At 44.5% G+C, this 57671-nt stretch carries 55 protein-coding genes (1 of these 55 running past the window's edge); 7 read left to right on the forward strand and 48 right to left on the reverse strand.

Annotated features, from left to right (window positions below; genetic code table 11):
• Window positions 1-59 precede the first annotated feature (59 nt).
• Window positions 60-611, reverse strand: a complete 552-nt coding sequence (locus L0M98_RS20745; RefSeq protein ID WP_227217637.1) for an RNA polymerase sigma-70 factor — start codon at window positions 609-611, stop codon at window positions 60-62.
• A 441-nt stretch (window positions 612-1052) separates the two neighbouring features.
• On the opposite strand from L0M98_RS20745, the gene L0M98_RS20750 reads away from it, so the two are divergent.
• From L0M98_RS20750 to L0M98_RS20765, 4 genes are all read left to right on the forward strand, one after another.
• The gene (locus tag L0M98_RS20750; protein ID WP_099290722.1) at window positions 1053-1745 is read left to right on the forward strand and encodes an iron-sulfur cluster assembly scaffold protein; all 693 of its coding nucleotides are present in this window, start codon (window positions 1053-1055) and stop codon (window positions 1743-1745) included.
• 88 nt (window positions 1746-1833) lie between these two features.
• Window positions 1834-2832: a GGGtGRT protein gene (locus tag L0M98_RS20755; protein ID WP_099290723.1), complete on the forward strand. Its 999-nt coding sequence runs from the start codon at window positions 1834-1836 to the stop codon at window positions 2830-2832.
• A 347-nt stretch (window positions 2833-3179) separates the two neighbouring features.
• Window positions 3180-3833 (forward strand): hypothetical protein, encoded by a 654-nt coding sequence (locus L0M98_RS20760; RefSeq protein WP_099290724.1) that lies wholly within the window; start codon window positions 3180-3182, stop codon window positions 3831-3833.
• A 179-nt stretch (window positions 3834-4012) separates the two neighbouring features.
• Window positions 4013-4651, forward strand: coding sequence for a hypothetical protein (locus tag L0M98_RS20765; protein ID WP_099290725.1), 639 nt, complete (start codon window positions 4013-4015; stop codon window positions 4649-4651).
• A gap of 20 nt (window positions 4652-4671) precedes the next feature.
• On the opposite strand, the gene L0M98_RS20770 is transcribed toward L0M98_RS20765, so the two are convergent.
• Window positions 4672-7131 carry an outer membrane beta-barrel family protein gene (locus L0M98_RS20770; RefSeq protein ID WP_227217639.1) on the reverse strand — a complete coding sequence of 820 codons (2460 nt, stop codon included), beginning with the start codon at window positions 7129-7131 and terminating at the stop codon, window positions 4672-4674.
• Between the two features lie 144 nt (window positions 7132-7275).
• Between L0M98_RS20770 and L0M98_RS20775 the strand changes: the two genes are divergently transcribed.
• Both L0M98_RS20775 and L0M98_RS20780 read left to right on the forward strand, forming a co-directional pair.
• Window positions 7276-7977, forward strand: coding sequence for a response regulator transcription factor (locus L0M98_RS20775; RefSeq protein WP_227217640.1), 702 nt, complete (start codon window positions 7276-7278; stop codon window positions 7975-7977).
• A gap of 6 nt (window positions 7978-7983) precedes the next feature.
• Window positions 7984-9351, forward strand: coding sequence for a sensor histidine kinase (locus tag L0M98_RS20780; RefSeq protein WP_227217643.1), 1368 nt, complete (start codon window positions 7984-7986; stop codon window positions 9349-9351).
• Here the strand turns inward: L0M98_RS20780 and L0M98_RS20785 are convergent.
• From L0M98_RS20785 to L0M98_RS20820, 8 genes are all read right to left on the reverse strand, one after another.
• The gene (locus tag L0M98_RS20785) at window positions 9348-10244 is read right to left on the reverse strand and encodes a lysophospholipid acyltransferase family protein (protein WP_227217645.1); all 897 of its coding nucleotides are present in this window, start codon (window positions 10242-10244) and stop codon (window positions 9348-9350) included. The two genes, L0M98_RS20780 and L0M98_RS20785, sit on opposite strands and share 4 nt — an antisense overlap.
• 238 nt (window positions 10245-10482) lie before the next feature.
• Window positions 10483-12873: a zinc-dependent metalloprotease gene (locus tag L0M98_RS20790; RefSeq protein ID WP_227217647.1), complete on the reverse strand. Its 2391-nt coding sequence runs from the start codon at window positions 12871-12873 to the stop codon at window positions 10483-10485.
• 10 nt (window positions 12874-12883) lie between these two features.
• Complete coding sequence (locus L0M98_RS20795) at window positions 12884-15367, reverse strand: zinc-dependent metalloprotease (protein WP_227217649.1); 2484 nt, start codon at window positions 15365-15367, stop codon at window positions 12884-12886.
• A gap of 33 nt (window positions 15368-15400) precedes the next feature.
• Window positions 15401-16336, reverse strand: coding sequence for a hypothetical protein (locus tag L0M98_RS20800; RefSeq protein ID WP_141560888.1), 936 nt, complete (start codon window positions 16334-16336; stop codon window positions 15401-15403).
• Between the two features lie 4 nt (window positions 16337-16340).
• Window positions 16341-17906: a RagB/SusD family nutrient uptake outer membrane protein gene (locus tag L0M98_RS20805; protein ID WP_099290733.1), complete on the reverse strand. Its 1566-nt coding sequence runs from the start codon at window positions 17904-17906 to the stop codon at window positions 16341-16343.
• Between the two features lie 10 nt (window positions 17907-17916).
• Window positions 17917-21576 carry a SusC/RagA family TonB-linked outer membrane protein gene (locus L0M98_RS20810; RefSeq protein ID WP_237961939.1) on the reverse strand — a complete coding sequence of 1220 codons (3660 nt, stop codon included), beginning with the start codon at window positions 21574-21576 and terminating at the stop codon, window positions 17917-17919.
• A gap of 109 nt (window positions 21577-21685) precedes the next feature.
• Window positions 21686-22840, reverse strand: a complete 1155-nt coding sequence (locus L0M98_RS20815; RefSeq protein ID WP_227217651.1) for a FecR family protein — start codon at window positions 22838-22840, stop codon at window positions 21686-21688.
• 528 nt (window positions 22841-23368) lie between these two features.
• Window positions 23369-23998, reverse strand: a complete 630-nt coding sequence (locus L0M98_RS20820; RefSeq protein WP_227217653.1) for a nitroreductase family protein — start codon at window positions 23996-23998, stop codon at window positions 23369-23371.
• Between the two features lie 131 nt (window positions 23999-24129).
• Between L0M98_RS20820 and L0M98_RS20825 the strand changes: the two genes are divergently transcribed.
• A complete protein-coding gene (locus L0M98_RS20825; protein WP_227217655.1) occupies window positions 24130-24996 on the forward strand; it encodes an AraC family transcriptional regulator in 867 nt (288 codons plus the stop codon).
• A gap of 216 nt (window positions 24997-25212) precedes the next feature.
• Here L0M98_RS20825 and L0M98_RS20830 read toward each other — a convergent pair whose 3' ends face one another.
• From L0M98_RS20830 to L0M98_RS21015, 38 genes are all read right to left on the reverse strand, one after another.
• A complete protein-coding gene (locus L0M98_RS20830) occupies window positions 25213-25797 on the reverse strand; it encodes a sigma-70 family RNA polymerase sigma factor (RefSeq protein WP_227217663.1) in 585 nt (194 codons plus the stop codon).
• Between the two features lie 57 nt (window positions 25798-25854).
• Window positions 25855-26457, reverse strand: a complete 603-nt coding sequence (locus L0M98_RS20835; protein WP_099290737.1) for a rhomboid family intramembrane serine protease — start codon at window positions 26455-26457, stop codon at window positions 25855-25857.
• A gap of 9 nt (window positions 26458-26466) precedes the next feature.
• Window positions 26467-27105, reverse strand: a complete 639-nt coding sequence (locus L0M98_RS20840) for a murein L,D-transpeptidase catalytic domain family protein (protein WP_227217712.1) — start codon at window positions 27103-27105, stop codon at window positions 26467-26469.
• A gap of 59 nt (window positions 27106-27164) precedes the next feature.
• Complete coding sequence (locus tag L0M98_RS20845) at window positions 27165-28085, reverse strand: L,D-transpeptidase (RefSeq protein WP_227217665.1); 921 nt, start codon at window positions 28083-28085, stop codon at window positions 27165-27167.
• 131 nt (window positions 28086-28216) lie between these two features.
• Window positions 28217-28672, reverse strand: a complete 456-nt coding sequence (locus tag L0M98_RS20850) for an ATPase (RefSeq protein WP_065218712.1) — start codon at window positions 28670-28672, stop codon at window positions 28217-28219.
• Between the two features lie 42 nt (window positions 28673-28714).
• Window positions 28715-30550: a V-type ATP synthase subunit I gene (locus L0M98_RS20855; protein WP_227217667.1), complete on the reverse strand. Its 1836-nt coding sequence runs from the start codon at window positions 30548-30550 to the stop codon at window positions 28715-28717.
• A gap of 15 nt (window positions 30551-30565) precedes the next feature.
• A complete protein-coding gene (locus tag L0M98_RS20860; protein ID WP_099290740.1) occupies window positions 30566-31156 on the reverse strand; it encodes a V-type ATP synthase subunit D in 591 nt (196 codons plus the stop codon).
• Window positions 31157-31195: 39 nt separating this feature from the next.
• The gene (locus L0M98_RS20865) at window positions 31196-31570 is read right to left on the reverse strand and encodes a four helix bundle protein (protein WP_227217669.1); all 375 of its coding nucleotides are present in this window, start codon (window positions 31568-31570) and stop codon (window positions 31196-31198) included.
• Window positions 31571-31617: 47 nt separating this feature from the next.
• Window positions 31618-32940 (reverse strand): V-type ATP synthase subunit B, encoded by a 1323-nt coding sequence (locus L0M98_RS20870; RefSeq protein ID WP_227217671.1) that lies wholly within the window; start codon window positions 32938-32940, stop codon window positions 31618-31620.
• An 80-nt stretch (window positions 32941-33020) separates the two neighbouring features.
• Window positions 33021-34781, reverse strand: coding sequence for a V-type ATP synthase subunit A (locus L0M98_RS20875; protein WP_099290742.1), 1761 nt, complete (start codon window positions 34779-34781; stop codon window positions 33021-33023).
• 21 nt (window positions 34782-34802) lie between these two features.
• Window positions 34803-35630, reverse strand: a complete 828-nt coding sequence (locus L0M98_RS20880) for a DUF2764 family protein (RefSeq protein WP_227217673.1) — start codon at window positions 35628-35630, stop codon at window positions 34803-34805.
• Between the two features lie 34 nt (window positions 35631-35664).
• On the reverse strand, window positions 35665-36279 hold the full coding sequence (locus tag L0M98_RS20885) for a V-type ATP synthase subunit E family protein (RefSeq protein ID WP_227217675.1): 615 nt from the start codon (window positions 36277-36279) through the stop codon (window positions 35665-35667).
• Between the two features lie 462 nt (window positions 36280-36741).
• On the reverse strand, window positions 36742-36915 hold the full coding sequence (locus L0M98_RS20890) for a hypothetical protein (protein WP_227217677.1): 174 nt from the start codon (window positions 36913-36915) through the stop codon (window positions 36742-36744).
• A gap of 6 nt (window positions 36916-36921) precedes the next feature.
• Window positions 36922-37554 (reverse strand): DUF6266 family protein, encoded by a 633-nt coding sequence (locus L0M98_RS20895; protein ID WP_186977066.1) that lies wholly within the window; start codon window positions 37552-37554, stop codon window positions 36922-36924.
• A gap of 136 nt (window positions 37555-37690) precedes the next feature.
• Window positions 37691-38272 carry an N-acetylmuramoyl-L-alanine amidase gene (locus tag L0M98_RS20900; protein WP_227217679.1) on the reverse strand — a complete coding sequence of 194 codons (582 nt, stop codon included), beginning with the start codon at window positions 38270-38272 and terminating at the stop codon, window positions 37691-37693.
• Between the two features lie 58 nt (window positions 38273-38330).
• A complete protein-coding gene (locus L0M98_RS20905) occupies window positions 38331-38681 on the reverse strand; it encodes a 3TM-type holin (protein WP_227217683.1) in 351 nt (116 codons plus the stop codon).
• Between the two features lie 14 nt (window positions 38682-38695).
• Complete coding sequence (locus tag L0M98_RS20910) at window positions 38696-39331, reverse strand: hypothetical protein (RefSeq protein ID WP_227217684.1); 636 nt, start codon at window positions 39329-39331, stop codon at window positions 38696-38698.
• 185 nt (window positions 39332-39516) lie between these two features.
• On the reverse strand, window positions 39517-39930 hold the full coding sequence (locus tag L0M98_RS20915; RefSeq protein WP_227217685.1) for a hypothetical protein: 414 nt from the start codon (window positions 39928-39930) through the stop codon (window positions 39517-39519).
• A gap of 364 nt (window positions 39931-40294) precedes the next feature.
• On the reverse strand, window positions 40295-41002 hold the full coding sequence (locus L0M98_RS20920; protein ID WP_227217686.1) for a tyrosine-protein phosphatase: 708 nt from the start codon (window positions 41000-41002) through the stop codon (window positions 40295-40297).
• Window positions 41002-43362 carry a GumC family protein gene (locus L0M98_RS20925; RefSeq protein ID WP_227217687.1) on the reverse strand — a complete coding sequence of 787 codons (2361 nt, stop codon included), beginning with the start codon at window positions 43360-43362 and terminating at the stop codon, window positions 41002-41004. Before L0M98_RS20925 ends, L0M98_RS20920 begins: the two co-directional genes overlap by 1 nt.
• A 24-nt stretch (window positions 43363-43386) precedes the next feature.
• Window positions 43387-44157 (reverse strand): polysaccharide biosynthesis/export family protein, encoded by a 771-nt coding sequence (locus tag L0M98_RS20930; protein WP_099290749.1) that lies wholly within the window; start codon window positions 44155-44157, stop codon window positions 43387-43389.
• Between the two features lie 9 nt (window positions 44158-44166).
• Window positions 44167-45357: a DegT/DnrJ/EryC1/StrS family aminotransferase gene (locus tag L0M98_RS20935; protein WP_099290750.1), complete on the reverse strand. Its 1191-nt coding sequence runs from the start codon at window positions 45355-45357 to the stop codon at window positions 44167-44169.
• A gap of 107 nt (window positions 45358-45464) precedes the next feature.
• Entirely contained in the window at window positions 45465-46055 is a 591-nt protein-coding gene (locus L0M98_RS20940) for an MBL fold metallo-hydrolase (protein WP_227217688.1), read from the reverse strand.
• A 55-nt stretch (window positions 46056-46110) separates the two neighbouring features.
• Window positions 46111-46722, reverse strand: coding sequence for a sugar transferase (locus L0M98_RS20945; protein ID WP_227217713.1), 612 nt, complete (start codon window positions 46720-46722; stop codon window positions 46111-46113).
• 2 nt (window positions 46723-46724) lie between these two features.
• Complete coding sequence (locus tag L0M98_RS20950) at window positions 46725-47402, reverse strand: PIG-L deacetylase family protein (RefSeq protein WP_227217689.1); 678 nt, start codon at window positions 47400-47402, stop codon at window positions 46725-46727.
• A gap of 2 nt (window positions 47403-47404) precedes the next feature.
• Window positions 47405-48355, reverse strand: a complete 951-nt coding sequence (locus L0M98_RS20955) for a GNAT family N-acetyltransferase (RefSeq protein WP_099290758.1) — start codon at window positions 48353-48355, stop codon at window positions 47405-47407.
• 45 nt (window positions 48356-48400) lie between these two features.
• On the reverse strand, window positions 48401-48853 hold the full coding sequence (locus L0M98_RS20960) for an acyltransferase (protein ID WP_099290759.1): 453 nt from the start codon (window positions 48851-48853) through the stop codon (window positions 48401-48403).
• A gap of 1 nt (window position 48854) precedes the next feature.
• A complete protein-coding gene (locus tag L0M98_RS20965; RefSeq protein ID WP_227217690.1) occupies window positions 48855-49916 on the reverse strand; it encodes a ketoacyl-ACP synthase III in 1062 nt (353 codons plus the stop codon).
• A gap of 14 nt (window positions 49917-49930) precedes the next feature.
• Window positions 49931-50164 carry an acyl carrier protein gene (locus L0M98_RS20970; protein WP_227217691.1) on the reverse strand — a complete coding sequence of 78 codons (234 nt, stop codon included), beginning with the start codon at window positions 50162-50164 and terminating at the stop codon, window positions 49931-49933.
• A gap of 8 nt (window positions 50165-50172) precedes the next feature.
• On the reverse strand, window positions 50173-51573 hold the full coding sequence (locus tag L0M98_RS20975) for an AMP-binding protein (protein ID WP_227217692.1): 1401 nt from the start codon (window positions 51571-51573) through the stop codon (window positions 50173-50175).
• A 5-nt stretch (window positions 51574-51578) separates the two neighbouring features.
• The gene (locus L0M98_RS20980; RefSeq protein ID WP_227217693.1) at window positions 51579-52337 is read right to left on the reverse strand and encodes an SDR family NAD(P)-dependent oxidoreductase; all 759 of its coding nucleotides are present in this window, start codon (window positions 52335-52337) and stop codon (window positions 51579-51581) included.
• Window positions 52338-52339: 2 nt separating this feature from the next.
• Complete coding sequence (locus L0M98_RS20985) at window positions 52340-53101, reverse strand: SDR family NAD(P)-dependent oxidoreductase (protein ID WP_227217694.1); 762 nt, start codon at window positions 53099-53101, stop codon at window positions 52340-52342.
• Window positions 53101-53331, reverse strand: a complete 231-nt coding sequence (locus L0M98_RS20990; RefSeq protein WP_227217695.1) for an acyl carrier protein — start codon at window positions 53329-53331, stop codon at window positions 53101-53103. The genes L0M98_RS20985 and L0M98_RS20990 overlap by 1 nt, the downstream gene beginning before the upstream one ends.
• Window positions 53332-53360: 29 nt before the next feature.
• A complete protein-coding gene (locus L0M98_RS20995; RefSeq protein ID WP_227217696.1) occupies window positions 53361-53993 on the reverse strand; it encodes an acetyltransferase in 633 nt (210 codons plus the stop codon).
• A 6-nt stretch (window positions 53994-53999) separates the two neighbouring features.
• Window positions 54000-55076 (reverse strand): glycosyltransferase, encoded by a 1077-nt coding sequence (locus tag L0M98_RS21000; RefSeq protein ID WP_227217697.1) that lies wholly within the window; start codon window positions 55074-55076, stop codon window positions 54000-54002.
• Between the two features lie 11 nt (window positions 55077-55087).
• Window positions 55088-56116, reverse strand: coding sequence for an ATP-grasp domain-containing protein (locus tag L0M98_RS21005; RefSeq protein ID WP_227217698.1), 1029 nt, complete (start codon window positions 56114-56116; stop codon window positions 55088-55090).
• Between the two features lie 38 nt (window positions 56117-56154).
• The gene (locus L0M98_RS21010; protein ID WP_227217699.1) at window positions 56155-57273 is read right to left on the reverse strand and encodes a sugar-transfer associated ATP-grasp domain-containing protein; all 1119 of its coding nucleotides are present in this window, start codon (window positions 57271-57273) and stop codon (window positions 56155-56157) included.
• Between the two features lie 72 nt (window positions 57274-57345).
• A protein-coding gene (locus tag L0M98_RS21015; protein WP_227217700.1) for a flippase crosses the window boundary here: on the reverse strand, window positions 57346-57671 show its final stretch. The gene runs 946 nt beyond the window's last position; the window shows 326 of its 1272 coding nt (coding positions 947-1272); the start codon falls outside the window, past its right edge — the gene reads right to left on this strand; the stop codon is at window positions 57346-57348.

Below are 57671 nucleotides of genomic sequence, written 5' to 3' on the forward strand. Positions count from 1 at the left end.
TATAGGAAAAGAAAAAAAGAGGACTGCCAACATTTTATTGTTAGACAGTCCCTTTTTGATTACCCCATAAAAAAGAAGAAGAAAAACGGCATAAGATCTTTCAAACTCTCTTTCAATATCTTTTTCCCGCGAGCCTTTTGGGCCTTAATCGTGTTAACGCTCAATCCTAACTCATTGGCCGCACTCTCATTATCCAATCCTTGGAAATAACAGAGTTCAAATACTTTGCGGCACTCTTCCGGCAACTCGTTCACGGCATCGGCCAATTCCCGGTAGATTTCCGTCAAGATAATATTCTCCTCGAATGACTCCGCCCGCTCATCATAAGCCAATGAGGCGATATATCTATCGCGGGAACGCAAATTGCGCATATGGTTCAAGCAACCGTTACGGACGGAAAGGTACAAAAAATTCTTCAAATGAATCACGGACTGGAATTGTGTCTTTTTTTCCAACAGAGTAATAAAGATATCCTGCACGACATCTTCGATCACTTCCTCGTCTTGTAAATACTTGGAAGCAAAATAACAAAGCGAACCATAATATTCCTTAAATACAGACTCGATATCATTCACATCACCATCAAGCCCTTGCATTTTACTTCTTACCATCTTACTTACTCTTTTCCATGCCACTAAAAATAAATAAAGAAATCAAATTCAGCTAAAAAAGTCCAATCAATTAATCGTAACAAAACAGAAAAAACATTAATCACAACTTAACACCCCGCCGATTCAACCGTAATCTTCGGGATACCCGTGTTATCCAACCGCCTGTCAATACTCATTCCTAACTCGGCTACAGGCAATAATTTCTTCATACACGCGTTGTTTAACTTACCAAAATTAGGTATAAACAAGCAAAATGCCAAATTTACCCCGAACTTTTCGTCACGAACAACAAATAATTATATATCAACATATTGAAACGCAAACGTATGCACAATTATATGTTTTATAAGATGTTTTTTATCCGGAACAAATGTGTTAATTTTGTCCGCGTTTAGGATTACGACAAGGTATTTAACAATATATCAATCAAAAACAAAGACAATGATTTACTCGCATGAAGTACAACACATGTGTGTTGTGAAAAAAGGACCTAATCACGGTCCGGCACCCATCCCGGAAGAGGGAAAATGGGTTCGTTCCAAAGAAATCAAGGACATTTCGGGTCTGACCCACGGTATCGGCTGGTGTGCACCGCAACAAGGGGCATGCAAACTGACCTTGAACATCAAGGACGGCATCATCGAGGAAGCCCTCGTGGAAACCATCGGTTGCTCCGGGATGACCCACTCCGCCGCCATGGCGTCTGAAATCCTTCCCGGCAAAACCCTGTTGGAAGCGTTAAACACGGACTTGGTTTGCGACGCCATCAACACCGCCATGCGCGAACTGTTCCTGCAAATCGTGTACGGGCGCAGCCAAAGCGCCTTCTCCGAGGGTGGTCTTCCCATCGGTGCCAGCCTTGAAGACTTGGGCAAAGGAATGCGCAGCCAAGTGGGCACCATGTTCGGGACACGCGCCAAAGGAACCCGCTATCTCGAAATGGCTGAGGGATACGTTACCCGCATGGGATTGGACGAGGACGGAGAAGTCATCGGCTACGAGTTCATCCACCTCGGCAAATTCACCGACATGCTGAAAAAAGGTATCGACCCGAAAGAAGCGGTTGACAAGGCCAAAGGCAGCTACGGTCGCTTCGCGGAAGCCGTTAAATACATCGACCCGCGGCAAGAATAAATCAATTCACTAATTTTAAATTTTAGATTTTAAATTCGAAATGCCATTTTTCAATCTAAAATCTAAAATCATTAAATCTAAAATTATTATGGCTTTATTTGAAAGTTACGACCGCCGGATAAATCAAATCAACGCGGTATTAAATACACACGGGATCAAGGATATCGACGAGGCAAAGGCTATCTGTGACGCGAAAGGAATCGACCCGTACAAGATGTGTAAAGAAATTCAGCCCATCGCCTTCGAAAACGCGGCATGGGCTTACGTTGTAGGTGCGGCTATCGCCATTAAAAAAGGATGCAAGAAAGCAGCCGAGGCAGCCGAGGCTATCGGCGAGGGCTTGCAGTCTTTCTGCATACCGGGTTCCGTTGCCGCCGACCGCAAGGTAGGATTGGGACACGGCAATCTTGCCGCCATGTTGCTTCGCGAGGAAACGAAATGCTTCGCGTTCCTTGCCGGACACGAGTCTTTCGCCGCGGCAGAAGGCGCTATCGGTATCGCCAAATCCGCCAACAAGGTACGCCAGCAACCCTTGCAGGTAATCCTCAACGGGTTGGGTAAAGACGCCGCCATGATTATTTCCCGTATCAACGGTTTCACTTACGTGCAGACCGAATTTGATTACTACACGGGAGAATTGAAAATCGTGCGGGAGAAAGCCTATTCCAAGGGAGAACGCGCGCAAGTGAGATGCTACGGAGCCGACGACGTTCGGGAAGGTGTTGCCATCATGCGCCACGAGGGCGTGGATGTATCCATCACCGGAAACTCCACGAACCCGACCCGTTTCCAACATCCCGTTGCCGGCACTTACAAGAAAGAGTGCATGGAAACCGGGAAGAAATACTTCTCCGTGGCTTCCGGTGGTGGTACCGGACGTACCCTGCACCCGGACAACATGGCAGCGGGTCCCGCCAGCTACGGCTTCACCGACACGCTGGGACGCATGCACGGTGACGCGCAATTCGCCGGCTCCTCGTCCGTCCCCGCTCACGTGGAGATGATGGGATTCCTCGGCATGGGAAACAACCCGATGGTGGGTGCCACTGTTGCTGTTGCCGTTTCCATCGAGGAAGCAATGAAATAAAAACCTCGTTTTCAATAAATTTTTCATTCGGGAAGGGTGTGTTTCGACATACCCTTCTCTCTTATCCCGCAAAATCCGGATTTCATCCTCACCCGCTAACACCCGAAATCAACCCATTCCCGTGTCCTATCTTACCCCCGGAGGTGGATTTTACCAAACTTTCAGGCGGTTGACTAAAGGCTTCGCCTGTTATTCGCCTGATGTTCGCCCACACCTAGCCCACGTTTTAATGAAAAATATATAAATTTAACTTGACAAACCATCCTTCCGGTAGTATCTTTAAAGTGCCTATGAAAAGGCAAAGTAGATGGAACGAGGGGTATTAGGTAATAATTAAAAGTAACATCATGGTAGAAATTAAATCAGGAGCACTAAAAGACGCCAAGGGGAAATACAAGGGAATGGTTATTTTCCAAAAAGGCAAGAAAACATTCGGCAGGGCATTGCCCTCGTATGACGGTAACGCAGGATCACCCACCCGGGCAGCACAAAACGCACGTCTGGCAGCGGTAGTCACGTTGTATCAATCAATAAAGGAGACATACCTGTGCCACGCATGGCGCATGGAAGCTACCCGAAAAGAAATCTCGTCGGGATACAACTTATTCATTAGCACCAATCTCCAAGCATACAGCACGGACTGCACGGTAGGAGATTTCCAACTACTACACCTCACACGGGGCGTATTACAGACACCGTTCCAATTGCGCCGGCAGGAAGCACCCGCGGGTACGCTTTCACTGACTTGGGAACCCGCCCCGTGGAGTAACTACCGCCGCAACAGGGACGAGTTGGCGCTGGCAGTGATCTATGACCACGAGCCGTTCCGGGTGGAGATTATCGACCACACGGGAATTACCCGAGAGGATGGCATGGCGGCAATCACGCTGGAGCAACCCCTCGCGAGGGAAGCGCACGTGTACGCGTTTTTCGTGAACACAACACGGGATGGATTCTCGAACAGCACTTATTTCAACGTGCCATTAAGAGGTGTGTATTGACACACCTCCGGTCTATAAAGTTCATAAAGTTGGGCCTCCGACTCCTAAAGTTTATAAAGTTCATGATTTATACAAGTCATGATTACAGGTCACGTGACCCGGTGAACCTTACAAACTTTACGAACCGCCAGCACTTTATGAACCTTACAAACTTTATAAACCTTATAAACCTATTTATCATGGCAATATTTCAATCCAATCTATTCGATAAAGCATCGGGCTCCGTGGGCAACGTAACCATGTGCCAGTACAAGGGAAAAAACGTGGCCAAGGGCAAGATTTTCAGCAAAAAAAAGAAACAATCTCCCGCACAACGGGTGCAACAGGTACGATTCGCCACGCTATCCAAGCTATCCTTCCGCTTTTGCAACACGTTGCAAGCGAGCTTCCGGGGACAATCGTGGTCAACGGCTCGCGCCGCCTTCATCGGGACAAACCAGAACGCCGTGGAGGTAGACGAGGAAACGCTCGCCGTGACGATTCACCCGGAGCGTATCACCTGCTCGACGGGCAACCTGCTCCCGCCCACGGTGGCGGTCACCTGCAACGACGGGGAAAGACGCATCCACGCCGAATGGTTCCGACAACCGCTTTCTCCCGTGGCAAAAGACAAGGATGACTTATTTCTTGCTATTTTCGACCAAAAAGCGAAAAAAGATATCGTCTATCCGCTGGGCAAACGAGGAGAACCCGGCAAAGCGGATTTCCCGCTCCACAAGAAGTTTCAGCCGGAAAGCATCATCGCTTACGTCTTCGCGGTATCGCCTCTCAACACACGGGCTTCCCGGTCGGCATACACGGAGGTTAAACACGAGTAAAAGAGAAGCGGGGGCGCATCCTATTTTGTGGATGCGTCCTCCCGCTTCACGTCGTCGTTCACGATTCCCCGTTTTACCTTTTTCACGGTTGCCCGCAGGTTGCCGATGCGGTAGGACAGGCTGAAATTAAAACTCCGGTATTGCAGCACGTTCTCGTGATGCTGGATATATCCCGGGGCGGACACCACTCCTTTCAAACGGCGCAGGCCGTCGGCGAAGTTATTGCCACTGCAAGAGAAAGTGAGCCTGTCTTTCAGAAAACTCTTGTTCAACGTGAGCGCGTAGTAGTAGTAACCGTCGGAATCGTATTGAAGGCGGACACGGGAACCGAAATATCCCCCGTAAGCGCTGCACCGGATGCCCCACCACAAGGTTTGCTGCACGACCGCGGTCGCCGAGTATTGCCAGCCACGCGCGACGGAACGGATTTCGCGACTGTCGAGGTCGATGTAACCGACATTCCCGTTTACCCGCAAACTCGTCTTGCCGCCCAAGTTAGCGTTCACGAAAAGATTGAGCGTCACGCTGTTCTCTTGCCCGATATTCCCGAAGGTATTCACTTTCCGACCGTTCTCCATGAAGGTGTAGGCACGGATGGAATTACCCGAGTAACGATACTCGACGCTGGTATTTATCATCCACGCGGGAGTAAAGGTACTGAATCCCAAACTCACGATATGAAAACGTTCCGATTTCAAACGGCTGTTCCCGTATGATACCACGCTGGCGTTGGTTTCCGAGCGATAAGGATTGAGGTGCTGTATCCCCGGACGCATGACACGCGTGTTGTAGCCGACTTTCCAGACACGTGTCGGGGTTACCTGCAACGAGAACGTCACGGAAGGAATCACGTCCGTGAAACCGGCGTCAAAATCCGGCTCCGTTCGCGAGTGTAAGGCGACATCCAACGCGGCACGTTCGAGGCGTACCCCGGCTTTCAGCCCGAATTTACGATATTTCAAGGCATACGTCAGGTAAGCGGCGTAAATATTCTGCACGTGCAGGAATCTCTCTTCCTTTGCCGGAAGCGACTCCCAAGCTTCTCCCGAGTCTTCCCGACGTTTATAGATTCCCTTGCTGGAAGCGGCGCGACGAATGTATTTCAACCCGCATTCCAAGGTCTGCAAGGTATCGAACGGATGAACGTAATCCGCCTGAACGGTATGCTCGTCCGACCGTGCCTTGTTCTCATCCCGGATATCGTAAGGCGAGAAGGTGACTCGCGCGTTATCTTTCCAAAAGTCGAACATATACCGGTGATTGTACCCTCCCGATGGAATATAGTTGTACATGTAAGAAAGCGTGAAGAGTTGTTCCGGTTTCCGGAAAGTCCGCTGGTAATTGAAGGTCGCTTCCGTTCCCCCGTTATTTGTTTTCGACTTTTCGGTCGCGCGGTAACGGTACACGGGGGAGGCATCTTCCCGCTGCATCTCGTCCCGCTCCGCGGTTTCACGGATAGTCTCGTACCGACGGGATGACAAGGTGAAAGTCAAGAGATTCAGAGAGTCCGCCTCGTAGCTTATCTCCGCGTTAATGTACGATGCCGGTTCACGAACCTTACCGCGCACTCCCGAATAGAGGGTACGCGATTCCGTGTCATTCAGATTTGTCAACACGGAATTATATCTCGCGTCGCGAAAATAATTGGGATAATGGGAGAAAAAGCCGGACGCCGATAACTTGTCGTACTTGAGCACCCCGCTCAAAGCAACACCCCATTTCCCGATATCGTCCACGTTACCCTGCACGAAAACAGAATACCCCTCCAACCCGCCTCGCGCCATCTCGATATTGATAATCCCACCCGTCCCCGAGGCGTCGTACTTCGCTCCGGGACTCGTGATGACTTCGATTTTTCTGACCGCCGTTGCCGGGATTCCTTTCAACGCCTTCCCCGGTTTCTGTTTCATCAAGCCGGAAGGACGCCCATTGATATATATGGTACACCCGCTCCCGTTCAGTTCGATATTATCGTCCCCGTCAACCGTCACGAGAGGTACTTTGCGCAACATATCGAGCGTGCTCGTCACGCGGGCATCGGGATCAGACTCAACATCATACGTTATCTTGTCTATCTCGAATTTTATCGGGAGCCTCTGAGCCGTGACGTTCACGTCCCCGAGCCTCTCTGCCGTTTCCTGCGTGTACAGGATACCCAGCTCTGCCCCGTCCTGCCTCGTGCCGAGCGAAAACTCACGGGACACCGCCCGAAATCCCACGTGCGAGAGAGTCACCGTGTATTTCCCCGGCTGAAGTGCCGCCACCCGAAAATACCCGTTCGTGTCGGTCACGGTCAGTTTCACGGGAGCGGACGGGCGTTCCGCTCTCGCGACTCGTACCGTGGCATAAGCGACGGGCAACAAGGTAACACTATCTTTCAACCAACCGGACACGAAGCCCCCTTGCCCCTTCGGTTGCGCGTAAACCGCCAAAGTCACGCAAAGTAATAAAATCAAGCTCAAATATTTTCTTCGATCCATCCGTTTCGTTTTTGAACAAAAATACACGAGTTTCCTTGCAGTGAGTTTACGCCATCCTTACATTTACCTTACATTTTACCGCCGGCGCACGATATCCCGTTTATTTTCCTTAGATTTGTAGAAACATCAGGATACAGCGTGGTTATGGACAAAGAATTCAATTTCATCAAAAGAAAGAATATTCTGGTTGTCGACGACGAACGGCAATTACTGGAACTCATCGAGAGTATTCTCCGCGGGGACGGTTTCACCACCATCACGACCGCAGGCACGGCAAGCGAGGCACTGAAGTCCTGCAAACATTCCTTCCCGGATATCGCCGTGCTTGACGTGAACCTGCCCGACGGTGACGGTTTCTCGCTGATGAAGGAAATCCGGCAAATGAAGGATATCCCCATTCTTTTCCTCACGGCACGGGATAAACCGGAAGATATGTTCATGGGACTGGACGCCGGGGGTGACGATTACATGACCAAGCCTTTTCTTCCTAAAGAGCTTCTCTCGCGGTTGACGGCAATCCTGCGCCGCTCGTACAAAAATGAAAAGACCGTGGTGGAACTGGCAGATTGTACCGTTGATTTCGACAAGGCAGAGGTGAACAGGCAAGGCAGGATATTCCCGCTGACGGCACGGGAACACGCTATACTGGGCGTACTGTACAAATCGGCGAACCGAGTGGTGACGATCGATACGCTCTGCGAAGAAGCGTGGGGCGACAACCTATACGGGTACGAGAACTCGCTCATGGCGCACATCAGGCGTATCCGGGAGAAAATAGAAGACAACCCGTCCGCCCCGGTTTCCCTCATCACGATCAAAGGGCTAGGTTATAAACTCTTAATATAGCGCACCATGAACGACCTGCAACATTCCATTAAACGAATCGGGAAACGGGTGCTGATCGGTGCCTTCCTGCTAATCACGATAAACGTGATCGTGTATTCACTCGTCGTTCACTATTACCTCAAGGCAGGCGGCTCGCAACCACCCGCGCAATTCATACGGAAGATAGCGGACAGGCTGCAAATAAACGACAACAATTTCCAACTCGATTCCTTACTTCTGGTGCAGATAAAAGAGCAACAGATGTGGGTGATGCTGCTGGACGACAAGAAGGGGAATATCCGCTGGGCAGTTGACCTCCCGAAAGAGATTCCCGACACGTACACCCTGAGCGATATTTCCTCTATGGCAAAATTCTACTTGAAAGACTATCCCGTGGTGACGTGGAAAAAGGATGACGGGCTTCTCGTGGCGGGTTACCCGAAAGACAGTTATGCGCGGTATAATAGTATGCAGCGGATAGCGGAAGTGAAATTTTTTCCCGTCCTCTATATCATGCTTATTTTCGGGAATATATTCGTGTTGATACTTGTCTACGTGTTTATCGACCACCGGATGTCGCGTTCGCTGAAAGGGGTACTCGGGGGCATACAAAAGTTGTCTAACGGGGAATCCGTTCAAGTAAAGGAGAAAGGGATGTTTGCCGACGTGGCATCCTGCCTGAACCGCACTTCGGGTATATTGCACAAGCGTTCCGTGTACCGGGAGAACTGGATAGCGGGTGTGTCGCATGACGTGCGTACTCCCTTGTCCGTGATTCTCGCACGGGCGGGACAACTGGAAGAGGGGAATTACTCCCCGGAAGAAACCCGGGAACAGGCACTTTATATCCGGAATCAAGCTCTTCAGCTACGGGAACTGATTGATGATCTGAATTTATTTTCCCAACTGGAAAACGGAACCCGGACACCGCGGAAAGAAACGTTCCACCCGGTAACTTTTTTCAGACAGACCATCGCCGCTTTTCTCAACAATGAACCCCGGACGCAACGTTACCAAGTGGAGACAATCATCGCTCCCGGTATGGAATCCACCGTCCTGCACGGGGATGCGCGTCTACTCGCGCGGGCAATCAATAACCTGCTTTACAATAGCATCCGACATACCCCGGAAGGGACGACATTGACATTGAGCTTGAAACATAAAAAGGGACGGTTCTGTTTTACCGTGGCGGATAACGGGGACGGGGTTTCTCCCGAATACTCGCGGGAACTACAAACCTTGGCGCAAGGCAGTCTGCCGGATGTACTTCCGGGACAGGAACACGGATTGGGGTTAAGTATAGTGTGCCAGATCGTGAAGATGCACAAGGGAGAAATATTCTTTCGCGATTTACAACCTCACGGGTTCTCGACAGAGATCAGGTTACCGGACTAACGTTGTTCCGCGGGGCGTTTGTGTTTCCAGCGCCGATGCGACCAAAGCCAGTATTCGGGATTTTCACGGATAAACTTTTCCAGCATGCGGGTATGCATACGGGTAAGTTCTCCCGGTTCCAAGTTTTGCGGATCGGAACACAGGTCATAAAACTCGGCGTGATAATAACCGCGTTTCACTTTTCTCATGTTGAGATACACTACCGGTTGGTTCAATTTGCGGGCAATTTTCTCCGTTCCCTCCATCACGGGCGTATCTTGATTCAAGAAAGTAGTCCAGAAATTCAACGAATGTTTATTCGGGGTTTGATCGCCGATAAACCCGGTCATGCATATTTTCCCCTCTTTCTGGTTACGCAACATCACCCGTAACGTGTCGGCTTTCGCGAGAGGCGTTGCCCCGAAGCGACTTCTGATCAGGTAGGTCATCCGGTCGAATACTTTGTTGTGTATGGGTTTATAGATCGGGATTAACTCGATGCCTTTTTCCCACAGTTTATAAGAATACATCATCTCCCAGTTGCCGTAATGACCGGCAAAGACTATCACGCTACGTCCTTGCTCGAAATAATGATGGGGTACGTCCAAGTTCATCATCACGCAGCGCCGCTTGATTTCAGCCTCCGATATGTGCCACAATTTGTAGAACTCGGCAAACGTGTCACACAAGTGCCGATAGTAACGCTGGGCAATACGCTTTCGTTCTTCCTCACTCTTCTCCGGGAAAGCGTTCCGCAGGTTCATGTCGACTACCCCGCGACGATACCTGATGCCATAATATAAAACAAGAAACAATATGTCCGTCACCCAATACATCATGGGCAACGGGAAGAAACTTGCAATCCACAGGAATCCATATCCCGCATAAGAGCATAAATAGATTAATAATTTCATTCGAACGCTATAAGTTTCACACGCATTTTGACTTGTTTTCCTACCACAAGTTTCTCAAAGGTAGCAAAATTGTCGGCATTCCGAAATATATCAATTTCTATTTACGCTTTTTCCATGTAATTTATTGTTTATATATACAAGGCAGAAGCAGGCTATTCGCCTGAAGGCAGTGAGTAATCAAATAGATGTGGCAAATCCGGTTCCCAACCGGTAAAACCGGAAGGGAACCGGAATCCGCTTACTTCGTTATCGAAGCAATCAATTTCATATCCTGTTCAATACGGTACATCATGGCACGGTAATGATCACGCATACGGCTGTCGGCATGTTGTTCGGACAATGCCTTTGCCTGATCGTGAATGTCATTCACCCAAGCGATCAGATTCGTCCCGTAGGTCGACAATTTGTTGCTATTGGTAAGAACGGCATTTTTCACCAACAAGTCCATGAAGCACATGATAAATATATTTTCCGTGTGACACTCGAAGCCGGACAGTACCGTGTTCTTGTCAAAATCCTTGAATAACAAACGACGTATATCCCGCCAGTATTCAATCAGGTTGTACGCTTTATCGCCCTCGACACGAGAAGCCAACTCGATATTCCCGATCACCTTGGGGTTTAACAAGTACGAGAACACGATCTCCTGCAAACCGAAACGCACGGCTTCCGGACCTACCCCGAATTCTTTGGCAAGTACCTCATCATACATCCAAGATTGAGGTGCGGCAAATACATACTCGGCAAGGAACGCCAACGTATTTTGCTGCAATTCTTTAGAAGAAAAGGCTTCCCCTTTTTCCAGAGTCATGCGGCAGCCGATGTTTTCCATCACTTTGTATACCAGATTCTGGTACAACGAACCTAAAGCTGTCGCTCCTCCCTGCGCGTACACCATCCAATCGTCGTTCTTCTTGTCGGCAGAAGCGGAAAGCTTGTTCAGATTCTTGATAAAGCGCTCCATGTTACGGACTCCCAAGCGTGCGGCCTCTATTTTATCCGAAGACAAATCCGAAGGCAAAGCCCGAAAATCGTAACTCGTATTCTTCATGTAAAGAAGTGCCTTATCTTTCAAACGACGGTCCGTGAGGTCTTTCAATAATTTCCTGTCAGTATTGATATCCTTGCTGTTCGGGAACAACCGGTAGCCCCACTCGATAGCCCAACGGTCATAAGCACCGACTTTACAACCGACTAACTCATCCGTGGTCATCCTGTCCTCGGGCTGTGCCGCAAAGTTGTAGGAACAATCATCCAACACGGAAGCCGAGAATCCGTTCTTTTTCACGAAATTACGGCCACGAATCTGCGCGGGTGTGTAAGCGTAACTACCCGCGTAGTTGGGAAGTAATCCCAAGGCGAGTCCCACTTGTTTTGCCACGAACATACGAACGATAGCACCCGCCACCCGCGGATCAAAGTAATTCTTTTCCAAACGGGGGTCTACCCCGGCACAGCGGGCGAAATAGGTTTCCAAGTAGCCCCCCAGAGTAACGTGATTCAAATTCACGTTGCAAGCCAGTATCTCCCCGGTACGAATATCCCGATCGAAAGAAGTGGAGTTGCTACCCGCATTGATACTATACGAGATCACGGCACGGGCGGAAGTCATCTCGTCCTCGTCCTTCGCCACTCGCACTTGAATGGCGTTTTTAAATCCCGCTTTCTCGAAAGCGGATTGCCATTGCAAAACCCCTTCTTTGGCATATTTGATCAATTCTTTCGGGAAATACGCATCCAGATAGAACACGATCGGTTCTTTCGGCTCGGTCAGAATACCCTTGGCGTAAGCGTTCATGTCCTTGGGTTCGAGGTTCCATTTGGTAACAATGGTTCTTTTCTTCACCCCGTAAGGATTCGTGCCGAAATCGTCGTAATTCAAGGTTTCGTACCCCACACGCTCGTCGGCATAGCGCACCCGCATACGCCTTTCGGGCAACAGATCCACGTGACACTCGATACCCGCCACGTTCTGGTCAACAATCCACGTCAACTTGAATTTCACCCCGTTTCGTTTCTTCAACACCTCGTTCACGAAAATCATCTCGCCTCCCCCGGATTGCTTGTTACCTTTGAGGGCGGCACTCGTGCCCTCGTCCGAGAGTTTATACCAATCGGCAACACCCTTGATCTGGTTCGTGATCTCGATAATCACCCCGGCGGAGTCCTTCCCCCAAGCCACGATCGGGTAAACCGCTTCCACGGGCAAAAGAGTTTCCTCTGCCAGTATGCGCTCCAACTCGGGTTGCTTCTCCGAAGCCACCATGCCATTGTACTCGCTGTACATGTACAGTTTATCTTTCGGTCCTTTCTTGAAACACACCACCCCGGCAGATTCCTGCCCCGAAGCTCTCACCCCGATACCTTTCAACATCTGACCGGAGATAAAAATATCTCTCCCGAGGTATTCGTCAGCGATCTCCATGTAATACTTATCGTCCGCCTCGTACACGGGGAAAATAGCGTCCACCCGTTTCATCCCTTCCTTGAAGAATTTGTCAAACGCCATGGGACCTTTCTTTGTTTCTGCGGCAGGCTTCTTCTCTTCCGGGGCTTTCTTCTCCTGCCCGATACCCGGTAAGGACACCAGCAGGCACAATGCAATGAACAATATATAACTTCTCATCATAACCTCACTTTTAATATATAGCATTCTTCTCTCCCTTCAACCACCCCCTTATCGTTTTCACGATCGCATCAGCGTGCATCCGGGCAGACTCGTCTTGCGTCTTAGCGGCATAAGCCTCTGCCGCCTTTGCCACGCTTTCCATTTGCAGGGTAAATAACGTCAACAGGTTGGTCGTTTTTCTCACTTCCGTGTAACTCGTGATCGCCATTACTTGACGGATGTATTCCATTTGAAGGTCCCGACGAGAGGAAGGTATTTCATCCCCGTTTTTCAACTCGGAGAATATACCGTCTTCCATATCCCGGAAGAACTCCTCGGGAGTGTAATTCCCTTCACGCCCGTACAACTCCACGCAAGTGGTAAGGAATGCAGATTTCGGCAACAAGTTTTGGATCACGAAACGCTGTATACTGCTCCATGTTTTCAACCCGTCGACTTCAGCCAATCCCGTGATACGTTTGTCAAATAACCAGTCGGGTCTGTTGAACACGTGTTTCGCGAGGAAGTCCATAGCCTCCTTTTGCCGTTCGAGTTCCACCATGCTGGAACCCGTCCCGGGCTCCGACCGCAAGGGAGTTTCACTGTAACGACCTGCCACGTTTTTCAGCACGTGCGTAACGAAATACATGTATTGGTTCAATACCCCGTTGTATATCATTTTCAGGTAGGTAGCCTCATCGTCATCGCCTTTCGTCCACGCTTCCAGATTATTCATGATCAATTTCAAATTCTTGATACCATACTCGCTTGCCTTCATGCTATTGTCACCCAAGTCCTCGGACTGCCAGCGGGGATCGGACATATCCAATTCCGTTCCGAACCTGTATTTCGGGTCTTCCTTGTATTTCTCCCCCACCCATTTTCTTAAATAGGCGGTTTCCTCGTTCAGCTTCATCCCGGGGAAATAGCGATATCCCCACTCTATGGCAAATTCATCATAGATTCCGATACCGGGAATCAAATCTTTCGTGTCAATTTTGTCTTCCGGCTGGGCGATATAGTTCATACGCGCATAGTCCATGATGGAAGCGGTATGCCCGTGTTTCTTCACAAATTCCCTATCTCTCAACTTCTCCACGGGATAAGTACTGCTTGCCCCGAAATTGTGGCGCAGTCCCAAGGTATGCCCTACCTCGTGAGCCACAACAAAACGCATCACGTCGCCGATTACCTCTTCCGGCATCGGGTATTGACGCACCCGGGGATCGGAAGCGGCAGCTTGGCAGAAATACCATTGTTGTACCATAGCCATCACGTTGTGGAAGATTCCGATATGAGAACAAAGTATCTCACCGGAACGGGGGTCTGCCATGTGAGGCCCGTAAGCGTTCGCTACCAATGACGCCTTGTAAGAGATCACGGAATAACGAATGTCCTCGATAGAAAAGTCCGGGTCTTCTTCCGGCGTGGGAGCCATCTTGCCGATAATGGCGTTCTTGAAACCGATCTTCTCGAAAACAGGCTGCCACAAGTTCACCGCCTCAACAAAGTAAGGTTGCAGGAATTTCGGGGTATTGCGATCGATATAGAACACGATCGGTTTTACCGGCTCCACCAATTCCCCGCGTTTGTATTTCTCCATATCTTCCGGTTTCGGTTCCAAACGCCAGCGGCTAACCATACTGATACGTTCCGATTTGTAAGGATTCGCCCCGAAATCAACTTTCCCGTACGCGAAATATCCTACCCGACTATCCTCGAAACGCGGACGCATCGGTACTTCCGGTAACAAGGCAATGGATACCCCGATTTCCCAACGCGTGGGAGGAGTCGGCTCACTTCCGCCTTTCGGGTACGCCGGACTGGGCGGCAAGGCTCTCGAACCCGCGGAATAACTCTTCACGGAACGAAAGATGATGTTATTCTTAAAAGTGCTGATTTTGGTCATATAAGAACGATCCGCTTGAAAAGAACCCAATCCCATCTTTTTGGCAGACGCTTTCAACGAGAACAAGTCATTATCCCCCGTCACAGCTGTCGTCACATCCAACAACAAGGAGTTTTCGCCCTTCGCCTTCACGTCGAACACGTACAACACGGGAATCAGACTCGCATTCTTTACCGTGTTGTATATTCCCATCGTCGTGTCCGTCACGGCATAGCCGTAAGTGGGCTTTTTCACGAACACCTTGTCCTTGGGTCCCCGCTCGAAACTAATAATCGTGTGGGTCAAGGCATCTCCCGGGTAACCGTACATTTGAGTAGGGGTCGGCTTCGGATTCTCCGACCCCTTGATGATTGAAATCATGGATACAAATTCCCTCTCCATCATATCATCGGGAATTTCCATGTAATACTTGTCATCCTGCACGTATACATTGAACATCCCTTCATGTACCTCCGCTTCAGATTTTATAAACTCCGAAATAGCAGGCAATCCCTTCCGTTTCGTCGAATCCGCCTCTACTTTTTCTTTCTCTTGGGCAGAAAGTACAGGCACACACATTCCTAAATAGCATATAGTGAATGCTATTAATCTACATACAATTTTCATACTGTGATATTTATTAATTATTTCCTATTATCTCTATTTCAACCTTTCTATAATTTCTTTTATAAGACCATATTTTTTTAGGACGTGTGGTTTATCCCCATAGATTTCTTGCACTTGCGCCTCCGTGAAACCTAAATACAAAGCCACATAATCTTTCACATCTTGATCCCGTGAAGGGAAATAATATAAATTTCCTTCTATAATTTCCTTGTCTTGAGCCGGTTTTAAGAAACCATACTCTTCACACGGCACATAAAAAGGGTTATATGGGCTCGTATTATTAATATCCACCTTTTGTCCATAACCGTAAAATTGATTTACATCCTGCGTCAAAACTTTAAAAAATTTAGCATCAAGATCGGCTTTATAATCGGAATAAATATCTGAAGCAATAGGTGCAGCCAAAACTTCACCTCCGAAAAGTCGTTTTTCTGAAGTGGTCATTTTCTTGATATCACTCAACTTTCCAATAGCAACGGCTGTCATTCCCGCGTATGCAGCAGAGGAATAACGAATTTGTCCGGTTGCAAGCCCTTGCCACAAAGTATCAACTAACAAATAACTTCTCGGGGCAGGAACATAATCCGGCAGTTTTGGTAATACATAATCTCGTAGAAATTCAACACCATCCATGATATCTTCCCGATTTTCTGACAATGAATACTCCACGACTTTAGCATCACTCATTCCACCCAAAATCGTATAATTCAATTTAATTGTTTCGTAATAAATGACAGGATTTCCAAAAGCATCTTTCTTTTCCCGTGTCCCCACCGTATCTGTATAGAAAATAGGTACTTTATATTGTTCGTATACCCCAAAGATGAAGTGATCCAACGGATCATCCGGATTATCGACATTTACCCACCAGTTGTTATCCTGTGAACTTGGAGTCAAGTCATCTTCTCCACTACAAGCCACCACGCACATCGATACAACAAATCCTAATACGTATATTATCTTTTTCATAGTCTTAGTTATTTATTTTACGATCTTCTCTCTCATTTTGTACTAACGCACCATTATTATATGTCATGGCATACTCGGGGATCGGCAACACGTAAGCCGTTTCCTCGTTATATTTTTTCAACCTATAATTCCCGGTAAATTGATATTCATTTCTTTCATCCCCCATACCGGTACCAGAGCCAGCCCAACGGTCATAATGCGGGTGAATAATCTCTTTTGTAAAAGGATGTGTTGCAGACACGGCATAACGTCGCAAATCAAACCAACGATGCCCTTCGAAACATAATTCTCTACGACGTTCATCCCGTACAAAAGTGATATAATCATCTCCTGTTTCAATCACAGATTGCAAATCAGCAACCTTGAATCGATTGCCTCTCAACTCTTGAAGACATGCTTTAGAGTCATTCTCCCGTCCTAACATGGCAAGAGCCTCAGCCTTATTCAATATCACTTCCGGGTAACGTAACAGGAACATATCGGACACATATCCATCCGTATTCTTATTTTTCAACTTGATACAACGGAAAGTACCGTCTGTAGTACCATCCACACCCGGCATCCTTGTCGGAGTGAGATAAACACTTTTACGCAAATCCTTCGCATCATATATTTTCAACAAATCATCCGACACCACCCAACCATAATGGTAGTATGGACTATAACTTGTTTCGGACATGATAAAATCCATACTGTAAGTTCCTTGCGAAAATATTGTTTCGGGAGAACCAGCATACGTACTACTTTTTGATGCATCAACCATATTAAAATCCAAACAAGAGTATTTATCCATAAGCATGATTGAATCACATTGAGCTACAGCATTTTCCCAACGCTCCATGTAAAGATACACTCGACTCAACAATAGACGGGCTGCAGCCTCGTTTGCCTGATAAACAGTAGTTTGTTCCACTCCTTTCAAAAGAGGGATAGCTTGTTTCAAATCATTCTCTATAGACTCGAAAACTTCTTTTACCGTATTACGAGAATAATACTTATCTTCAATATATTCAGTCAACTTTAAAGGTACTGACAAATCCGTGGCAGCCGAAGCCTCCCGGTAAGGAAGTCCGTAAAAATTCGTTAACAAGAAATAAAATCCCGCACGTAAAAAAAGAGCTTCTCCTTTTATCCGGTTACGTTCCTCTTCCGGATCATCTAACATATCGTCAACTTTAGGAATAACCACGTTAGCTATAGCAATGCGTGCATACCAATCTTTCCACGCAGGATCATCAAATGTTTTTCCCTCGTATTGGAACGGATTCTTTGCCCAATGATGAAACTCTTCAAGTTGATATACAGCCCCAGTGTATTGTTGTTTGCGATCCGGTTCGATAGCATCGTCATCCATAACATGAAGCCATGGACAAGAAAAACCATTATCTCCAGTCATCGTGAAAGCTGTTGACACATTTTGCTTAATGTATCCATTCCCGATAAGTAATTCTTCCAAGTCGGCACAAGAAGAGGCATATGTCAAATCCTGAGAATAATCTTCCAAGAAATCACCACACGAAATGGTAAACAATCCTAAGCACACGACCCAATATAATATTTTCTTTTTCATAACTCTAAACTTAAAAAGTGATGTTAATACGACAAGAATAAGTAGGACGAAGACTCATGTTAATTGTATTTGCCGACCCGGATTGAGTTGCAGGATCTTGTCCTTTCAATTCTTTAGCACTAATTGTAAATAAGTTTGTTCCCGTCAATTCAAAATAAGCCGCTTTTAAACGCAAAGCTTTTAATACTCTTTCCGAGAAAAGATAACGAAAACTCACGGAAGATAATTTCAAATAATTACCACTCACAACGCGTATATCCGAGTTATCATACATCGACCAAATATTATCCGCAAAAGAATAAGAATACCCAGACCACCAGTTGGAAACAACAGACGAACGGAATGCCTCTCCAGATAAAATACCCGGAATATTCGTGTAGGCCTCATCTCCCGGATTTTGCCAACGTTTTAAAAATTCCCGACGAGCATTCTCGTGTGGCTGCGGAGCAATCGTACCGTAAGCCCCATTCACATTCGGGTATAATTTTAACAAACGTATCTTAGAACCAAAACTATAAGCCAAGTTAAAGGCTAATACGCAACGTTTATATGACAATTTATTGGAAATACTTCCTTGTAACGTCGGCACCCTACATCCGGAATAATCCATCACATATTTATACACGTCTTCTTTATCCATGTCTGCGAATTTTTCCTTATTCTCCATTTCCACATTATAGAACATGGGACGACCATCAATTGGATCCAATCCTTTGAATTTATACGAGTAAAAAGAATCCAACGGACGCCCCGGAATTTCCACGTTACCAGACAAATAATCAGCATATTTCACTTCATCGCGAATTACCTTTTCTTGATTATTAATCGCTTTGGCAATCAATTTATTCAATACCTGACCAATTTGCGGGTCTATACTCCAACGGAAACTATCAGTCCCCCCCTGCGGGTTAAAGGGTACGAAATTCAAAGCAAACTCCCATCCCTGATTTTCCAAGGTGCCTTTATTCACCATATAATTGGTAACACCATTAATCTCAGAAATTGTTTTACTCAAAAATGCGTCTTTTGTCTTTTTGTAATAGTAAGCAACAGTTCCTTTGATTGCATCATTCAAGAACGAGAAATCCAATCCGACATTAAAAGAAGCCGTTTTTTCCCATTTCAAATATGGATTAGGGAATGAACTTACCGTCGATTCGTATTTCCCAAATTGCGTGTTCATAGTTCCCTTCTTTATAATCAACTCGGGTGTTTGCGAATCCAACATATTTCCTTGATAACCAAAAGAAAGACGCATCGCTAATAAATTTACCCAACCACGATTGGCAAATAAATCATCCTTCATATTCCAACGTCCCGCAATAGCCCAAATAGGTAAGAATTTATCGTTACTCTTGCTACCGAATTTATTGGAAGCATCTCCACGCATGTTAAAAGTCAACACATAACGATCTCTATAACTATACGATGCCGTGAAATAGCCAGATATCATGTTCGTTAACGAATTTGTACGTTTCCCTAACGCAGCTTCATCATTAGCCAACCATTCAACGTACGTGGGATAAGCAGTCACGTCCACGGGGGCGTAAGACTCTCCTCGTTCCGGCATATAACAACGACGTGTTTGCGAAAAGCCGCGATAACGTGAAGAAGAAAGTTCTCCTCCCACAGAAGCCGTAATCATATGAATACGGTTTTCATCCAAGAATTTATTAAAGTCCAATTGCAAACGAGCCGTATAAGAGTTATTTCGAGAATCTAACAATTGTAATTCTCCTCCATAAGGCATATAATTTGCCTTTTTACCTTGTTCCGTGAATCCTGCATCTCGCAAGCAAGCAGCATAAAAACTCTTCTCCCCGAAATAAGTTTCCTCGTTCGTATTACTGACCTGATAAGACAAAGTTGCTGAAGCCTTTAAATAGTCTGTAAATTTATAATCAACAGAAGTATTTACAGATACCGAATTCGAACGAATCTCGTCTGAAGTATTTTCTATTTCATTCAAAATACTGAAAGGATGTGTAGAAGTAGAACCTCCTTCCAATGTGGACGTTCTATCGTAATAAAATAAAGTTCCATCTTCATTATACGCCGGAATTGTTCGAGAGGTATTGAAAGCATAACTAAACATACCTACATCTGATGGCGTATATTTTTTCTCGCCGACATTCGCTTGAAACGCAAAACGCGCAGAGAAACGATTGTAATTAGCAGTCAAATTCAATGCCGCTGAATACGCTTTATTTTGTTCTCCCTTATTAACCCCCTTCTCGTCATTAAATCCCAAAGACCCATAATAACGAATATTTTCAGTTCCCCCGGAAAGACTCAACGTATGTTTATGAGAAAAAGCATCCCGAGTCAACAAATCAAACCAATCCGTATTAACTGTTTCGTAGCGATCCACCGTCTTTTGAAATTCGTCATAATTCATTTTTCCATTCCAGAAATCATAAATCGCAGCCTCGTAACCAACCCAAGAGTTTAATGCAGTAAATTTGATTCCTTTCTCCACCAATTCACGGGAAAAAGCTATACGCTCCTTGGAATTCATCACGTTCACTTCCCGATCCGTGTATCTCGGACGACGGGATAAACTTCCTGTAAACGAGTAAGAAATAGACGGAGGTCCCACCTTACCCTTCTTCGTGGTAATCACAATCACACCATTAGCAGCACGCGTACCATACAATGCAGTCGCAGAAGCGTCCTTCAACACGTCGATTTGCTCAATATCATCCGGATTTAACCCGGAAATAGCATTACCCAACAAATTCACGAAATCCAAATCATTGATTTGAGAAGGATCAACATTCACCGGATCATGCAAAATGATACCATCCAATACCCAAAGCGGTTCACGAGATCCCAACACGGTGGAAGAACCCCGGATACGTAATTTCGGAGCTGCACCTACCTGACCGGAATTTTGCATGAAAATCATTCCCGGCACACGCCCTTCCAGCATCTTATCAATAGTCGAAATTCCGGCGACATTAATATCATCGGCTTTTAACGTGGTTACTGCACTCGTCAAATGACGCTTATCTATCTTCTGGTAACCAGTGATTACCACTTCCTCCATTTCTTCCACGTCCTCATCCATCACGATATCCAACTTCTTGCCCGGGGTATATTTCACCTCCTGCCTTTTCATTCCCACGAAAGAGAATATAAAAGTCACCGTATCCTGTGGCAACGTGATCTTAAAATTCCCGTTCACATCGGTAACCACCCCCACCGAGGTACCTTTAATTAACACGGTCACCCCCGGCAGAGGATTCTTTTGCCTATCCTTCACGGTACCGGAAATCGATTTACCTTCTTTCTTTTCAGGCTCATCTTTTTGCTTATTCACGATATAAATAATATCGTTCTCAAAGAAATAGCGCAATGAAGTATTTTTAAACACCTCATCCAATACCTCTTGTACCTTCCTGTTATCCGCTTTCACGTCGAAAGCTTTCAAGTTCTTTACATGCTCTTCATTGTAAATGAACCGTAATCCTGTTTGTTTCCATATTTCCTGGCACAGCGTGTTCACGTCGCATTTATGCAGGTCAAGGGAAACAACCTGTCCTTGCGAGTAACTGTTTGCCATTACCCCGGAAATAAAAAAGAAACAAAAAATCATCAACAGTCGCATAATTTTCAAAGTCTTTGATTTTTTAACGCTAAAAACAGCGTATTTCCAATTAGATTTCATAGATTTGTTGTTAAAGATTACACATTGTGAATAGGGATCCGCTTGCCAATGGACCTATTCATTTAACTTTTGAAAGGTGAAGATGGGGAAACATCTTCATCTTTTTTTATTACAACTTACTTATAAATACTGTATTTCCTTTCACTTTAAAGCGAGCGTCCGATATCTTCTCGAAAGAACGGAACAACTCCTGTACATCCTTATATCGTTTCAAATTACCGGATAAATGCACATCACGCAAACCTCCGTTTTGATAGAACACATCCAAACCGTACCATCTACTCAACTTATCCATAATCGAACCCAAAGATTCGTTCCGGAAGATAAAATCTCCATCTTTCCATGCCACGTACGGCAGTACATCGACATCTTCGACCTTTATCCCATCTTTTGACTTATCAAATATACCTTTTTGATTTGGTTTTAACAACACCTCTTTTCCACCTTGATTCATACTCACGGAACCTGTCACAAGAACAGTCTCCACCCCATCATAGGTATTCACGTTAAATTCCGTACCATAGACTCTGACTGCCACATCATCTTCCATCTGTACGATAAAAGGCATCTCCTTATTCTTTGCCACATCGAAATATGCCTCTCCTTTCAAATAAACCACCCGCTGCTTTCCATTAAACCGTACCGGGTAAAGCAATTCCGTTTCGGCATTCAACCACACCCGCGTTCCGTCTGACAATGTCAAATTAAACTCTCCCCCCCGTGGAATCAACAAACGATTCATCACTTTCTCCGCATCTTTTTCCAAAGTTTCATCCTCTCGAACAGCTTGATAAGAAATACTACCCGTTTCATTTACTCGCACTGAAGTTCCATCCCGTTCCTCCAATTGTCGGGTTTCCATTCCCATCTCTACCTTTTCACCCGAGGATAATACCAGTATTGCTTGAGGCTTTCCCGGTTGAATCGATATTTCCTGTGCCATTTGCACCGGAACTTCCGCCGTGCGCCAGAAAAGAACGCCTCCCACACTCAACGCTAAAACCAATACAGCCGCCACGCTATACCAAACACGTATATTCAAATTCTTTTTCAATTTCCGGCGGAAAGTATTGAAATCCGGTTGTACCTCACGAGCATATACGCTCCACTCCAAAGCCAAGTGAACTCGCTGGAACTCCCTAAAATACTCCCGGTTACGCTCACTCTCGGCTAACCATATCTCCACGTCTTCACGAACGATTTCATCCGCTTCGTCCAAGAGATACAAGAGTAATTTTTCATCTATTTCGTTTTGCTCCATCATAGTCGTGATATTTTTCAACTATAATACAGTTCAAGAACAAAAATCATTGACTCGAAAATAAACTTTTTTCAAAGAAAAATAATTCACACAAGAATACGCACTCGAAATCAACACATTACAAAAATCATTTTTCTCAAATATTTTCTTCTATTTCCTCCTCGACCGACAGAAATCGCCTTCCACAAATAAAGAGATAAGCAAGTAATTATCTATTTATCCCTTTTTACATTCTTAATATTTTCCTTTCAAAGACCTTCGGGAAGGTCTTTGAAAGGAGTTTGAAAGGAGTTTAAAAGGACTTTGTTCCCTATCTTCACCGGCACAACTCCCTGTTCTCTCCGGAAATTCATCATGCCCACCAAACTTTTGCATCGTATTTCTATTCTCATCATTTTCTATTTTCAAATTAACGATACAAAAATATCCTCCTCTCCTCTTGTCATCAACCAAATGACACAGACAGCCAAATAACTTTATGAACACCCCAAAATTTGACACTAACCTCATCTTATTCATAACGAATACTTACTACCAAACATTGCGATGTATTCTATCCTCGACGTTGATTTCCTTTTGCTTGCAAATATGTGCATTTTCAGCGGGATAACCGATGGCGAGGAAGCAGGTAAACTCGTATCCTTCGGGAGCATTGACAAGTCGCTTCACGTGCTCCGGTTCATTACCGATAGGAATACGGAACGCACACGCCAGTCCTTCTGCCGTTGCCGCCAGCAAAATATTTTCAACTGCAGCCCAAGCGGAGGCAAAATAATTGAGCGAACTTTGGTCTGCCGGCTTACATAGAGGGTAATCCTTCTGCCGGAAAAACGGCAGGACGAGGCAATCACTTTGTATAAGCATTCGTTGCTGTTTGGATAGGGCATCGACAAACATCGCGTGTTCATCCTCATCCATTACGTTTGCCGCCGTTTCCAATCCCGTCTGCTGAATACGTTGGGTATTTTCCACCACCGGCGACACGAGCCGGGCAATATTTTCTGGTCCTCTTACAACGACGAACTCGAACTGGCGCAAATGGTCGTTAGTGGGAGCCTTGAAAGCTGCCGACAAAATCTTTTCCAACACTTCATTCGAAACTTCCTTATCAGAAAAATCTCGGATAGTTCTTCTTCTTTCTAATACCTGATAAAAATCCATAACGATATGTTTTAAGTTACATTTATTGTTTTTCAATGGCAAAATTACACCATTTCATTGTTGTATATTTGTCATATTATCTCGTATATTTGTTGAATATTTGCAATAAGATAGATTTTAAACCTTCTTTTATGGAAGATATCGTCATTCCTTACGAATTACCCGATGTGGAGAATCACTCGTTTTTCTTCATAGACCAACGAGTCGAAATAAATATCGAAGCAAAACTACATCAGCACAATGCATGGGAATTATACTACGTCGTTCACGGGCAAGGCAACCGGATGGCAGGCGATACGCTACAGCCCTTTGCGGCGGACGACGTGGCATTAATCCCCCCGTCTATGCTTCACCGTTGGGAATACGCGCCAAATTCAGCGGACGATGACGGGTGTATACGCTATCTGATGGTAGCTTTCAGCCATTCGCTAGTGGAGCGTTGCATAGAAGTATTCCCGGAATTACGGAATCGATTGGCAGGCATCACGTTTCCGACCGATGCTCTAAAATTCGGCCCTGAAAGCTCCCGCATCATTCGCAAAATATTATCTGAAATGAACGACATGGACGAGTTGGGACGCTTAAGCGAGATGATGCGCTTGTTACCCATCATTTTTACCACATCTGACCACACGTTCGCGGGCAAACCGATGCGCATCGAGCGGGACGTGCGGCGGATGCAACAAATCTGCACCTACGTGATGGCACACTATGTCCATGCTATTTCTTTGGATGACATTGCCACGGAAGTGGGGATGAACCGTTCGGCATTTTGTTCCTACTTCAAACGATGCAAAGGGATGACTTTTTCGCAATTCGTTACTCAATACCGTTTAAATACCGCCTGCGAACTACTGAAGCACTCGCGAAAGCAAGTATCGGAAATATGCTACACCGTAGGATTTAACGATGTCCCGCATTTTAATCGTATCTTCAAGAAAATAAAGCACATATCTCCGAAAGAGTATAGGAATAATCATTCAGACCAAATAATTTAGAAGATTTATTTATAAACACTATCCGTTGTAATCCCATGCATATCCCGTGGAGAATAGGGATTATTCTCGCTTCAAAGCCGATACAAAGCCGGTGTAAAGCCGCTCGGGAGCATCTTTATACCGGCTAAACACCTTGTATAATAAGACATTAACACGGAAATTCAATAAGATATCCACGTGTCTTCCATGCTATTACCTACTATTAAGATATGGAACTCACGTGATTTCCAATAATCTTTTTTCAAGAAAAAATAAATACACCGCAATATCGCCCTCTTTTTCAGTTGTTTGCCTGAGTTTTTTTAACGCTTTTACCAGAAGAGAATTTACTGTCGAAACCGAAATTCCCAATTCATCCGCCACCTCTTTATATTTCATTCCCTTCAAATACACGCTTCGAATAATCTCTTGTGTTCTGGGCGGCAACTTCCCGATTTCCGTTTCCACCCGCCGGAAAACCTCGTCCTCGAAACTATCATATTCTTCCCAAGGACTCTCGTAACGTGCCACGTCACAAGCCCGCCTTAACGGATCTATTCTATCGAGCTGGTTCAAAGCCAAGTTACGCACGGAAGTAAACAAATATGATTTCAGTGTATCAGGCTGTAACTTATCCACAAACGACTTCTCCCACAATTTAACGAAAAAATCCTGTACCACATCCTCCGAACGCTGAGTATCGTGCAAAAAAGTAGCTGCCCAAACCACTAGCGGCTTGTAGTATTCTTTAAAGAGAAGCTCCATTCCACCTATCTTCCGCTCTTTCAGCAACTCGCAAATCTCTTGGTCACTCACTCGCATATCCCATTTTTTGCACTTGAGTTACAAATATAGAGAATTTTATTCTCTAAAAACGGATTAGTGCCTTAAAAGTTGCTGTATAAATATCTGCAACAACCCGGGTTCCAGTAATATCGGGAAAATAAAACCATACACCGCCCCGTAGAAATGGGCATTGTGATTGATATTATCCCCGCCCCGCTTCGCCATGTACTGGCAATACCATAAATAAACGAAACCGAACACGATACCGGGAATAGGAATCGCGGCGAATAAATAAATCTTATCCCAAGGATTCAAGAATATGGCGGTAAACAACACTGCCGATACCGCCCCCGAAGCCCCGATAGAAGTATAATATCGATTATCCCGGTATTTCCACAAATCATATAGAGAAGCCGCTATCATTCCACCGAAGTACAGGAGTAAAAAACTCCCCCCGCTAAAGCCCAAATACCCGAAAGCACTCTCCACGTACTGACCGAAAGAAAGAAACGTGAACATATTCACGAACAAATGCACCCAATCCGCGTGTACAAACCCGTGAGAAATAATACGGTACCACTCCTTAGAGTGTATCATACGGTAAGGCGAATATGACAGCTTGTTAAATAACGAATCATTGCTAAAACAAGCTATTGATACCACCACCGTGACAATAAGTATAGCGTAAGTTATCATATCCAATATTTAAAAAATTTTCCTATCCGTATCCCCGGCAAAAACGGTTCGCTCGGCATAAGTCTTGTCATCCCCATGAATATATAAAAGAGTTCCACCCTTTATCGTGTCAATAATCTTTTTACACACCGTCAGCGGTAAAGCCGGACATCCCAAGCTGCGTCCCAATCGACCGCACGACCGAATAGTGGACGGATCAGCATAGGCAGCCCCATGCATCACTATAGCCCGTTCTTTCGCGTTATCATTTATTCCTTTTTCCAATCCGTCAAGAATCAAGGAATACCCGTTCTTCCCGTAATAAGTATTTTCCGTCCGATAGAAACCCAACGAACTCTTGTAAGAACCCTCTTTATTGGAAAATGAAGTAGCGTACTTTTCCCCGCTGTTTCTCCCGTGCGACACGTATGACACGTAGAGTAACTTCTTCAATTTCAGATTAACCACGTACAAACGCTTCTCGGTAGAAGGTTTCGAGAAATCAATCAAAGTGAGAATATCCTTCGCCAATGAATCCGTTTGATTATACCCGGCAATCGCTCGTTCAAAAAGAGCATAATCCACGATACCCTCCAAACCGATCTCGTGATAAAGCGTTTTGCTATTCACGGGCAAATGCCTTTCAGCCGCAACACCCGGTTGCGCCATCCAACAAATAATCCCGACAAAAAAAAGCGTCAAAAATACACGCATAACTATCATTTACATTAATCAAACACGATCACCAATGTCTTCTCCACCTCCGCCCAATCATACATGAACTTGGCATGTGACGTGGCATTTCTCACGCACATGTGCGACCTTGGCGTTGTCCCGAGCGACCAACTGAACTCTATCAACTCGTTGTGAGGGTAATTCACCGGTACCCCGTGTAAATAAGCTCCCCCTGTAAACCGGATAGCGTATGGTGCAAACCCTCCTTCTTCCGCCGACCCGTCCTTCAAGAACAACATCTCCGACAATTTCTTTTGAATGAAATAAATTCCCGGGGGTGTCGGCTGTTGATAAGGCGGTCTGTTAGCTCCCGTTGTAATCGGATTCATACTCCGCACCAACCACGTGGTTCCATCCTGTTCCAAAGTTGCTATGTTCTGGTTCGTTCGGTCAACAAATATAACTTTTTTAATTGAAAGAGGACCTATCAGCTTCATGTATTTTTTAGGCACGTGCCACACGCCACCGAAAGTAGCCGGGATAATCTGGAAATAATCGGCACTATCGCTGATCACGGAAACGTAAGCCCCGTCCCGACCGTAACGGAATGGAACTTTCACGTTACCTAAGCTGTACAAAGGAATCCCTTGATAACGATTTACCCCGAACGTATCCCTAATCTGCTTGTATTTATTGGTTATATATTTTTCTGTCAAAGGGGCTTCACCATTCTGATTTTTATAATTCCTTAACACGCCATACCCGTCATTCCGCTCTTGAAACGTCACGAGTGAATCCAAAAATGCCGAAATCTTATCCCACTGGAAACGTCGCTCCTGCTTCCCGTACTTATACGTGTCCGACAAAGTATGCCGGTCATACAACAACTTCTTCTTTATCTCGACGGCATGTGTTTCCACTCCCAACCACATGAAAAGTAGAATCAAGCCGTAACGTTTTATCCGAATCATCATTATTCAACATTTATATTTCAATAATGATGATACGTTAAAAAATCACATTTTGTTATCATGAAATAATAAAACGGGGACTTACACACGAAGTCCCCGTTTTTCAGATATAATTAAAATCTATACTTTGATACTTATGCAGGAATCAACCCCGTGATCAAGATCAACACCAACAATCCCAAGATAGCATACAACTCCGGGAACACGGCCAACACCATAGTAGTACCGAATACGTTATAACCGCTACCGATAGCCACGATACCGTTGGCACATACTTGAGCCTGACGGATAGCAGAGAAGAATGCCACCAAACCAAGACCTAACCCGGCACCGAAAATAGCTGAAGCAGGTCCCCAACCCATATCCACGTTCGTCAAGAAGCTACTCAACAGGAAGTATCCCACGAATCCGTACAAACCTTGTGAAGAAGGTAAGGCGGACAAACCGATATACTGACCGGAAGCGGTCGGATTTTTCTTCAACGCCCCCACGGCTGCATTACCGCAAATAGTAACCCCGTAAGCACTACCGATACCTGATAATGCCACCATCAACGCAATACCTAAATAAGCTAATAAAATTGGTTCCATAATTCTAATCTATTTAATTTGTTATTTTTATAATCTTTGTTTTTAATCATTTACTTTTTTTCTGAACGGCTCGTATTGCTTACCGCCACCTTCAAATCCGGCATTCTTGTAGAACTCCACGAAAGTCAAACGCATCGGGTGCACGAACGAACTGATCATACACAAACCGAAGTTAATCGAGTGACCAATAATCAAGATCAGAAATACCGCAATAAATTTTACAACGGCAGGTAGACCGTCCGTGAGTTGGAATGCCAACGTGTTGAACACTCCTCCCAAAATACTACCCGTCAACCCGATAGCGAAAAGACGGATATAGGAAAGCGTGTCCCCCAGCAATCCGGTAGCCATGTTGTACGTTCCCCACAACCCGGAGCCGAAATTCGTGAAAACTCCCTTTCCCGGAGAGTTGTAGAAGTAGATCGTGAGCGCACAGAGTCCCAAAAGCACGTACAACACGTACTTCAAAACCTCCGGAATCACCACCTTCAACATCGGCAACCCGATCAACACTCCCAACAAGATAATTGCACCGACCCAACCTAACGTGGAAACCGCGTACTTAAACCCGAATTGTTTCGTCAACCGAGCGGCATTCAAACACATTCCGTAAAGAATCTGAATAATACCCACGGCAACAGCGATAATCATCATCGGATTATAACCTCCCAAATATTTACCATAGTTCGCTTCTGTCAGGAACAACGATTTCACACCGGCAAGCCAAGGCCATTCCACGCTATCCAGAGCGATACCGAAGAACGAACCCGTTAATAACCCGACAACAACCGTCATGAGTCCCAGATACTGCCCCAACACGAGGTATCCTTTTATCGCGGGAGAAGCCTTTCGCCCGATGATAAAGCACACCAACCAGATAATCAACCCGTATCCGCCATCCCCCATACACATTCCGAAGAACAGCATAAAAAACGGAGCAAGGAAGGGGGTCAAATCCAATTCCTTGTATTGCGGCAAAGCAAACATCTTCGTTACCGGCTCAAATAATCTTGAATAGGCGCTATTCTTCAATTGCACGGGAACATCATCCTCGGGTGTAGGTCTGGTAAACTCAAAATACACATCCTTCGATTCGAGGAAACTTCTCATCTCTGCTTCCTTCTCGACGGGAATCCATCCTTCCAATGCAATCACCTTTTCGTCCACGAACGTCTGCACGGCATCCTCCACTTTCAATTTATCCGCCATCTCCGTGATCTGTAAACGATACTTCTTCAAGCGTGCAATCGCATCTTGGGAAATCGCATCCAACTCTTCGCCGATCTTTACCGATTCCTCCCGTAGCCCTTTGATCTGTTTTTTTAACTCATCTTGGGTTGCTTGAGGGAATATATAGGGATCCGCTTCCAATTCCACCTTCATCCCGGCGGGAGTAACCGTGACAAAATACTTTTGCCCCATCATCTCGCTAATGACAACAGCATCATACGTCGCTTCCCATTCCGGTTGAAACTTCTGTTCCGCCACGGAAAAGAAATGAAATTCCCACCCAGCGGCTTCCAACTTCTGAATCTTCTCCCGGGAGAACTGTCCCCACGGGCGATAAGCGGCATAGTCTTTCTCCAACCCGACCAATTGCTGGTCGATTTGTTCCTGTCTGCTATACAAACCTTCCAGATATTCCAGCAAATGCTCGTCGTCAGCCTTTACCTTCTCGATCTGCTCCACATCGTTCCGACTCTGCATATGCGTGATCATCTCTCCGGCACGTTTAATCAACATCAACTTAGCCTGAAGATCCGTATCTTCTGCCGATCGTTCCGTATTCTCGTGAATATGAACCATTCCCTTTTCCCGGAGCTCCCCGAGAAACGTCTGATATTCCTTATAAAATATCAACAGGGATAATTTCATCATAGGTACTATCATAGACTATTCCTCCATCAATTTACGGGTTTTCACGATCTTCTGCGACGACTTGGACAGATTTTCCTCGTCCTCAAGGAAACGCTTAATCTTACGAATAGCTTCCTGATAACCCGGTATCTGCACCTTCTCGTACAAGTTCACCTTTTGAGTGGTCTTCTTTCTCGCCTTATCGAGCAACTCCATTTTTCTCGCGAAAAACTCTCTCTCCAAAGCGATACTCACCACTTTCTTGATGTATTCAACTCCGTCAAGGAGCCATCCCGGTTGGTTGAACAAGCTGAAATCCTTCACCTCGTAGTCCACCCCGTCCAGAACGGGCGTCTTCACCCCGGCAATCTTCTTCACCGACATCCTTACATCCTTCACGACGAGAATATCTTCCTTGTACTCGTCATAAAGCTGCAGCATATCGTTGAGCGAATTCAGCGTCTCCTCCAACTTCACACTAAACTCATCCGCCACCTGTTTCGCTTTCTTCACCTCCGACCGCAAAGCCGACTCCTTGTTTTTGATGGTAGGCAATGCCCGTACTCTCATCTTCAACTGCTTATCCAGCCCCTGAAGCGAAGTTTTATTATATTGAAACTTTATCACCTTACCAGTTTTTTAATTTTAGATTTTAAATTTTAGATTTTAAATTTCAGACTGCTTAGATTTTAAATTTTTACTTACAGTATCAATCGAAGCTACTATCATAGCCAAGATTTCCCTTGCTTCTTTTCTCAAAGGAGCGATCGGTTCCACTTTAGCCAAGCCAGATTCCTCAATAATTTCCAACCAATAAATTGTTTCATCACATTCCTCTTCAACAATTTTCATTTTATGGATAAAATCCTTATCCGATTTCGCTCGACATACTGCCCGATAATTAGCACCAACCGACAAAGCGCAACGAAGAATCTGATTTATAATCACTCGTGAAGCATTATTCTGTGGAAGTACTTCCACGAAACGAATTACCCCTAAACCTAACTTCTTCGTCTTATTTTGAAACTCAGCGCTATTCATCACTCAATTTAAAATCTAAAATCTAAAATTTAAAATCAAGAAAATTTTCATTCTGAAAATTTTCCGAATTGTTCGATAATCTCCGCCTTAATTCCCAATTCCGCCTTGTTAAAGTATTTCCGGAACAGCTCCCACGCTGTATCCAGCATCTGCTCGACACTGATGTTTACGTCAATGGCAAGTAGGTTGTTCGAATACTCTTTCGCGAAATCAAGGGTACGGCGGTCGTAGTCCGTCAGGTCAAAACCGTTCTCCATCTTCGTGCGGGCATTGGCTGCATCGGCATACAGACGGATGGCGGCATTCATCACTTGCGGGTGATCCTTACGGGTTTTCTTACCGATCACGAGCTGTTTCAAACGAGACAAACTTCGGAACGGATCAACGATAACCTTACCGATCTCCGAATCCTTACGCAAGAATAACTGTCCCTCGGTAATGTACCCCGTGTTATCCGGAATAGCGTGTGTAATATCACCACCGGACAACGTGGTCACGGCAATAATCGTGATAGAACCTCCGGCAGGGAACTGCACCGCTTTCTCGTAAATCTTCGCCAAATCCGAGTATAGAGAACCCGGCATGGAATCCTTCGACGGGATTTGATCCATACGGTTAGACACGATACTCAAAGCATCGGCGTACAACGTCATATCCGTCAACAATACCAATACCTTCTCGTTCTTCTCCACGGCGAAATACTCGGCAGCCGTCAATGCCATATCCGGAACCAACAAACGCTCCACCGGGGGAGCCTCCGTCGTATTCACGAAACTGACAATACGGTCAAGCACTCCGGCATTATCGAACAAATTCTTGAAATACAGATAGTCGTCATTCGTCAATCCCATACCTCCCAAGATAATACGATCCGTCTGGGCTCTCAATGCCACGTTCGCCATTACTTGGTTATACGGTTGATCCGGATCGGCAAAGAACGGAATTTTCTGTCCGGACACCAACGTGTTGTTCAAATCGATACCCGCGATACCCGTTGCAATCAATTCCGACGGTTGTTTACGTCGAACCGGGTTCACGGAAGGACCTCCAATCTCTCGTTCCTCCCCGTCAACTGCCGGCCCCCCGTCAATCGGGTCGCCGAAAGCATTGAAGAAACGTCCGCACAAATCATCTCCAACCTTTAAAGTCGGAGCCTTCCCCAAGAATGTCACTTCTGCATTCGTCGGGATACCCTCCGTTCCGGAGAACACCTGAAGGGTTATATCATTACCCCAAATCTTCACGACCTGTGCCAACCGCCCGTCTACAATAGCCAATTCGTCATTTCCGACACCTTGAGCATTCAACGTACACGTTGCCTTCGTGATCTGGGTAATCTTTGTATAAACTTTTTGAAAAGCAGTCGTCATACAATTTTAGATTTTAGATTTTAAATTTTAGATTGCTCTTCTTTCAATTTACAATTTAAAATTTAAAATTTACAATTATCTCATTTCTTTTTTCTCTCGTCAATAATCCCCTTCACCTCAGCCTCATACTTCTTGAAGGCATCGGATTGGAATTCGGAATAGTTCATCTGCTTGAATCCATTAATGATCCGTTTAAAGTAAGGATTAACCTCCTCGAACGTATCAAAATTAAACTCGGAGCGAACCACGCCCAACACCATTTCCAACATATACTTCTGGCGTTCCATTGAAGTAGAGCCGTCAATGTTGTCAAAAGCATCCTGCTGTAAGATCACGAAGTCAATCAACTCGGATTTCCAGTATACCACGTGATATTCCAATGGCACACCGTCATCTCCCAAAATGTCGATCTGTTCGGCTGTCTCCCGTCCCCGTACCAAAATATTACGGGCCTCATTCACTCCGTCGATCCACGTGTCGGAAATATTCTTCTTGGCAAACTCCACGAATTCCGGGTACTCCAGATACTTGGAATAAGATTCCAACGTATCGATAGCCGGGTAACGTTTAGCATCGGCACGAGCCTGCGACAGAGCATAGAAACAACGAGCCACCTTCTTCGTGGACTCCGTCACCGGCTCTTTCAAGTTACCCCCGGCAGGCGACACCGTACCGATAAAGGTCACGGAACCCGTCTTACCGTTATTCAAGTACACCATCCCGGCACGAGCGTAGAAGTTAGAAATAATTGCAGACAAGTCCATCGGGAAAGCATCCTGTCCCGGCAACTCCTCCATACGGTTGGACATCTCACGCAAAGCCTGAGCCCAACGGGAAGTAGAGTCGGCAAGCAACAACACCTTCATACCCATGGAACGGTAATACTCCCCGATCGTCATTGCAGTGTAAACAGAAGCCTCACGGGCAGCAACGGGCATATTCGAGGTATTAGCGATAATCGTCGTTCTCTCGTACAACTTACGACCGGAACGGGGGTCTTCCAGTTCGGGGAACTCCGTGAAGATTTCCACCACCTCGTTCGCACGCTCGCCACAGGCAGCCATGATAATAATATCGGCATCGGCAAAACGCGAAAGAGCATGCTGTAACACGGTCTTTCCCGTACCGAACGGACCGGGAATAAATCCGGTACCACCCTCCAGAATCGGGTTCATCGTGTCGATAACACGTACTCCCGTCTCCATCTGACGTGACGGACGCGGCTTGTCCACGTAATTACGGATAGCCACCTTCACCGGCCATTTTTGTATCATACTCACGGGCACCTCTTTGCCAGCCTCGTCTTTCAACACAGCTATCGTGTCCATGATCGTGTACTCCCCGGCACCCACGATAGATGCCACGGTAAACTCGCCCTTCAGTTTGAAAGGCACCATTATCTTGTGATCCAACCAGTTCTCTTTCACGTTACCCAACCAGTCGGCAGCCTTCACCTTATCACCGACTTTTGCCAGTGGGGTAAAACTCCATTTCTTATCTGCCTCCAACGGGTTCGTGTACTCACCACGTTTCAAGAATACCCCGGTCATCTTGTCCAAATCGTTCTGAAGACCGTCAAAATTCTTGGATAGCAAGCCCGGTCCCAATGTTACCTCCAACATGTGGTCCTCAAACTCCACTAAAGAACCGGGCTTCAATCCCCGGGTGCTTTCAAAAACCTGCACATAAGCAATATCCCCAACCACCTTGATGACCTCCGCCATTAACCGCTCGTCCCCGAGCCGGATAAAACAGATCTCGTTCTGGGATACCGGTCCCTCGGTGCGCACAAGTACAAGATTGGAAATAATACTATGAACTTTTCCTTGTGTTTTATTCATCTCTCAATTTTAAATTTTAAATCACTTAAATTCTTCCGCGAACTCAAAACTCCGTCTAAACTTATCGACTACCTCCATGAATACCTTTCGTCCCGACTCGGAGCTCATCTTGCTCCACCTCTCGACGATCATCAGCTCAAGCATAAAACTCAAAACCTTTTCCATGGAAAAATACTCGTACACCACGGCTTCCTCGATGTAATCCCAATGAAGCAAATCCAATCCCCGTTCCCGTTCCACGAGATTAGGGTTATTCATCAGCGACATCACCTTCTCCGCGTAAGGATATTCCATACCCAAACCGAAATCTTTCGAGTTCGAAGTCCTCAGCGCCTTGGAAACCGCATTATTACCGATAATCTCCGGGGCAACTTCCTTACCGTATTTCCGACAAGTAAAAGCGACTACCAAATTCTTAATATTCATCGAGAATTCCGCGTACTTTCTGACAAACTTGTTTCCACAATTCATCATATAATCGTAATACATCCAACTCAACACATTCTCGGGCGAAGTCTCGTATTTAAGATGTTCCCCTTTGAAATCGGCAATAAATTGATTCAGGTAAGCGGGTAAAGAATTTTTGGGTTCGGCTATTTCGTCTTCCAACTGTTGCAACGGGTATACTGTTTCAAGGGCGGTATCGGGTTCCATCTTATTCAGCAAACGAAGGACTTGCTTGTTATCGGCAGGAAGGAAGAAAAGATTCATCAACTTCACGTCCTCCTTCTTCAAAGCCCCTTGCGCCAACTCCCGGAACCCATTCACGGACAACGACAATTTCCGATCGTCCAGAAAAACCTCCGGTAAACCCGCGATTAAACAGTAGTAATTATTCTTTAATATCATCCTTTTCAAATTTTAGATACTAAAAATCCAATATCTATTTATTTTCTTCAAAAAGGAGCTTCTTCGTAAAGCCTTTGATATATTGGTTAAAGAAAGCCTCGAACAATTTCTCCGAGAACGCTATCTGGAACCCTCCGTCTTTCGGTTGGATCACGAATCCTTCGTCCAAGTTACCCACGTTCACCGTGAGCCCTTTATCCAGCAAATCCTTATATTTTGCCGTTACAAATGACTCGAATTTATCTTTCTCGTCAGCAGAAAGAAGTACTTCCATATCCAAATTCCCCCCGGCAACATCCCACTTCTTCACGATTGTCATAACCAACTCTTGAATGAAAGCCTTTTCCTCGAATCCGACCTTGGCAACCTCTCCCGCTACTTCTCCGGCAACAAGATTAGTAATTGCCTGTTTCAATGCCGTGATCGCTTGACGGGCACTCAACGTCATTTCAGACTCCGCCTTCTTCTTCAAGTTTGCCACATCGGTTTCGGCATCGGCATTCATCTGATCTGCCTTTGCCTTTGCCTCGGCAACGATCTTTTCGGCCTCTTGCTTCGCTTGGTTGATGATATTCTCCGCCTCCCGGCGAGCTTTATCAACCCCCTCATCATAAAGCTTCTTGGTCAAAATATCTAATTTATTCTCCATAGTAAAAAACGTATTATATATATTAATTTATTCTTCTTTTATCCAGATAATCAGAACTCAATAAACGTGCCAGTGTTCCAGAAAAACGGCGTCAAGATATTAAAAAACCTTCACAAAAACAAATATTTTCTCATATTCCCAGGGCGAACGCATCAAAAGGCTTTTCGCCCAGTTCATAAAGTTGAGCTTTCAGCTCATAAAGTTTATAAAGTTCATAAAGTAACGGGCGTCCTTCGGACAAGGTTTACCGGCAGCCATGCTGCCGTGGACAAAGCGCCCGCTAGGGTCCATAAACCTTATGAACTTTATAGACTTTATAAACTTTTAACTAAAAGGGCGAAAAGCGTTTTGACGCATTCGCCCTGCTCGTATTCCAACAGCCTGCCAAAAGTACACGAGAAAAACTTATAAAACGAAAAGCCGCACCATTTAGATGCGACTCTTCACTTGTTTAACTTTTCGCTATTTCTCTCGTCGATGCTTACTCCACCGATATTTGCACCAAGCCACCACGACTGAACTGATCACTCCTCCCACGATACTCAATATCCCCGCCACTAAATCATTCGCCAACTGTGAGAAAAAGGCATTCAAACTCAACGTGAAGAATATTCCGGTAAAAAAATGAATACTCATCACGGATCACTCGATAATCAAATATTCACTATCCGATACTTGACTACCATTCTTTGACGTGGCAAAACAATAGGCCACAACCTTCGAGTTATCCCAACCTTTCGGAAGCGCGAAACTGGTACTGCCACTCTCGCCTCTATTCCTCAACGTGACAATCTTCAGGCGTTTCAATGCAGTCTCGAACAATACGGCATATACCCTATCATCCACTAACGAGTTAGCGTACTCGTCCTCGTTTGCCTCTTGCTCGAATTGATATTTACTTGTATCCGCACTATACGTCACCGAAATCTCCGGTACCTCAAGCCATCCTTCTGCCACCTTCATCCGCTCGAACTCCATCGTGGCAACGTGTCCTTCAGTCACGCTCACGGCTCCCATGTTTGCTTTCACGAAAGCGTTCGAAGTCGTTCCTCCTCCCACTCCCTTGAATCCTTTCCGGATAACCGCTAACAAACGACGGGCCAACTGTATCAACACTTTCATCCGTGCCCGCTGATCCAGAATCTCCGGCGTCGGATTATCTTTCCTCTTGAATACTTTCGCTTTCGCGACATTCTTCTTATTCGTGTAACACATCGTCACGTTCCCGACGGACTTCGTTACCTTTCCCAACAAATTTGAATCAAATATTGCCATAACAACAAAATTTAAATAATTAATAAATAAAAAACTCACTCTCCCGATTGAAGCGTGCGCACCACCCCAATCAAAAATTAAAAATCACTCTATCGTAATTCGTAAATCACTAAATCATAATTCGTAAATCATAAATCTAAAATTGTAACGCCGGTCCCGGATCCACCTTCCTCGCCGTTACATCCGAATGCCCTACCACGTACTTTATCGGGTAACGCTTCTTCAACAACCGGCACACCTCCCGCAACACGTCCATCTGTACCCTCGTGTACTTGTGCCAGTAAGTAAGTTCTCTCCCGGAATCATCCGTGTATACCTCCTTGAAAGGCACCTCCCGTCCACATTCCGCCACAAACTTTCCCCCTTCCATCCGTAATTGTCCCAAGTTATCCAACTCGATCCCGATAGAATAATGATTCAACTCCTCTCGTCCGGCATACCAACTTCTCCCGGCATGCCAAGCCTCGATATTAAACGGCACCAACTGAACCACTTCCCCCGCTCTCCCAATTACCAGATGAGCCGAAGCCGCCACATCCGGTCGAGTCAGATAATGAGCCGATGACATACAATTACTCCCTGCCGTGTAATGTAAAATAATCATGTCCGGCCCGACAATAGCTCGTGTATTCTTCACGCAATCCAGATAAATCACCCCGTGACCTATCAACCGATCGTTCACAATTGAAAATTGAGAATTGAAAATTGAAAATGTCATAACAAAAATCTTTAAATTAATACTCGTAACTCATAAATCGTAAATCTAAAATTTAAAATCAGCGCCGCTTTCGTGCGATAGCCCCCAACATTTTCTCCCCGCTCCGCCCGATCACGTACCCACCCAATCCGATTTCCAACAAATCCCAAAACCGGGAAGAATCCGCCAAGATTGGCAAACTCGTGAAAGTCCCCACCAGAATGATCACCGCGAATGTCAGCATCACCAACGGTCTCCACGACCTCTGCAACCAATTCCCCGTCGCTTCCGCTTGAATCACGTTTGCTTGGACCTCCGCGATCTCACGTTCATATTCGTACATCAACTTCATGATCTCTGCTTCCAATTCCTTTTTCTCCCTCGCCGGGAGTGTCAACCGACCGACTAACTCTCCGATCGCGTTCACCATATTCACTACCGGTTTCATTCTTCCTCTTGCAAACAGATATACTGGCTCGGCGACAACACTTTTCCGTTAGGGGAAATAAAATAACAATACACGTGTACTTTTTTCCCTTTCTTGCGGAACACCCTAAAATGAGCTTCCCGTTCCTTTCGACAAACCGTCAATTCATCAATTACCTCCGGGGAAAATGCCCTATCCTCGCGCAACACCATTACCCCCAACCGATCTTTCCCTTCCGTCAACGTCCCGATCAAACTATTCACCCATTTCAACGTCACCTGTCCTTCCTTATCCACCCATCCTTCCAAGTTAAACACCTTCTGTCGTTTCCCGGCAGCAAACTGCAATTGTGAATAATCCTTGATCCTCCCGTCCGGACCAAACGCCTTCAAATTCTCCTTCATGAAAAAAGCATAACCGCTAACACAGATCCCTTGGGCTGCAATATCCAGCACCTCATCCAAAGGCGTTTCCTTCAATTTCTGGTAAAACCGGACTGCCGTCCGAAACCTTGCCCGCACCGCCCGTTGTTCCTCCGTATTGGAGTCATTCCGCTTTGCCCGTTTTCTCAGAAACGTTTTACCCCCTAACCGGTAGAGAACAAAATCACCCACTCGTCCTCTGATTCCCAAACAATTTTTTACTTCTGCCATAAGCTCTCGTTTTAATAAATACCAACGTTTACATCTCTCTCGTTTTTCTGAATGCAAAAGTACATCCCCTGCCAAACTCCATCACTACACGCGTGCCCCGCGTGTAGTGATTTTATTTTCAATACATTGATTATCAATAGCGATTTTTTTTGAAAAATCCACAAACTAACTCTACCCCACATCATTTAATGCCTCCGGGCATCCTTCTCATCTTTGGCCTGCTCTATCAAAAACACCAACTGTTTCAAAAACACCGCTACATCCTTCAGTCTTCCAAAAATATCCCGCTTCAGATCCCGGTAATTCGGAAGTTTCATCCCGAAAACCCGCTCCACCAGCTTGATAATCTCGTCATACCCCATCAACTTGCCCCTCGGCGACCACAACACCTTCGCTAGACAAATCCCCAATGCCAATTCCGCCATTTCCATTTTCGGATTTTCCGACTTCCAAATTGCCAGCGGTCCGTCATCCAGATGCCCGGCAAACCATTCCGGTTTCTCCAATCGCTCCCGTACCAACCGGATCTCGTGCTCCACCCGCATCAATACGGCATGAAGACACAAACTCACCGTGATCTTTTTTTCCAGTCCCGTCACAAATTTGATACACCTCGTCCCAAACCTGCAACCGGATACGGATACCTTCCAAACCTCGAGCCACCTCACTATAATCTCGCACCTCCTCACTCCATTTCACCAAATCGTTCACGAACTCCTGAACAATCACCTCTATTTGTTCACCCGACATCTCTTGAGCACCTTCTTTTAACCAAGAGAACAACCTCCCTTTCAATAAATGTTCCATAATCACATTTTTTAATTTATAAAAAAAGCCCCGGGAACTCTTCTCCCGAGGCATATCTTCAATCACCGCATCGTCTAACCGGCAATCCCTTTACCCATAAATCCTTTCATCAATCGTAAATCATGGAACGAACAAGAAATTCCTTCAATCTAAAATTTAAAATCGTAAATTAGTCAGGTTTTTCGCCTCTCCCGATCTCAAAAACTTCTCCAAAAGCTCCACTTGCTTGATCGAATGAATATCTCCCGAAACATGATCGATCAAACCTGCCGCTACCAGAGCCTTCGCCCCGTGTTGAGCCTCCTTTCCGTAAAATCCGACAAACGATAACAGATTCACCTGCATCCGACATCCCCTGTGCTTCAAATCCTCAGCACGTTCTTCCAAATGCCCCGCGTAAAACGGGTAACGTTCCGGGTGTGCCAATACCGGCGTGTAGCCCTTGTCCTGCAATCGAAAAACCACCTCCTCGAAAGAAGGCGATGCCGCCACGAAACTATGCTCCACCAGCACTTTTCCCCCGTCAAACGAGGCAATATCCCCCTGCTTGATCAAATCTATCATGTACTCCCCGACTTTGTACTCCGCTCCCGCGTCAGCGTCTATATCAATCCCCTCCTTTGCCAAACACGTTCTCAATGCCTCCAACTTCTCTAAAATTCCACCCCGCGTGTTCAAAGGCGACGGGAAAGATATATGAGGGGTAAAAGAAAACCTCTTCACCCCCAGTGCCAACATTTTCTTCACGATCGCCACCGAATCCTCCATCTTCCTCACCCCGTCATCCAATCCCGGTAAGATATGAGAATGCACGTCATGCTCGTAAAAGAAGTATTGTTTATTCTCCCTTCGAAACCAACTCATCACTTTGTCGATTTACGTTTTTTCCCCTTTTTCTCACCGGCATCCTGCCCGTGGCCATAACCATAACCGTAGCCATAACCATAGCCATAACCGTACCCGTAACCACCGGAACGACTCATCTTTATACCGTTCACCACGATTCCTAAATTCTCCATACGTTTCCCTTTCTCCAGATCGGTAATCACCCGCAATCCCTTCTTGTCAAGCACATTTGCCCGAACCACGTAAACACAGGCATCCGCGTACCCGCTCAAGGAGAATCCATCCGCCAGTATCCCCAACGGCGGTGTATCAAGAATAATAACAGAAAAATCTTTTTTCAAGTATTCCAACAATTCGCCCATCCGGGGACTCGCTATCAACTGTGTCGGGTTCGGCGGTACAGTACCCCCGAATATCACGTGAAGGTTATCATCCACCTTCTCGACAATCGAACCCGGGTCATCCACCATCCCTGCCAAGTACGCGGACAGCCCTTTCTTGTTCTCTCTCTTGAAATACTCGTTCAATTTCGGGTTTCGCAAGTCACAACCAATCACGACCACTTTCTTGCCCGCCTTGGCATAAGCGTTAGCCAGATGCGCGGCAACCAGCGATTTCCCCTCTCTCGGTATCGTGGAAGAAACCATGATCACCGGCACTCCCTTTTGCTTGATCAAGTAATTCAAATTTTCTCGAATCAAATGCATCGATTCCGACATCAGGAAATCTTCTTGGGAAACAGACGTTTTATCCTCGGGTAATTGCGGTAAAGTTCCCAACAACGGTGAACTCACAACCTTTTCTACCTCGGAAGCATCCCTCACCTTCGTGTCCCACATATCTGCCACAAACATGATCCCCACGGGCAAAACGACACCGATAAACATCCCGAATAATAAAATAAACATTTTTCTTGGGGCTACCGGATACTCGCCCGGGTCCGGGTTCTCGATGATTTTGGCCATCGGCACGTACATCAGCTTGGCGATCTCCGCCTCCTCCCGCTTTTGCATCAGGAACAAGAAAAGATTCTCCTTTAATTCCTGTTCGCGGGCGATGGAACGGTATTGTTTTTCTTGCGTGGGAACGGATATCAATTTCTCTTCCACCAGTTGACTCTCGCGCTCCAGACTCTTGATCTTAATATCCAACCCCTTCTCCACATTCGCAATTGCCGAGCGGATACTACTTTTCAATTCCCGGAGCTGCATTTCCAACCCCGTGATAATCGGGTTACTCTCGCGGGCAGACTGTAATAACTTTCCCCTTCGCAACACCATCTCGTTATACTTACTGATCCCGCTGTTTAATGTCTCGTCCGTAAGCCCGAGCCGTTCCGGCAAAATCCTGAACTCCTCACCTTGCCTATCCTCAAGGTAAGAGCGCACGCTCTTTACCACGTCCATTTCCGTCGCCAACTTCAACAACTCCGCATCGGTCACCTTCTTCTGCTCCATCACCAAAGCCGCATCCGAAGTCAAGTTCGTCAACTGGTTCCTTTTCTTGAACGATTCTGCATCATTCTCTATATCACCCAACTCTTGGTTGATCACCCGCAAACGCTCATTGATAAACTCCACTGTCTTTTCCGACACGAGTTGTTTATCATCAATCCCGTTTTCATTGTAACGCCGGATCATCGTGTAAAGAAAATCCATGCCTTTTATCGGGTTCGTTTCTTTCAACGAAACCCCCACCGCACTCGTGTTCTTCTCCAGTAAATTTATTTCCAGCCGCTTGTGGAAATCCGTGGCGGCTTTCCCGTAAGATAACAGATCCACGCGTATTTCATCTCCAGCCCGTAACGACGAATCACTTCTCTCCACCGTCATCCGATAATCACCCATCGGGATCGCCCGGGAAAACTCCCCCTCGAACATGATATTCCTGTCCGCATCAAGTACCTCAATCCGGTTCATCTCTCTTGCTATCACGTAAAGCGTCGTATCTTTAATATTCTCCGGCAAATCTACCAAAACCCGCACGAGAGAGTCCTTATACAACTTCTCGTCCCTCAATACTTTCTCCCGCGTATAATCCACGTTCAATTCCAGTTCCTTTACCACATCCAGAATCAAATTCTTGGATTTCAATTCCACGATCTCGTTCTCCACCATCATGTTCCCCTGAAACAAACCCAACTCTTTCAACATCGGGTTCACCCCGACTTCCCCCTTCTTCGAGTCACTAATCATCACCTTCGCCCCCACTTTATACACCGGCGTCGAACTAAAACAAACGTACAAAGCTATGCCTGCACACAACGGAATACTGATGGCAAACCACCACCAACGAGCCAAAATTTTAAAGAAAAAAGCTCTCAGGTCAAAATACTCTTCTTCTTCTGCCTGAATCAAATTACTATCTTGGTTGGTCATCTTCATAAATTAATTCTTCCGAAACTATTTAGTCAAGGTTATAAGTGCCACGATCGTCGATAAACTCGACAATATATAAGGCAAGAAAGTACTCACGCTTCCCCCGGCTATACGCCCCTTGTTTGGCTCCACGTAAACCACATCATTCTGTTGCAGGTAGAAAAAGGGGGAATCTATAAAATCACTCGATGTTAAATCTATCCGTGCGAAGATTTTCTCGCCGCCCTGTTCTCGCATCACCAGCACGTTCTTCCGTTTCCCGTTAATCTGCAAATCTCCCGCCATACCCAAGGCATCCAACAAAGACACTCGCTCGCTGACCACTTTATAACTACCGGGACTTTTCACCTCTCCCAATATCGTCACCTTGAAATTCTGGAATTGTATCGTCACGATCGGATTCTTCAAGTAAACAGATAATTTTTCTTTCAACATCTCTGCCAAGTCATTTCGCGAGATTCCCTCCACTTTCAATTTCCCGAGTACCGGGAAATCTATTTCTCCGTTCTTGTCCACGAGGTATCCCCTTGGAATCTGTTGTGTCGAAGTCGTGCTTACCTCCCGCCCCAACCCAATCATCGGCGTGTTAAAGGGTAACGCAGATTCCAGATCATCACACGACACGATGATGGATAACAGATCATCCGTGTGGATCACAGTCTTGTACTCACTCTCCGCTTTTATCCGTTTATTAACATCCACATCCTGCAAATACACCACTTTCTTGCTCGAGGCACAGGAGGCCAACAATCCCCCGGTCAACAACAACACGATCACGTTTTTTATCAAACACATAGATTTAGATTATTTCTTGATACAATTTTTTATCTCTCTCGTGATATACGCCACATCCTCATCCGTCACGCGAGGACCGGCAGGGATACACAAACCCCTCTCGAATAACTTTTCCGAAGTACCATCCACGTAACAAGGATTCCCCGCGAAAACCGGCTGCAGGTGCATAGGCTTCCACAACGGTCGGGTTTCAATTCCTTTAGCATCCAAAGCCACACGCACCTCCTCGTGATCTACCCCTGTCACCGCTTTGTCGATCAAAATCGTACACAACCAGTAATTCGCATTAAACCGGTTATCGGGATTCGACATCAACTCTATTCCATCCACATCGGCGAATGCCCGCTCGTATAATTCATGCACGTGGCGGTGATGAGCCACATGCTCGTCCAATACTGTCATCTGTCCCAAACCGATCCCGGCACAGATATTACTCATCCGGTAATTGTAACCGATCTTCTCGTGCTGGTAATAAGGATACGGTTCCCGTGCCTGCGTGGCGTAGAACATCACCTTCTTCTTTGACTCCTCGTCCGGACAAACCAATGCTCCTCCTCCCGAGGTTGTTATCATCTTGTTCCCGTTAAAACTCAACGCCCCGTACAACCCGAAAGTCCCGCACTTTTGTCCCTTATATTCCGAACCCAATGCCTCGGCAGCATCTTCCAGTACCGGAATGTCATATTTCCCGGCCACCGCACAAATCTCGTCCATCTTCGCCGGCATCCCGTACAGGTGCACCGGAATAATTGCTTTCGGCTTCCGTCCCGTTTTAGCGATCCGGTCTTGTATAGCTCTCTCCAACAACACGGGACTCATGTTCCACGTCTCTTCCTCCGAGTCTACGAAAACAGCCGTCGCCCCTTGATATGTCACCGGGTTGGCAGAAGCGCAAAAAGTGAAACTCTGGCATATCACCTCGTCACCCGCCTGTACCCCCAACAATATCAACCCCAAGTGCAAGGCCGCCGTCCCCGCACTCAATGCCACCACCTGCTTCCCTTCATTTTCAACTCTCAACTTTCCATTTTCAATTGCTTGTTCTCCACTTCCAATCAAAAAATCCCGCAGTGATTTTTCAAAAGCGTTCACGTTTGGTCCCAAGGGCACTACCCAATTCGTGTCAAACGCTTCTTTAATAAAATCCTGTTCCTTGCCGCTCATGTGCGCCAAACAAAGATAAATTCGTTCCCTTTTCATGCAAAAATCTCTTGAACACACCCTTCCGGTCAAGACATAACAACCACGTCTTCACTCCCGCGAGTGCCCTATTGATAAATAAAACTTATGATTATACTACGAAATATTCAATTCCCCAACAAGACCTCTCCATGACCGGGATATAAATCCCGCCCCTCCGCGACTTTCAAAATCGCCTCCACGGATCGGGCTGCATCTTGTTTGTTGCTACGTGGGAAAGTAGTTATTACCTTCACTTCCGGTATAAAAGAATCGCCCGTGAATATCTCTCCCCTCGTGTAATAAGTCAAGCAACTCTTGTCATGCCCGGGCGTCTCCAGCACTGTCAAAAATTCCCCGGGAAACAACTCAATTTCATCTCGATCATGTAAAATTTGAACATTGTCACCCGTGAACACGACGGGGGCATCATGATACCTCGAGAAGTTCAACTTGTCCGAGTATAAACCCTCTTTCCCCGCCTCTGACGTGTAAACTACACATTCCGGGTAAAGTCCCACGAGCCGATTAATCCCGTACAAGTGATCATAATGCGTATGCGTGAGAAATATTCCTCGAACCGCCATCCCCGCAGAAATAACCTCCAACATGGGTTCCACGTCCCCTATGTCTACCAACCAACACCAAGCCATCCCTTTCTCTTGCAACACGTACGCGTTAGAACTAAAAATAGAATTAACAATCCGAACAATATTCATATTTGACAAATATCCTTCTAATAACGAACACTTTCATTCTTTTACTCTCGACCTCTCAATTCGTCCCGTCAAAAGGAACTGTTGTAGCTTCTCCCTCCTTCGAAACTCCATCACGACAAATTATTGTTTTAATTGCAAGAAAAAATATTTTTAAATCAAGCATGAATGACACGTGATCCACGTACCACACATCCATCTCAAATTTTTTCAACCACGTGTTATTATTTCTCCCGTTGACACCAGCCCAACCAACAATTCCAGGTCTCACTTCGTGTCGTCTTGCTTGTTCCGATGTATAAAATGCCAAATATTTAGCCGGAAGAGGACGGGGACCTATTAACGCCATATCTCCTTTCAACACATTTACCAACTGGGGTAACTCATCTATTGATAATTCTCTCACAATCCGTCCCACGGGTGTTAACCTATCTGCATCAGGAAGTAATACTCCGCTTTCATCCGTTCTATCACTCATTGTTTTGAATTTCAAAATCTTAAACAACTTCCCCCTATATCCCGAACGTGTCTGCACAAAAAATATCCCATTCAAATTCTTGTGTGCTAGTAGTAATAAAATAGCGATAATACATAAAAATGGGATTAAAACACATAAGGCTATCAAGGCTATCACGAAATCCATCACCCTTTTAACAAAAGACACGTACACACTCATCTTATATCACGTATTAACATGAATGCTTCAACTCTAGGATAAGAAACCGTTGCACCTCTATATTTTGCCAACGCTTCCATCGCCTCAATTGAACGAGAGGACGGAAATTCTCGTATTTGGGATTTGAAAAACCTCATCGCAACACATTTTGCATTGAACTCTTCCTCTGTCAACTCCACAAATACATTAGGTATAAATGCCTCTGATTGATACGGAACTCCCCACTCGGTTTCCGACAAAGTTTCATAAGCGTAAACTCTTTTCACAGAACAGTTATTCACGGGACGACAAGCAACAAGTGTCGCATCAAAAACCGCCTTATGATCTTTATGTATATCACCACGATGTGGAACAAAAACAGTATCAAATTGATACTTCTGAATAAGTTCTGACAATGCAGTCGCTATTTTGTAAGAAGGAAACGTATCTAACCTTGGCGCAGGAAAATCCATAAAAAAAGTATCTTCCACACCCAAGGCTCGATGTGCTGCTAATGCTTCATTCCTCACGTTTTGTATCCCTTCCAGAAGATATCTTTCCGGATCTCCCACGTGAGCGTTAGTCACAATCAAAACATATGTTTCGCTCCCATTATTTACCATCTTTTTCATTACTCCACCACAGCCCAAGACTTCATCATCCGGATGCGGAGCTACTACTAACACTTTTTTCATACTTAATATATATCTGAATCCCCGTAAGAATAATACCAATTTTTAAATTCAGTCAACACGTCACTTAAAGACTCATCAAACACTCTCACTCCTAAGAAGGTTTGTTTACCACCCAATACAAAACCATTTTTCTCGTAATAAATATGTCGCCGATCAAAAAGAGAAAGCCACGTGTGTACACTTGATATTTTTAAATCAAAAGAAGCAATAATGTGTGAAAGAAACTCGGGTAGCAAAGAGATGTTCTCCATAGCGATTCCATTTTCAACAATAAACGCCCCATATGAGCCATCCGCCATCGGGTACAATTTAACGACTAAAAAACCTGACAAGACAGAATCTCGATGTTCAAAAATATAATATTTATTAAAAGGGTTTTCTTTATACCTCCAATTCAAATAATCCACTGATTGATTCAAGGAAACACGGAAAGCAGAAGTTATTTGTTTTAATAAATCCGAATGAGATTGATCAAAAGTTTCCATCCTCGTTATCATGGGTGATAAGCAAGGTTTTATACTAGATGTCTCCAACACCAAATGATGAATAACGGCCAAATCTCTCCAACTCAAATTCTTGATAAAACCATAGTGAGAATTCTTATTGGGAAATCCCATAACGCATTTCGTATCGTATTTTTGGGCGATAAACGAGTACAACTCTTCCGCCAAAGTCTTGAATATCCCTTTCCCGCTGTAGTCAGGATGAGTCATTGTTGTCATAGAAAGAGATGCTTGCGTTATCTCATTATCTACCACAAATTGAAAAGGACTCACGGCATAATGTCCAATCAACAACTCTTTTTCCCACATTAATTTTATATAGTACTTCCCCACCGGATTCCGTTCGAAGCGCCACCGCCAATATTGTTCCCGCATTGGTTTCCCGAAAGTCAATTCAAACAAATGCAATATAGCCTTTTCATCCCCAGTTTGGTAATCTCTTATTTCCATTGATACTTCAATTATTTTATGTTAACATAATTTCACAATCATGTTTTACTTTACTAATTTACCCTTATTAATAATTTGAGTTTTATCACTTATTTCTATACCCGTACGAACTACTCTAGCCGGATTCCCCGCTATCAAACAATGACTAGGAAAACTTTTAGTAACAACACTTCCTGCCCCCACAAACACATGATCTCCAAGAGAAACTCCAGGAAGAATTATTGCCCTTCCCCCTATTACGCAATGTTTACCAATATACGTATCACACCACATTTTTTCCTTTCCTCTAGAATAATCATGAGCTATAATCATCACTCCCAAAGCTACTCGAGTTCCGTCACCAATGTGTACACCCTTAGGATGTGCGCGATCAATAAGAGCTCTCCAAGATATTTGACAATTTTTTCCAATATCAACACCTCTTATTTTCCGCAAATACACTCCATATGAATGATTTATCACTCGACTAATTTTTTGTCTAAAAGATAACTTAGCCATATTATTTTACTTTTATCAAATCCGAAACAACCATCGGTTGTGTTTTCATCCACATCGTTCCCCAAGTCAACCCTAATCCAAAAGATGACATCAACAAACTCCTCTCTGCAGTCATCAATTGCTCCCGCAAACGTGTTACCATCAAAGAAGGAATAGAAGCTCCACCCAAGTTTCCAAATTCTTCCAAATTATATGGTACTTTTTCCAAGGGCAATTTCAATTTCTTCACGATTCTGTCTACGATCATCTTGTTCGCCTGATGAATCAAAAAATAATCCACATCATTATCCCTGTTTATCTTGTAATCCGCCATAAAAGCCTCTATCGACTTGGGAGGTTTGGAAATTGCAAACGAGAACACGTTCATACCGTTTATCAACGTGTGCATAGGAGCACGAACAATCCCGTTCCCGAAATCCTTGTACTCGAAAGACTCTTTCGTGACCGGGTGACGAAATCCCCCGTGTGGAGTCATCAACGCCTCGTACCCTTTCCCGTACGTGTGAAAGTCGACCACGATATCATTCGCTGTCGGATCATATTCCAAAGCCATCGCCGTTCCACAATCCCCGAATAACGGAACTCTACTCTTATCCTTCATGGAACCCATCCGCAAAGCCGTATCCCCGACAAGTAACAACGCCCGCTTCACGTTACCGGAAGACAACAAATTTCCACCTGTTGTGATTGCATACATGCAACCGCAACATCCCATCGGGATATCCATCGAAAAACAATTCTCCGAAAATCCCAATCGTTCTTGCAACAAACAAGAAGTTGGAGGAGTTTTATAATCACCCGTTACTGATTCGAATATCAAAACATCAACGCTCTCCCGCTCCCAATTAAGGTCTGCCAATAGTTGTTCCGCCGCGGCAAAACACAAATCAGACGCACAAACATCATCGGGGGCAATATGCCTCTGTTTGATACCAACAGTATTATTAAACACCTCAGCATCTTCCGGGGTAAAAAACTCGAAATCCGTCGTGTGAACCACGTTCCGGGGAACAGCAGCAGCCACTCCCGCCACCTTCACGTTTTTAATTTCCCACCTTGCCATAAGTTCTAACGTGTTTAAATTTCAACCCCGTATTTGCACAATATCTCTTTACCCGCCTTGTAAGACGTGAATCCCATGATATCTTCCGGCTCGAACATGACATCAAACGATTCTTCCAATAAAGCGACTATATTTAACTGATGAACCGAATCCCATTCTTTCACATTGTCTTTTGAAAAATCATCATTTAAAACACTTTCTGTCACGCCAAATACTTCCACAAACACCTTGTTATATTTTTGCTCCATTTTTTTACTTATTGGTTATTCAATTGACTATATAAAACTTTCCCCACTCTATTTCGGGGTATCTCAGATATAATTCGCACTTCAAAAGCTGATGCCACAATACCAGTTTTTTCAACCAACTCCCCTTTCACCAGCCCAGCTAACTGCACATTTGTGATATAAACTATCATCTTTGCATCCGTTCCCACGCATGCACATTCAACCGGAAATGCAGCTCTTACGATTTGCTCACATTCATCAAGCCCGACCCGCATCCCATAAAGTTTTAAGAATCGTCCCGTACGCCCCACGATATAATAAAACCCATCATCATCCCGATAGGCCAAATCTCCCGTCTTCAAACATCCCTTTCGTTCATCACCCAACGCCAAATCCTCCTTGCACAAGGCATACCCCAAAGTTACATTCCTCCCCCGATAGCACAGCTCCCCTTCTCTGTGACTTTCCTTAACTAATTGTCCTTCCGAATCTATCAAAAATAACTCCCCGTTAGGTACCGCTTTCCCGATACTCCCACATTTTGACAAGGCATATTCCGGTGGCAAACAAGCCATCCTAGCCGTCCCTTCCGTTTGCCCGTAAGTAGCAATCCATCGTTTTCCCGTTTGTTGTGCGTATTCCACGAATTGGAGATTCAATTCCCTCGACAACTTACCTCCCCCTTGCGTCAACAACTCCAAATCAGGTAAATCCATTTTGAAAAAACGCATCATTCGCAAAATCTCGAAACTATAAGGCACTCCGGTGAAACTCGTCGCTTTTCGCTCTTTCAAAAAAGTCCAAAACTCTCTTTGTGTCATACTCAAATCCGTCGCAAGAACCGTCGCCCCCACGTATAGATGACTGAATACAACCGACAAGCCCATGGTATAATACAGGGGTAAAACAAGCACGGGGCGATCCTCGCTCTTCAATTCAAAAAAAGTCGAAATATTTAAAGCCGAGGCTTCCACGTTTTCATAACTGTGACGCACGAGTTTCGGGCTACCCGTGGATCCTGATGTGGGAAGAAGATGTGATAATTGCTCATAAAGAGGGTAATTCTTTTTACCTGTTTCCAACAGAGAATACCCCCAACGACTCAATTTCCGTTCAACACCACCCCCTCCTAAATCCCCATTTGAAAGACATATATACCCAGGCTGATAAATATCCTCTAATTTTTGTAATAGATCCTTGTCTATCTTCGGACTTAACAACAAAGGAATAATCCCCGCCCCAATCAATCCAACGCTCCAAGCTATTCCCCCCACGTCATTACCTGCAAAAACGAACACGAGAGAACGATTTCGTACTAGTTCTTTTAACTCATTGACAAATTCCGTCAATTCACCATATTTCAACATGTCTCCGGCTGAATCTATTACAGCCAAAGAATCTCTTTCATGCTTATCAATATTCAGTATCATAACTTCTAAATCGAAGCACAACCGTCAACTCCCAATATCTGTCCTGAAATATACGAAGCTCTCTCGGAAGCTAAAAAGGAACATGCATTAGCTACATCTTCGGGAGTCCCCAACCTGCCCAAAGCAATCCGGTTTATCCTCTCGTCTATTTTATCTCCGGAAGATTTATACAACTCTGCAAAACGCTCTGTTTCCACTATTCCCGGAGCCACCGCATTCACGCGTATTCCTTGCGGAGCAAGTTCTTTCGCTGCCGATTTGGTCAATGAAATTATCGCCCCTTTCGTGGCAGAGTAGGCAACCTGTCCCGAGGAACCCAATACGGCTGTAACGGACGCAATATTCACAATCGTCCCACGTTTATTTCTAGCCATAAAACGAGCCACCAACTGCATTAATTCCAATACGGCAATCACATTCACACGAAACATCAACTCCGTTTCCTCTCGTATGATCATCCCAATCTTCCGATTAAAAACAACTCCGGCATTATTCACTAGTACATCTATTTTTCCCTCTTGCTTGTGTATCGACATTAAAACATTTTTCACTCCAGTACTATCTGTTATATCGCAACAAACGGGAATTATTCTCACATCATAACGTTCTGAACAATCCTTCGCCCATTGCTCCATTACTCCCGTTTGCCGGTCAAAAGCATAGACAATACCTCCATCTGCGGCAAAACGCTCCACGATTGCCTTCCCAATTCCTTGAGCGGCTCCCGTAACAATACAAACCTTGCCATGTAATAATTTTTCCATCTTTAATACAAAGTTTTCCCCCCATCAATAATTAACGTGTGTCCGGTAACAAACGAGGAAGCATCCGATAACAAGTAAACAATCCCCAATGCGACCTCTCGAGGTTCCCCGTATCGCTTCATCGGATAGGTTTTCATATCCCGCTCCCTATCATCTTGCGAATACTGTTTACCTGCCACTAAATTAGTATCCACCATCCCCGGATTTACACTATTACACCGAATCCCTGTAGAAGCTAACTCTAAAGCTGCATTTTTCATGAATACGTGTAAAGCACCCTTGGAAACACCATACATCGCATTACCCGGAGCCACTGTATAAACTCCGCCGATTGAAACAGTGAAAACAAGAGATGCTCCTTTCTTCAACTTCTTCTTTTTCAATAATTTTTGTGTTAAATATATCGGAGCAAGTGCATTCACCGAAAGTATTTTTTCAATATCTCCACGGTTTATAAATTTCACCGGCAATGGTTTTGTGATCCCCGCATTATTTACCATCCCGTCCAACATGGGAAGAAGCGACACCATTCTCTCCAAATCAGCATCTTCCGTTAAATCACAAGTGATCATTCGATGCTCTCTATTCTCTCCACACAATAAATGCAAGGTTTCCGTCAATCCGTTTTCACGGATATCCGTGATAATCACTGAAGCTCCCATTTTAGAACACTCTATTGCGGTAGCCCTCCCGATACCGGACGCCGCCCCTGTAACCAAAATAACTTTACCGGAAAGCGAAAACGGATTATATAACAGCTCCATTACTGCTTTACTTTCACGTTATCGAAAAGATCTGCTATTGTATTGGCATTTCGGATATCCTCCCCTTGAATAGTTATCCCATATTCTTCATCCACCATCGCAATAACAGAAAGAGCCATCAAAGAAGACCATTCCTCCAACTTTTTAAATTCAGTCTCTTTGGTAAACACGTTTACATCCGTCTCGTCAAACAACTCTGCAAAAAACTCGATAAACTTAGAAATCTCCATAACTAAATATTTTATATAACTAACTTACTTTAAATTTCAACCCTTCTAGCAGGATTTCCCATCACGGTCGTTCCTGCTTTCACTCTTTTAATCACAAAACTACACGCCCCAACCTTTGCCCCTGTTTCAACGACCACCTTATGATTAATAACCACAGAGGTATGAATCATCGTTTCGTTCTCAATTTTTATTCCCCCCACGCAAGTCACATGCGTATCTATTCGGTTCCAATTCCCGATAACAGCATCATGCCCGACAACACTATAACTCTGGATCAGATTATGATCCCCGACTTTAGCATCTGCCCCCAATGCCACGTAAGCCCCAATTACATTTCCTATACCTAATTTCACATTCGTCCCAACACGAGCTGTAGAATGAATAATATTAATAAACTTCCCACCCTTGTATAAAATTCTCTCACAACACACCTTCTTAACATATCCTCCCATAGAACAAGTAAAAACATCAGCATCTTCCGGACAATATTCTTCAATAGAACTTAACATCGGCGGATACCCCACAAAACCCTCTAACGCATGAATATTGTCATCAATGAAGCCTTTTATCACAAACTCCTCCCCATACCCCACGCTTTCCCTTACCCAATCATAGAAAGTCCGTCCCATCCCACCAGCACCGATAATTACTAAATTCTTCATATAAAACTATTTAACAAAACCAAGAACGTAATCTAAATACCGTTGTCCTATAACATCCAAAGCTAATTTTTCTCGAATTTTATATGCCTCCCCAGCTAATTTATCTCTCAATTCTGCATCCTTGATTAATAAGTTCAATGCTTCGTATAACCCTTGTACATCTCTAGGCTCTACTAAAAGACCGTTAATTCCATGTTGTATAATATCACTTGGACCAGCCACACAATTACTACTTATACACGGAAGAGGCAATGACATCGCTTCAATCAATGCATTAGGATACCCTTCCAACAAAGAGGGGAGAACAAATATTTGCGCTTCAGACAACTCTTTTGAAAAATCGCTACGTCTTCCATGGAACAACACTCGATCACTGATTCCCAATTCCTTTGCCAAAATTACCAATTCGTCATAACGCTCTTTTCTTTTGTACCCGCCAACAATTGAAAGTTTCCAATCATGATTTTCGAGTTTTGCAAATGCCTCTAATAAATATTTCTGACCTTTCTCCGGAGATAATCTTCCTACTGTTACAATATAATTTTTCTTTTGGCAAATCACCCGCTCAATCGTGTTAACCGGATTAGGAATAACAACAACATCACTCATCTTAACCTTTTCTTGCAAAATTTTACTTGCCACATCCGTTTGAGCGATAAAACCATTCGCATAAGAATAAGTGTATTTCTTTAGCAAATCATATACTCTTCCGAGAGAAAAAACAGGACTCAATCGGTCAGAAAGAATAACGGGAATTCTTAACCCTCTTGAAGCAATTATCACAGGGGAATTTAAATACTCTCCATAAGACAAAATAACATCTGGTTTTATCTCTTTGATTTTTTTTCTTAATATCCGAATCGTATTCAACATCCGCAATACTCTATTTTCATATTGCTTGAATTCCACTCCAACATGTTGAACACAATCATCAATCTCGTAAGAGTATTTACCATCATACAAAGAAAGCAACACGATGCATTGTTCTTTAGATGCAAAAAAGTTCGCCATCAAGGAAGAAGCTCTTTCAATCCCTCCTCCGGCATGTCCTCTTCTAACAATTAATATTTTGGGCTTACCCATCACTTAAAAAATTATAACATTTGTTCTACCATCCAACCTAAAGGATTGAAACTCCCTTCATGCCATTCTTTATTCTCATCCCAATAGCCATGAGTGAACTCATCCACGTAAAACTCTCCATTTCTCTGTTCTACATCTATCCCAAAACAATACGATATTTCTACTAACTTTATTTTTTGATCTTCAATCAAGAAATCAAAAGCGCACGATTGTAATGATAATTTTTCAACTAAAGCATAAGCAATATCAAGCATTTTCCGAGGAATTCGAGTATGATCAAAAGTCATATCATGGCTACCCGATGCTCTAAAATCCCCCTCCCGCACGTTTCTTATCATTGCCCAACATCGCTTACCAACAAATTGAATTCGATAATCCTCTTTTAAACCCGGCACAAAATCTTGAAAATAAGCGTATCCTTTTTCTTTATTTCCCATACGCATAAATTTTGAAGGGATTATCAACCTCACCGCTCTTTTCAGTATATCCAAGAAAGCCCCTTTCCCATGGATAAATTTTTTTAAAGAATCCACAAACAGATGACAAATAGGAATAAAACTAAATCCTCTACCAAAAGCAATATTTATCAATCTACGTGCTTCTCTTCTTGTTTTCGCTAACCTGACATTACTCGAACCAGAACCTCCCCTTAATTTAAAAACTTTTGGGAAAGTCGTGGTACCTATCCACGCTAAAGCATCTTTCTTGTTATAAAAAACATACGATTTCACTAAAGGAGCATTTATTGCTTCCAAAAGATATTTTTGACCGACTTTATCATCAAAATGCCAAGTCGTTTTAAAATCAGGATACACCTTGATACCCTTTTCTTGTAAAGAATACAACAACTGTTTGGCAAAAATCCTATCCCTGTAATCAACATGGTTGTGATGCCACATAAAAGCAGTACAATCACCAAGTTGATGAATTATATCACTATCATACGCATTTACAATCTTATAGGGTATTGCATGTTTCTCACAATAAGCAATCCACTGCTCACTATAACTTATATGACTATTATGAATTGCTATTTTCATTTTTTTTCATCGTATTTCATAAAACAAAAAACTCAACTTTACCCGTATATAATTTGAACCTTCAACTTTCTACTTTTTCCCATACAATACTCCATCACTTCATCCGTATATTCTTCAAACACAGTTCCACTTGTAAATTGAAACAACCAACCACTAAAACCTCCCACGTTAATTTCCAATAACTTTGGAATATTGTTTTCATCTAACACGATATCAAACGCTATCAAATCGTGATGTATTATATATTTAGCAACATTAACCGCAAATTCCCTTACCTTATCAAAATTCGGAATCCAATAATTTCCTTTTGAAAAATCAATCTCATTAAAAATATTTTTTTTACGACCTAACCAATCACAAACATAACTCCCAATCTTCCCATCTTTAGAAATACCACAAAACATCCCTCCTGCATGGGCATTATCCACATTGGTTCCCTTTGCTCCTATTCTCAAAATAGCATTCAACACATGACTAACTCCTTGTTGATCTCTATATGTTGCAATTCTAATCGTATTAACCGAAGAAGTATTAAAAAAAGACGTAACTTCACTTTGTTGAAAGCACTCTTGTACCAAATAATCACTCCCGTATTTATCCGTCAGAAAACGTAGAGACAATACATCACCATCTTTATTTCTAAATCCATCGCTATCCTTAGATAAAATCTGTACCCCAACCCCCGAACACATCAAACTCGGTTTTATAACCAATTGCTCTAGTTTTATATCTGACAAATATTTATCAACATTTTCTCTCCAAATCAAATTATAATTCTCATCGTAAAAAACGCCACGAATATTCCGTAAAACGACTTTAGGAAAATACTCTCGAGGAATATATTTATCAAAAACATTCTTATCACTATAAAACTCTCTGAAACCACTCGGAGTCAACACCGGTTCTATTACATTTACACACAACTCCAAAGGCAATATATTCATATCTTCACCTATATATCGAGAAAAAATACGATATGATAACGGGGAAAGCTTTGAATCATATCTTCTCCATTTCATCAACCACTCTTTCTCTCCCTCCGCTATTTTGCCTAATTCTGGATTAGATGCAATAATCTTCTTATATAAAAAATCATAACTTCTATTTCCAGAATAGTAAATATAATTTTTAATCACATTTTTAACAAACTGTTTCATATCTATTCTACAACACGAATTAAAATGTATTCTACATGACCTATCAAACATTTCTTCTCACTATAACAAATGTCATTTACCCATTACTTTCTTTATTTTCATAGCATAATATGTCGGTAAAATTCCTACCAACATATTTGAAAACAAAAAAGTCAAAGCGGCACCGATATAATCGAAAAAATAAATTAACGGGAAAGCGGAAATAAATCCGATACAAGAAGCTACAGCAGTTATATTCCGCAACAATTTATCGTAATTATGAATAATCAAATAATTAGTACCATAGACAGAACTCAACATGATAAACACCAACGCCATTGCAACTATTCTTAATACAATTATGGAGTCAGAAAACTCCTCTGTAAAAAACAATCGTATTATCAAAGGTGCGAAGATGA

It is taken from the genome of Butyricimonas sp. DFI.6.44 (assembly GCF_022132345.1).
In the GTDB taxonomy this organism is placed as follows: Bacteria; Bacteroidota; Bacteroidia; order Bacteroidales; family Marinifilaceae; genus Butyricimonas; species Butyricimonas muris.

Coding starts and splice junctions, on each gene's coding strand:
- L0M98_RS20965 (WP_227217690.1), bottom strand. CDS start 49,916: ATGGCAAGGTGGGAAATTAAAAACGTGAAGGTGGCGGGAGTGGCTGCT.
- L0M98_RS20875 (WP_099290742.1), bottom strand. CDS start 34,781: ATGAATAAAACACAAGGAAAAGTTCATAGTATTATTTCCAATCTTGTA.
- L0M98_RS20870 (WP_227217671.1), bottom strand. CDS start 32,940: ATGACGACTGCTTTTCAAAAAGTTTATACAAAGATTACCCAGATCACG.
- L0M98_RS20815 (WP_227217651.1), bottom strand. CDS start 22,840: ATGATGGAGCAAAACGAAATAGATGAAAAATTACTCTTGTATCTCTTG.
- L0M98_RS20950 (WP_227217689.1), bottom strand. CDS start 47,402: ATGAAAAAAGTGTTAGTAGTAGCTCCGCATCCGGATGATGAAGTCTTG.
- L0M98_RS20820 (WP_227217653.1), bottom strand. CDS start 23,998: ATGGATTTTTATCAGGTATTAGAAAGAAGAAGAACTATCCGAGATTTT.
- L0M98_RS20985 (WP_227217694.1), bottom strand. CDS start 53,101: ATGGAGCTGTTATATAATCCGTTTTCGCTTTCCGGTAAAGTTATTTTG.
- L0M98_RS20850 (WP_065218712.1), bottom strand. CDS start 28,672: ATGGAACCAATTTTATTAGCTTATTTAGGTATTGCGTTGATGGTGGCA.
- L0M98_RS21000 (WP_227217697.1), bottom strand. CDS start 55,076: ATGGGTAAGCCCAAAATATTAATTGTTAGAAGAGGACATGCCGGAGGA.
- L0M98_RS20805 (WP_099290733.1), bottom strand. CDS start 17,906: ATGAAAAAGAAAATATTATATTGGGTCGTGTGCTTAGGATTGTTTACC.
- L0M98_RS20905 (WP_227217683.1), bottom strand. CDS start 38,681: ATGGTGAACGCGATCGGAGAGTTAGTCGGTCGGTTGACACTCCCGGCG.
- L0M98_RS20840 (WP_227217712.1), bottom strand. CDS start 27,105: ATGGCGCAACCGGGTGTTGCGGCTGAAAGGCATTTGCCCGTGAATAGC.
- L0M98_RS20885 (WP_227217675.1), bottom strand. CDS start 36,279: ATGGAGAATAAATTAGATATTTTGACCAAGAAGCTTTATGATGAGGGG.
- L0M98_RS20780 (WP_227217643.1), top strand. CDS start 7,984: ATGAACGACCTGCAACATTCCATTAAACGAATCGGGAAACGGGTGCTG.
- L0M98_RS20755 (WP_099290723.1), top strand. CDS start 1,834: ATGGCTTTATTTGAAAGTTACGACCGCCGGATAAATCAAATCAACGCG.
- L0M98_RS20810 (WP_237961939.1), bottom strand. CDS start 21,576: ATGAAATCTAATTGGAAATACGCTGTTTTTAGCGTTAAAAAATCAAAG.
- L0M98_RS20995 (WP_227217696.1), bottom strand. CDS start 53,993: ATGAAGAATTTAGTAATTATCGGTGCTGGTGGGATGGGACGGACTTTC.
- L0M98_RS20925 (WP_227217687.1), bottom strand. CDS start 43,362: ATGACCAACCAAGATAGTAATTTGATTCAGGCAGAAGAAGAAGAGTAT.
- L0M98_RS20790 (WP_227217647.1), bottom strand. CDS start 12,873: ATGATGAGAAGTTATATATTGTTCATTGCATTGTGCCTGCTGGTGTCC.
- L0M98_RS20955 (WP_099290758.1), bottom strand. CDS start 48,355: ATGGAAATAAGAGATTACCAAACTGGGGATGAAAAGGCTATATTGCAT.
- L0M98_RS20920 (WP_227217686.1), bottom strand. CDS start 41,002: ATGAGTTGGTTTCGAAGGGAGAATAAACAATACTTCTTTTACGAGCAT.
- L0M98_RS20800 (WP_141560888.1), bottom strand. CDS start 16,336: ATGAAAAAGATAATATACGTATTAGGATTTGTTGTATCGATGTGCGTG.
- L0M98_RS20825 (WP_227217655.1), top strand. CDS start 24,130: ATGGAAGATATCGTCATTCCTTACGAATTACCCGATGTGGAGAATCAC.
- L0M98_RS20910 (WP_227217684.1), bottom strand. CDS start 39,331: ATGGCAGAAGTAAAAAATTGTTTGGGAATCAGAGGACGAGTGGGTGAT.
- L0M98_RS21010 (WP_227217699.1), bottom strand. CDS start 57,273: ATGAAACAGTTTGTTAAAAATGTGATTAAAAATTATATTTACTATTCT.
- L0M98_RS20930 (WP_099290749.1), bottom strand. CDS start 44,157: ATGTGTTTGATAAAAAACGTGATCGTGTTGTTGTTGACCGGGGGATTG.
- L0M98_RS20855 (WP_227217667.1), bottom strand. CDS start 30,550: ATGATGAAATTATCCCTGTTGATATTTTATAAGGAATATCAGACGTTT.
- L0M98_RS20960 (WP_099290759.1), bottom strand. CDS start 48,853: ATGGCTAAGTTATCTTTTAGACAAAAAATTAGTCGAGTGATAAATCAT.
- L0M98_RS21005 (WP_227217698.1), bottom strand. CDS start 56,116: ATGAAAATAGCAATTCATAATAGTCATATAAGTTATAGTGAGCAGTGG.
- L0M98_RS20845 (WP_227217665.1), bottom strand. CDS start 28,085: ATGATGATTCGGATAAAACGTTACGGCTTGATTCTACTTTTCATGTGG.
- L0M98_RS20895 (WP_186977066.1), bottom strand. CDS start 37,554: ATGGCAATATTTGATTCAAATTTGTTGGGAAAGGTAACGAAGTCCGTC.
- L0M98_RS20970 (WP_227217691.1), bottom strand. CDS start 50,164: ATGGAGCAAAAATATAACAAGGTGTTTGTGGAAGTATTTGGCGTGACA.
- L0M98_RS20890 (WP_227217677.1), bottom strand. CDS start 36,915: ATGAGTATTCATTTTTTTACCGGAATATTCTTCACGTTGAGTTTGAAT.
- L0M98_RS20830 (WP_227217663.1), bottom strand. CDS start 25,797: ATGCGAGTGAGTGACCAAGAGATTTGCGAGTTGCTGAAAGAGCGGAAG.
- L0M98_RS20750 (WP_099290722.1), top strand. CDS start 1,053: ATGATTTACTCGCATGAAGTACAACACATGTGTGTTGTGAAAAAAGGA.
- L0M98_RS20795 (WP_227217649.1), bottom strand. CDS start 15,367: ATGAAAATTGTATGTAGATTAATAGCATTCACTATATGCTATTTAGGA.
- L0M98_RS20900 (WP_227217679.1), bottom strand. CDS start 38,272: ATGACATTTTCAATTTTCAATTCTCAATTTTCAATTGTGAACGATCGG.
- L0M98_RS20775 (WP_227217640.1), top strand. CDS start 7,276: ATGGACAAAGAATTCAATTTCATCAAAAGAAAGAATATTCTGGTTGTC.
- L0M98_RS20975 (WP_227217692.1), bottom strand. CDS start 51,573: ATGATACTGAATATTGATAAGCATGAAAGAGATTCTTTGGCTGTAATA.
- L0M98_RS20770 (WP_227217639.1), bottom strand. CDS start 7,131: ATGGATCGAAGAAAATATTTGAGCTTGATTTTATTACTTTGCGTGACT.
- L0M98_RS20935 (WP_099290750.1), bottom strand. CDS start 45,357: ATGAAAAGGGAACGAATTTATCTTTGTTTGGCGCACATGAGCGGCAAG.
- L0M98_RS20745 (WP_227217637.1), bottom strand. CDS start 611: ATGGTAAGAAGTAAAATGCAAGGGCTTGATGGTGATGTGAATGATATC.
- L0M98_RS20865 (WP_227217669.1), bottom strand. CDS start 31,570: ATGAATAGCGCTGAGTTTCAAAATAAGACGAAGAAGTTAGGTTTAGGG.
- L0M98_RS20785 (WP_227217645.1), bottom strand. CDS start 10,244: ATGAAATTATTAATCTATTTATGCTCTTATGCGGGATATGGATTCCTG.
- L0M98_RS20880 (WP_227217673.1), bottom strand. CDS start 35,630: ATGATATTAAAGAATAATTACTACTGTTTAATCGCGGGTTTACCGGAG.
- L0M98_RS20835 (WP_099290737.1), bottom strand. CDS start 26,457: ATGATAACTTACGCTATACTTATTGTCACGGTGGTGGTATCAATAGCT.
- L0M98_RS20990 (WP_227217695.1), bottom strand. CDS start 53,331: ATGGAGATTTCTAAGTTTATCGAGTTTTTTGCAGAGTTGTTTGACGAG.
- L0M98_RS20760 (WP_099290724.1), top strand. CDS start 3,180: ATGGTAGAAATTAAATCAGGAGCACTAAAAGACGCCAAGGGGAAATAC.
- L0M98_RS20940 (WP_227217688.1), bottom strand. CDS start 46,055: ATGAATATTGTTCGGATTGTTAATTCTATTTTTAGTTCTAACGCGTAC.
- L0M98_RS20765 (WP_099290725.1), top strand. CDS start 4,013: ATGGCAATATTTCAATCCAATCTATTCGATAAAGCATCGGGCTCCGTG.
- L0M98_RS20980 (WP_227217693.1), bottom strand. CDS start 52,337: ATGGAAAAATTATTACATGGCAAGGTTTGTATTGTTACGGGAGCCGCT.